51 protein-coding genes (1 of these 51 running past the window's edge) are annotated in these 57,671 nt (G+C 71.1%); 32 read left to right on the top strand and 19 right to left on the bottom strand.

Annotation, left to right across the window (positions count from 1 at the left end):
• The 5 genes from LV75_RS23945 to LV75_RS23925 form a co-directional block, all read left to right on the top strand.
• Nucleotides 1–287, top strand: partial view of a hypothetical protein gene (locus LV75_RS23945; protein WP_253889238.1) — the 3' end only. The gene continues 523 nt to the left of window position 1, outside the view; 287 of the gene's 810 nt are visible here — the last part of the coding sequence; the start codon falls outside the window, past its left edge; the stop codon is at nucleotides 285–287.
• Nucleotides 288–294: 7 nt separating this feature from the next.
• Nucleotides 295–1,101, top strand: a complete 807-nt coding sequence (locus tag LV75_RS23940) for a hypothetical protein (protein ID WP_253889237.1) — start codon at nucleotides 295–297, stop codon at nucleotides 1,099–1,101.
• 79 nt (nucleotides 1,102–1,180) lie between these two features.
• Nucleotides 1,181–2,341 carry an acyl-CoA dehydrogenase family protein gene (locus tag LV75_RS23935; protein ID WP_253889236.1) on the top strand — a complete coding sequence of 387 codons (1,161 nt, stop codon included), beginning with the start codon at nucleotides 1,181–1,183 and terminating at the stop codon, nucleotides 2,339–2,341.
• Nucleotides 2,342–2,431: 90 nt separating this feature from the next.
• Nucleotides 2,432–3,205, top strand: coding sequence for a toll/interleukin-1 receptor domain-containing protein (locus tag LV75_RS23930; RefSeq protein ID WP_253889235.1), 774 nt, complete (start codon nucleotides 2,432–2,434; stop codon nucleotides 3,203–3,205).
• 97 nt (nucleotides 3,206–3,302) lie between these two features.
• Nucleotides 3,303–3,833, top strand: a complete 531-nt coding sequence (locus LV75_RS23925) for a DinB family protein (protein ID WP_253889234.1) — start codon at nucleotides 3,303–3,305, stop codon at nucleotides 3,831–3,833.
• On the opposite strand, the gene LV75_RS23920 is transcribed toward LV75_RS23925, so the two are convergent.
• From LV75_RS23920 to LV75_RS23905, 4 genes are read right to left on the bottom strand one after another with little or no spacing between them, the layout of a single operon-like run.
• The gene (locus tag LV75_RS23920; RefSeq protein WP_253889233.1) at nucleotides 3,793–4,590 is read right to left on the bottom strand and encodes an SDR family NAD(P)-dependent oxidoreductase; all 798 of its coding nucleotides are present in this window, start codon (nucleotides 4,588–4,590) and stop codon (nucleotides 3,793–3,795) included. The genes LV75_RS23925 and LV75_RS23920 overlap by 41 nt on opposite strands.
• Nucleotides 4,590–5,255, bottom strand: coding sequence for a TIGR03089 family protein (locus LV75_RS23915; RefSeq protein ID WP_253889232.1), 666 nt, complete (start codon nucleotides 5,253–5,255; stop codon nucleotides 4,590–4,592). Before LV75_RS23915 ends, LV75_RS23920 begins: the two co-directional genes overlap by 1 nt.
• A gap of 24 nt (nucleotides 5,256–5,279) precedes the next feature.
• Nucleotides 5,280–5,753 (bottom strand): hypothetical protein, encoded by a 474-nt coding sequence (locus LV75_RS23910; protein ID WP_253889231.1) that lies wholly within the window; start codon nucleotides 5,751–5,753, stop codon nucleotides 5,280–5,282.
• Nucleotides 5,754–5,757: 4 nt separating this feature from the next.
• Nucleotides 5,758–7,332, bottom strand: coding sequence for an LCP family protein (locus LV75_RS23905; protein WP_253889230.1), 1,575 nt, complete (start codon nucleotides 7,330–7,332; stop codon nucleotides 5,758–5,760).
• A gap of 257 nt (nucleotides 7,333–7,589) precedes the next feature.
• On the opposite strand from LV75_RS23905, the gene rfbB reads away from it, so the two are divergent.
• Both rfbB and rfbD read left to right on the top strand, forming a co-directional pair.
• Nucleotides 7,590–8,582 carry a dTDP-glucose 4,6-dehydratase gene (rfbB, locus tag LV75_RS23900; RefSeq protein WP_253889229.1) on the top strand — a complete coding sequence of 331 codons (993 nt, stop codon included), beginning with the start codon at nucleotides 7,590–7,592 and terminating at the stop codon, nucleotides 8,580–8,582.
• A gap of 6 nt (nucleotides 8,583–8,588) precedes the next feature.
• Complete coding sequence (gene rfbD / locus LV75_RS23895) at nucleotides 8,589–9,482, top strand: dTDP-4-dehydrorhamnose reductase (protein WP_253889228.1); 894 nt, start codon at nucleotides 8,589–8,591, stop codon at nucleotides 9,480–9,482.
• 40 nt (nucleotides 9,483–9,522) lie between these two features.
• On the opposite strand, the gene LV75_RS23890 is transcribed toward rfbD, so the two are convergent.
• A complete protein-coding gene (locus LV75_RS23890) occupies nucleotides 9,523–10,605 on the bottom strand; it encodes a glycosyltransferase family 4 protein (RefSeq protein WP_253889227.1) in 1,083 nt (360 codons plus the stop codon).
• A gap of 539 nt (nucleotides 10,606–11,144) precedes the next feature.
• On the opposite strand from LV75_RS23890, the gene LV75_RS23885 reads away from it, so the two are divergent.
• Entirely contained in the window at nucleotides 11,145–12,008 is an 864-nt protein-coding gene (locus LV75_RS23885; protein ID WP_253889226.1) for a glycosyltransferase family 2 protein, read from the top strand.
• Between the two features lie 60 nt (nucleotides 12,009–12,068).
• Here the strand turns inward: LV75_RS23885 and LV75_RS23880 are convergent, their stop codons facing one another.
• Both LV75_RS23880 and LV75_RS23875 read right to left on the bottom strand, forming a co-directional pair.
• Nucleotides 12,069–12,476: a hypothetical protein gene (locus tag LV75_RS23880; protein WP_253889225.1), complete on the bottom strand. Its 408-nt coding sequence runs from the start codon at nucleotides 12,474–12,476 to the stop codon at nucleotides 12,069–12,071.
• 142 nt (nucleotides 12,477–12,618) lie between these two features.
• Complete coding sequence (locus LV75_RS23875) at nucleotides 12,619–13,728, bottom strand: mannose-1-phosphate guanylyltransferase (protein ID WP_253889224.1); 1,110 nt, start codon at nucleotides 13,726–13,728, stop codon at nucleotides 12,619–12,621.
• A 76-nt stretch (nucleotides 13,729–13,804) separates the two neighbouring features.
• Between LV75_RS23875 and LV75_RS23870 the strand changes: the two genes are divergently transcribed.
• Nucleotides 13,805–14,707 (top strand): DNA-3-methyladenine glycosylase family protein, encoded by a 903-nt coding sequence (locus LV75_RS23870; RefSeq protein WP_253889223.1) that lies wholly within the window; start codon nucleotides 13,805–13,807, stop codon nucleotides 14,705–14,707.
• On the opposite strand, the gene LV75_RS23865 is transcribed toward LV75_RS23870, so the two are convergent.
• The 5 genes from LV75_RS23865 to LV75_RS23845 form a co-directional block, all read right to left on the bottom strand.
• Entirely contained in the window at nucleotides 14,692–15,204 is a 513-nt protein-coding gene (locus LV75_RS23865; RefSeq protein WP_253889222.1) for a tetratricopeptide repeat protein, read from the bottom strand. The two genes, LV75_RS23870 and LV75_RS23865, sit on opposite strands and share 16 nt — an antisense overlap.
• A gap of 127 nt (nucleotides 15,205–15,331) precedes the next feature.
• A complete protein-coding gene (locus LV75_RS23860; protein WP_253889221.1) occupies nucleotides 15,332–15,859 on the bottom strand; it encodes an NUDIX hydrolase in 528 nt (175 codons plus the stop codon).
• Complete coding sequence (locus LV75_RS23855) at nucleotides 15,856–17,187, bottom strand: coenzyme F420-0:L-glutamate ligase (protein WP_253889220.1); 1,332 nt, start codon at nucleotides 17,185–17,187, stop codon at nucleotides 15,856–15,858. Before LV75_RS23855 ends, LV75_RS23860 begins: the two co-directional genes overlap by 4 nt.
• Nucleotides 17,180–18,193 (bottom strand): 2-phospho-L-lactate transferase, encoded by a 1,014-nt coding sequence (gene cofD / locus LV75_RS23850; RefSeq protein WP_253889219.1) that lies wholly within the window; start codon nucleotides 18,191–18,193, stop codon nucleotides 17,180–17,182. The genes LV75_RS23855 and cofD overlap by 8 nt, the downstream gene beginning before the upstream one ends.
• Before the next feature lie 98 nt (nucleotides 18,194–18,291).
• Entirely contained in the window at nucleotides 18,292–19,041 is a 750-nt protein-coding gene (locus tag LV75_RS23845; RefSeq protein WP_253889218.1) for a site-2 protease family protein, read from the bottom strand.
• Nucleotides 19,042–19,271: 230 nt separating this feature from the next.
• Here LV75_RS23845 and LV75_RS23840 point away from each other — a divergent pair, with 230 nt between their 5' ends.
• Both LV75_RS23840 and LV75_RS23835 read left to right on the top strand, forming a co-directional pair.
• A complete protein-coding gene (locus LV75_RS23840; protein WP_239573246.1) occupies nucleotides 19,272–19,586 on the top strand; it encodes a WhiB family transcriptional regulator in 315 nt (104 codons plus the stop codon).
• Between the two features lie 244 nt (nucleotides 19,587–19,830).
• Nucleotides 19,831–23,241, top strand: a complete 3,411-nt coding sequence (locus LV75_RS23835; protein ID WP_308211031.1) for a glycosyltransferase — start codon at nucleotides 19,831–19,833, stop codon at nucleotides 23,239–23,241.
• Here LV75_RS23835 and LV75_RS23830 read toward each other — a convergent pair.
• Nucleotides 23,199–23,657, bottom strand: a complete 459-nt coding sequence (locus tag LV75_RS23830; protein WP_204448825.1) for a metallopeptidase family protein — start codon at nucleotides 23,655–23,657, stop codon at nucleotides 23,199–23,201. The two genes, LV75_RS23835 and LV75_RS23830, sit on opposite strands and share 43 nt — an antisense overlap.
• Before the next feature lie 107 nt (nucleotides 23,658–23,764).
• Between LV75_RS23830 and LV75_RS23825 the strand changes: the two genes are divergently transcribed.
• From LV75_RS23825 to LV75_RS23800, 6 genes are all read left to right on the top strand, one after another.
• Entirely contained in the window at nucleotides 23,765–24,127 is a 363-nt protein-coding gene (locus LV75_RS23825; protein ID WP_253889217.1) for a DUF3499 domain-containing protein, read from the top strand.
• A gap of 227 nt (nucleotides 24,128–24,354) precedes the next feature.
• Nucleotides 24,355–25,707, top strand: coding sequence for a phosphomannomutase/phosphoglucomutase (locus LV75_RS23820; RefSeq protein ID WP_253889429.1), 1,353 nt, complete (start codon nucleotides 24,355–24,357; stop codon nucleotides 25,705–25,707).
• Between the two features lie 50 nt (nucleotides 25,708–25,757).
• Complete coding sequence (locus LV75_RS23815; protein ID WP_253889216.1) at nucleotides 25,758–25,976, top strand: Trm112 family protein; 219 nt, start codon at nucleotides 25,758–25,760, stop codon at nucleotides 25,974–25,976.
• Entirely contained in the window at nucleotides 25,973–27,067 is a 1,095-nt protein-coding gene (locus LV75_RS23810) for an SIS domain-containing protein (RefSeq protein WP_253889215.1), read from the top strand. The genes LV75_RS23815 and LV75_RS23810 overlap by 4 nt, the downstream gene beginning before the upstream one ends.
• Before the next feature lie 86 nt (nucleotides 27,068–27,153).
• Nucleotides 27,154–28,383, top strand: a complete 1,230-nt coding sequence (gene manA / locus LV75_RS23805; protein WP_253889427.1) for a mannose-6-phosphate isomerase, class I — start codon at nucleotides 27,154–27,156, stop codon at nucleotides 28,381–28,383.
• 49 nt (nucleotides 28,384–28,432) lie between these two features.
• Nucleotides 28,433–29,353: a cation diffusion facilitator family transporter gene (locus LV75_RS23800; RefSeq protein ID WP_253889214.1), complete on the top strand. Its 921-nt coding sequence runs from the start codon at nucleotides 28,433–28,435 to the stop codon at nucleotides 29,351–29,353.
• Between the two features lie 983 nt (nucleotides 29,354–30,336).
• On the opposite strand, the gene LV75_RS23795 is transcribed toward LV75_RS23800, so the two are convergent.
• Both LV75_RS23795 and LV75_RS23790 read right to left on the bottom strand, forming a co-directional pair.
• The gene (locus tag LV75_RS23795) at nucleotides 30,337–31,665 is read right to left on the bottom strand and encodes a glutamate mutase L (RefSeq protein WP_253889213.1); all 1,329 of its coding nucleotides are present in this window, start codon (nucleotides 31,663–31,665) and stop codon (nucleotides 30,337–30,339) included.
• An 11-nt stretch (nucleotides 31,666–31,676) separates the two neighbouring features.
• Complete coding sequence (locus LV75_RS23790; protein ID WP_253889212.1) at nucleotides 31,677–33,215, bottom strand: APC family permease; 1,539 nt, start codon at nucleotides 33,213–33,215, stop codon at nucleotides 31,677–31,679.
• A 234-nt stretch (nucleotides 33,216–33,449) separates the two neighbouring features.
• On the opposite strand from LV75_RS23790, the gene LV75_RS23785 reads away from it, so the two are divergent.
• Both LV75_RS23785 and LV75_RS23780 read left to right on the top strand, forming a co-directional pair.
• Complete coding sequence (locus LV75_RS23785) at nucleotides 33,450–33,707, top strand: hypothetical protein (protein ID WP_253889211.1); 258 nt, start codon at nucleotides 33,450–33,452, stop codon at nucleotides 33,705–33,707.
• The gene (locus tag LV75_RS23780) at nucleotides 33,704–33,967 is read left to right on the top strand and encodes a hypothetical protein (RefSeq protein ID WP_253889210.1); all 264 of its coding nucleotides are present in this window, start codon (nucleotides 33,704–33,706) and stop codon (nucleotides 33,965–33,967) included. Before LV75_RS23785 ends, LV75_RS23780 begins: the two co-directional genes overlap by 4 nt.
• Before the next feature lie 9 nt (nucleotides 33,968–33,976).
• On the opposite strand, the gene LV75_RS23775 is transcribed toward LV75_RS23780, so the two are convergent.
• Complete coding sequence (locus LV75_RS23775; RefSeq protein ID WP_253889209.1) at nucleotides 33,977–36,316, bottom strand: hypothetical protein; 2,340 nt, start codon at nucleotides 36,314–36,316, stop codon at nucleotides 33,977–33,979.
• A gap of 108 nt (nucleotides 36,317–36,424) precedes the next feature.
• Between LV75_RS23775 and ahcY the strand changes: the two genes are divergently transcribed.
• The 3 genes from ahcY to LV75_RS23760 all read left to right on the top strand — a co-directional run bounded on the left by ahcY (nucleotide 36,425) and on the right by LV75_RS23760 (nucleotide 41,631).
• Nucleotides 36,425–37,915, top strand: a complete 1,491-nt coding sequence (ahcY, locus tag LV75_RS23770) for an adenosylhomocysteinase (RefSeq protein WP_253889208.1) — start codon at nucleotides 36,425–36,427, stop codon at nucleotides 37,913–37,915.
• Between the two features lie 255 nt (nucleotides 37,916–38,170).
• Complete coding sequence (locus LV75_RS23765; RefSeq protein WP_253889207.1) at nucleotides 38,171–38,809, top strand: dTMP kinase; 639 nt, start codon at nucleotides 38,171–38,173, stop codon at nucleotides 38,807–38,809.
• Nucleotides 38,810–38,829: 20 nt separating this feature from the next.
• Nucleotides 38,830–41,631 carry an NACHT domain-containing protein gene (locus tag LV75_RS23760; protein WP_253889206.1) on the top strand — a complete coding sequence of 934 codons (2,802 nt, stop codon included), beginning with the start codon at nucleotides 38,830–38,832 and terminating at the stop codon, nucleotides 41,629–41,631.
• Here the strand turns inward: LV75_RS23760 and LV75_RS23755 are convergent.
• Nucleotides 41,614–42,096 carry a VOC family protein gene (locus tag LV75_RS23755; protein WP_253889205.1) on the bottom strand — a complete coding sequence of 161 codons (483 nt, stop codon included), beginning with the start codon at nucleotides 42,094–42,096 and terminating at the stop codon, nucleotides 41,614–41,616. The two genes, LV75_RS23760 and LV75_RS23755, sit on opposite strands and share 18 nt — an antisense overlap.
• 95 nt (nucleotides 42,097–42,191) lie before the next feature.
• Here LV75_RS23755 and mtrA point away from each other — a divergent pair, with 95 nt between their 5' ends.
• The 6 genes from mtrA to secA all read left to right on the top strand — a co-directional run bounded on the left by mtrA (nucleotide 42,192) and on the right by secA (nucleotide 51,650).
• Entirely contained in the window at nucleotides 42,192–42,869 is a 678-nt protein-coding gene (gene mtrA / locus LV75_RS23750) for an MtrAB system response regulator MtrA (protein WP_204448811.1), read from the top strand.
• Between the two features lie 13 nt (nucleotides 42,870–42,882).
• Entirely contained in the window at nucleotides 42,883–44,550 is a 1,668-nt protein-coding gene (gene mtrB, locus LV75_RS23745) for an MtrAB system histidine kinase MtrB (RefSeq protein ID WP_253889204.1), read from the top strand.
• A complete protein-coding gene (locus LV75_RS23740; protein ID WP_253889203.1) occupies nucleotides 44,547–46,262 on the top strand; it encodes an LpqB family beta-propeller domain-containing protein in 1,716 nt (571 codons plus the stop codon). The genes mtrB and LV75_RS23740 overlap by 4 nt, the downstream gene beginning before the upstream one ends.
• A gap of 143 nt (nucleotides 46,263–46,405) precedes the next feature.
• Entirely contained in the window at nucleotides 46,406–47,203 is a 798-nt protein-coding gene (locus LV75_RS23735) for a ComF family protein (RefSeq protein ID WP_253889202.1), read from the top strand.
• A gap of 535 nt (nucleotides 47,204–47,738) precedes the next feature.
• Complete coding sequence (gene hpf, locus LV75_RS23730; protein WP_253889201.1) at nucleotides 47,739–48,455, top strand: ribosome hibernation-promoting factor, HPF/YfiA family; 717 nt, start codon at nucleotides 47,739–47,741, stop codon at nucleotides 48,453–48,455.
• Between the two features lie 321 nt (nucleotides 48,456–48,776).
• The gene (gene secA, locus LV75_RS23725; protein WP_253889200.1) at nucleotides 48,777–51,650 is read left to right on the top strand and encodes a preprotein translocase subunit SecA; all 2,874 of its coding nucleotides are present in this window, start codon (nucleotides 48,777–48,779) and stop codon (nucleotides 51,648–51,650) included.
• Nucleotides 51,651–51,707: 57 nt separating this feature from the next.
• Here the strand turns inward: secA and LV75_RS23720 are convergent, their stop codons facing one another.
• Nucleotides 51,708–52,214: an Rv3235 family protein gene (locus LV75_RS23720; RefSeq protein WP_253889199.1), complete on the bottom strand. Its 507-nt coding sequence runs from the start codon at nucleotides 52,212–52,214 to the stop codon at nucleotides 51,708–51,710.
• A gap of 22 nt (nucleotides 52,215–52,236) precedes the next feature.
• Here LV75_RS23720 and LV75_RS23715 point away from each other — a divergent pair, with 22 nt between their 5' ends.
• On the top strand, nucleotides 52,237–52,614 hold the full coding sequence (locus LV75_RS23715; protein ID WP_253889198.1) for an HAD-IA family hydrolase: 378 nt from the start codon (nucleotides 52,237–52,239) through the stop codon (nucleotides 52,612–52,614).
• Here LV75_RS23715 and LV75_RS23710 read toward each other — a convergent pair.
• Complete coding sequence (locus LV75_RS23710; RefSeq protein ID WP_253889197.1) at nucleotides 52,594–53,355, bottom strand: TrmH family RNA methyltransferase; 762 nt, start codon at nucleotides 53,353–53,355, stop codon at nucleotides 52,594–52,596. The genes LV75_RS23715 and LV75_RS23710 overlap by 21 nt on opposite strands.
• A gap of 66 nt (nucleotides 53,356–53,421) precedes the next feature.
• Here LV75_RS23710 and LV75_RS23705 point away from each other — a divergent pair, with 66 nt between their 5' ends.
• From LV75_RS23705 to pruA, 3 genes are all read left to right on the top strand, one after another.
• Nucleotides 53,422–54,825, top strand: coding sequence for a WS/DGAT/MGAT family O-acyltransferase (locus tag LV75_RS23705; protein ID WP_253889196.1), 1,404 nt, complete (start codon nucleotides 53,422–53,424; stop codon nucleotides 54,823–54,825).
• Nucleotides 54,826–54,830: 5 nt separating this feature from the next.
• Nucleotides 54,831–55,334, top strand: a complete 504-nt coding sequence (locus tag LV75_RS23700) for a DUF6912 family protein (protein WP_253889426.1) — start codon at nucleotides 54,831–54,833, stop codon at nucleotides 55,332–55,334.
• Nucleotides 55,335–55,434: 100 nt separating this feature from the next.
• Nucleotides 55,435–57,063 (top strand): L-glutamate gamma-semialdehyde dehydrogenase, encoded by a 1,629-nt coding sequence (pruA, locus tag LV75_RS23695; protein WP_253889195.1) that lies wholly within the window; start codon nucleotides 55,435–55,437, stop codon nucleotides 57,061–57,063.
• Nucleotides 57,064–57,671: the final 608 nt, after the last annotated feature.

Here is a 57,671-nt window from a genome sequence, read left to right as displayed (position 1 = left end):
GCGGCAGGCGGCCGGTCAACAACGCCACCCCGCTGCTCTGGGCGACCGGGGTCGGCTGGGCGCTGCTGGTGGTGGCGTCGCTGGTCCTGTTGGGCGGCAGCGTGTTCTTCGTGATCCACCCGCTGGTGATCGTCGCGGGCGGTGTGCTCGTGCTCTGGCAGTGGACGCTGGCCAGACCGGGGCGCGCGCAGGGGATCTGGCGCGCGCTCGGCGCCTTCGCCTCGACCGCGTTCGCCTCGTCGGTCGCGCTGCTGCTGTTCATGCTCGCAGGCGCTTTCATCGACTAGGACCCAGATGCCCGTCACCACATCCCGGTTCACCGCCCGGTCGGCCCTGCCGGGCGCCCTGCTCCTCGCGCTGTTCGGGATCTGCCTCGCGCTCGTGGTCACCTCACCGACCCGCGAGTACGAGCAGATCCACGACATCGCCGTGCACAACGGCCAGGACGCCTGGCTGTCGTTGCCGCGCGCGGCGATGTCCTGCGTGCAGGTCGGCCTCGTCGAGACCTGCGTGGTGGACGTCGTGGGCAGGCCGCTGGAGGTCGCGATGACCCAACCCGCGTCGGAGACCGGGCCGATCTCGTGCACCGCCCGCTACGACGGCAAGCCGCGGATGTGCGAAGCGACCTTCGCGTACGGGCCCAGCGGCGACGGGGCGGCCGCCCGGTTGCCCGCCGGGATCGGCTTGAGCACCGCGGAGGTCGACCGCCTCGCCACCGAGACGCCTCGGTTGTCGCTGCCCGCGGGCCCACGGCGGTTCCTCGTGGTCGCCACCGGCTCGCTCGCCGTCATCGCCGCACTGGTCGCCGGGTACGGCGGCAGGCGGCCGACCGAGGAACCGCGCACCCTGGTGTGGACCACCGGGCTCGGCTGGCTCGTGCTGCTGGTGTTCGCGACCGCGCTGCTCGGCGGCAGCCTGAACGCGGTGGTGCTCTTCGCGGCCTCCTTCGCGGGCGTGCTGCTGGTGTTCTGGCAGTGGACGCTGACCAGACCGGGCCTGCGGCACGGCCTCGGTAGGGCCGCCGGGGCGTTCGCGGTCACCGCCGTGACCAGTTCGGTCGCCCTCTACGCGTTCCTGCTCGCCGGGGCATTCATCGTTTAGCGGCGCAGCACACAAGGACACCGAAGTGAACGGGCGCTAACATCGGGTCGGGACGCTGCCGTACCGGGAGGTAACTGACGTGGACGCGGGCTACGGGCTCTACCAGCTCGGCGACGAGCACAACGCGCTGCGCGAGGCCGTGCGCGACCTCGCCGAGAAGGAGATCGCGCCGCACGCGGTCGAGGTGGACGAGCAGGAGCGGTTCCCGGTCGAGGCGTTGACCGCGCTGAACAAGGCCGGGTTCGCCGCGCCGCACATCCCGGAGGCCTACGACGGGCAGGGCGCCGACTCGGTGGCGACCAACATCGTGATCGAGGAGGTCGCCCGGGTCTGCGGGTCGTCCTCGCTGATCCCGGCGGTCAACAAGCTGGGCACGATGAACCTGATCCTCGGCGGGTCCGAGGCGCTTAAGCAGAAGGTGCTCTCCGAGATCGCCGCCGGTGAGATGGCCTCTTACGCGCTGTCGGAGCGAGAGGCCGGGTCGGACACCGCGTCGATGCGCACCAAGGCCCGCTCGGAGGGGTCGACCTGGGTGCTCAACGGCACCAAGTGCTGGATCACCAACGCGGGCGAGTCCAGCTGGTACACGGTGATGGCGGTGTCCAACCCGGACGCGGCCAAGCCCGCCGACGGCATCTCGGCGTTCATGGTGCACAAGGACGACCCCGGGTTCGTGGTCGGGCCGAAGGAGCGCAAGCTCGGCATCAAGGGCTCACCGACCCGCGAGATCTACTTCGAGAACTGCGAGATCCCGGCCGACCGGATCATCGGCGAACCCGGCCAGGGCCTGCGGCTCGCGTTGCGCACGCTCGACCACACGCGGCACTCGATCGGCGCGCAGGCGTTGGGCATCGCGCAGGGTGCGCTGGACGCGGCGGTCGCTTACGTCAAGGACCGCAAGCAGTTCGGCAAGGCGATCGCGGAGTTCCAGGGCGTGCAGTTCATGCTCGCGGACATGGCGATGAAGATCGAAGCCGCCCGCCACCTGGTGTACGCGGCCGCGGCCAAGGTCGAGCGCGGCGAGCCGGGCGGGTCCTTCGCCTCCAGCGCCGCGAAGACCTTCGCCTCGGACACGGCGATGGAGGTCACGACCGACGCGGTCCAGCTGTTCGGCGGCGCGGGCTACACCCGCGACTTCCCGGTCGAGCGGATGATGCGCGACGCCAAGATCACCCAGATCTACGAGGGCACCAACCAGATCCAGCGCATGGTGATGGCGCGGTCCCTGCTCAAGGGCTAATCAGGATCTTCGCTCGAGGGCGGCTCGGTCGTGGACCGGGCCGCCCTTCGCTGTGTAACGGTGGGTGCTCGGGCCCCGACGGAGCGGGGTGTGAAGGTCTTCATCAGCTGGTCGGGCGAGATCAGCCGGAACGTGGCCGAGGTACTGCGCGAGTGGATCCCGTCGGTGATCCAGGCCGTGGAGCCGTACCTGTCGTCGGAGGACATCGACAAGGGGGCGCGGTGGAGTTCGGACATCTCGGCGGAGTTGGCGGACTGCAACTTCGGGATCGTCTGCGTGACGAAGGACAACTTGGCGGCGCCGTGGTTGAACTTCGAGGCGGGGGCGTTGTCGAAGTTCGTGGAGACCAGTCGGGTGTCTCCATTTTTGTTCGGGGTTGAGCGCAAAGAGGTCACCGGGCCGCTGCTGCAATTCCAGTCCACGGTCTACGAGCGCGACGACGTCCGGAAGCTGATCAACTCGATCAACGCCGCGTGCCCGCTGCCGGTGAAGAAGCTGGACACCGCGTTCGACGTGTGGTGGCCGGAGTTGGACGGCAAGCTCCGGGAGGTGAGTGCCACCCCCAGTGCGAATACCGTGGAGAAGCGCTCCGCCGAGGATCTCTTGGGTGAAGTGCTGGACCTCGTTCGGGCGCAGCACAGAATGATGATTGCGGACAGCGATCAATCCTACAACGGGCGTCTGCGGACGCTTCGTCACCATTTGGCCGACATGCGGGATTTGGCTGACAGCGGGCAGGATTTGCGAGCTCATATCGAGTTTGCGATCTACAACGTGAACAAGATGTTGCACCCGGAATTGGAGGGCGCCCCGCTCGAGGGGGACCGGGGCACGGTTGCTGTGCGTAGGCGGAAGACTCCATGAAGTGAATCTGGAAAGAGTTGCGCTTGCGGACTGAACCTGTCCGCAAGCGGTCCTAGAGTTGTCCTCAAGGAAGTCGCGAAGACACAAAGGACGCATCATGAGCAGCCCGCTTGACCTCTCCAGCACCCCGACCGCCACCGACCTCGACGCCGAGCGGGCGGACCTGCTGCAGACCCTCGCCGTGCACCGCGGCTTCCTGCGCCACACCGCCCAGGGCCTCACCGACGAGCAGGCGGCGCAGCGCAGCACCGTCAGCGCGCTCACCATCGGCGGGCTCATCAAGCACGTCGCCTCGACCGAGGCGGCTTGGTACCGGTTCATGGTCGGCGGCGCGGCCGAGATGGAGAGCGTCGCGCTGGACTGGGAGGACGAGCACCGGATGAACCCGGGCGAGTCGCTCGAGACCCACCTCGCCAACTACGCCGAGGTCGCCGCCAAGACCGATGAGCTGGTCAAGACCGCCGACCTCAACAAGGCTTTCCCGTTGCCGGTGGCGCCCTGGTTCGAGGCGGGCGCGGTCCGCTCCGTGCGCCGGGTCCTGCTGCACATCATCGCCGAGACCGCGCAGCACGCAGGCCACGCGGACATCATCCGCGAGAGCCTCGACGGCCAGAAGACGATGGGCTGAAGGCCCGCCGGACCAGCGGCTGGTACCAGGAGCCGAGCAGGCGCGCCAGCAGGTCGATGACGTAGGCGTCCGGGCCGACCAAGACGCGCGCGCGGTCGCGGCGGACACCGTCGAGGATGAGCCGGGCCGCGCGCTCCGGGGAGGTCATCGCCACCCGGTCGAGGGAGCGTCCGAAGGACTCCCGCTCGGCCGGGTCGGAGGTCCGCGCCGAGCGGGCGATGGCGGTCCGGACGCCGCCGGGGTGCACGCAGGTGACGCCCACGACGCCCGCCACCTCTTGGCGCAGCGACTCGGTGAAGCCGCGGACGGCGAACTTGGCGGCGTTGTAGGCGCTCTGCGTCGGCACCCCGATCAGCCCGAACACGCTGGACACGTTCACCAGGTGCCCGCGGGTGGCGACCAGGTGCGGCAGGAACGCCCGCGTCCCGTGCACCACGCCCCAGAAGTCGATGTCCATGACCCAGCGCAGGTCCTCGTCGCTCATCTGGGCGACGGTGCCCTTCAGCGCCACCCCGGCGTTGTTGACCACCAGGTCGACCCGGCCGAGGTCGGCGACGACCTGGTCGGCGTGCGCGTACACCGCGTCCCGGTCGGCCACGTCCAGCCGGTACGGCCGCACCCCGGGCCCCTCGGCGACCTCGGCGATGTCCGAGGCGGCCACCTGGGCCCCGGCCGCGACCAGCGCCGACACCAGGGCCTGACCGATGCCCGACGCGGCGCCGGTGACGACGGCGACCTTCCCGCTGAACGAGCGCATCAGGTCAGGTCCAGGGTCGTCCGCTCGGCCGTGCGGTGCGCGTCCACCCGGGCCGGGTTGCTGACCTGCACCACCGACCCACCTGCCACCAGCGGCGCGACCAGAGCGCTGAGCACCCCGTCGGGCACCGTCCACTCCCGGGTGGACAGCACCCGCACCCCCGGTTCCAGCCCTGCGGCCCGCGCCAGCACCTCGTCCACCGTCAGCCCGGCCAGCGCGGGCGTCGACCCGGGCACCGGCGCGCCGAAGTAGTCGTCGCCGAACAACCGGGCCTCGCCGATGAAGTCGATCACGCCGTCCCGCGAGCCACCCAGGTAGCGGCCCATCGGGTCCAGCGACACCGTCGCCGCCACCCCGTCCGCGCTGACCCCGGGTGCGACGAAGGTCACCGCGGCAGGCCCCTCGGCGACCACGTGCGCGCCCGCCCACCACGCGCCCAGCAGCACCCCGGCGGTCTGCCAGTGCGCTGGCAACCGCACGGCCACCGGCGTCCCGGCCTCGACGTCGTACTCCTCGACGAGCCAGTTCGCGGTCTTCGCCGCCCAGTTCGCCATGGTCGCGACCGACAGCTCAACCCGGCTGCCGGTGGCGTCGTCGTAGTGGGTGACCAGAGGCTTGGCTGAGGACGCGCGAAGGGGCCGCAAGATGGCTTCGGTAAGGCTCACTGGACCAAACTAGCGGCGGCCGTACTACGGCGTGTGCAGGCGCCTCAAGGTGAACAGGTTGTCGGCAGGGTCAACGGTCGCGTATAGCAACGCACCGATGCGGAACTCGGGGTCTGCGTCGCCGCGGTAGGTCGTCTCGAAGGGCGGCACGTCGGCGCCGCTGATGCGCAGGCGCAGCACCGCCACGTCCGGGCTGCCGTCACCGGGGTCGACCAGTTCCACCTCGACGACCTCCGCTGTGGCGGGCTTGCCGTCGCGCAGCAACCGCTCGGTGTCCGACTTGTGCTCGCCCGCGTCGGACCACAGCACGAAGCCGAGCGGTAAGAGGAACACCACCACCGCCGCTTCGATGAGCGCACCGGTCCACCAGGCCATCCCGGTGGTGAACACCGCGACGGTGGTGACCGCCACGCCCAGCCAGCACGCCACAGCGCACCACCGAAGCAGCACCCGCGCCCACACGCCGCCGTACGAAGCCTGCCTGCCAGCCGCGGTCATTCGGCTAGTTGATGCACTTGAGGCTGCCTGCCTCGACGTTCGGTGGAGCCACGGTGACCGGCGGGCTCGCCTTGGTCGAGGTAGGACGGACCGTGCTGGTTGGGGAGAGGTTGAGGAAAGGATCGCTGGTGAGCTGCTGGTCGCCGGACGGGTAAGAGGTGCCCAGCACGACCCGCACGTGACCGGAGATAAGAGTGCGGTCTTCGGTCAGGGTCAGCGCCTTGGTGGTCAGCGTGGTGGCGACCGCGTTGGCCTTGGCGAGCTCGCCGGGCGCGTAGCGGACCACCGTGCCGTTCTGCACCGCCGCGTCCCCCACCTCACCCCGGGTGAAGCCGTGCGCGATCAGGCGGTCGAGGACGGTGGAGGCCAGGCCCTTGGTGTTGGAACCGTTGCGCACGTCCACGGTGATGCCGGTGCTGGGCTTGCCGGTGGTCGTCGGCGCCAGCGGGATCGCGTTGGTCTCCACCGGGCTGCCCGACGACGGGGCGGGCGGGCCGCTCGGTCGCTGGGTGACCCCATCCGCCTGGTCGATGACCTGCTTGATCGTCGCCGCCACGTGCTCCGGGTTCACCTTGATCACGTCGGCCCCGCCGATCTTGGCGTCGCCCTCGTTCGGGATGGTCCGGAACTCGATGTTCCCGCTGCTCAGGCCCTGCATCTGGGCGGCGAAGCGGGACAGGTTCCAGTTCGAGGACAGCACGACCGACTTCTGCACCGCGGTGATCAGGTCCCGGGCCCGGCCCGGGTTGGCCAGCAGCTCCGCGGAGAGGACCTTGTTCGCCAGCGCGCCGAGGAAGGTCTGCTGCCGCACGATCCGGTCCAGGTCGCCGTTGGGCAGCCCGTAGCGCTGCCGCACGAACGACAGCGCCGCCGCGCCGGAGATCGTCTGCCGACCCGCCGGGAAGCGGGCGCCGGACTTGGCCTCGTCGACCGCGTTGTTCAGGCACACCTCGACGCCGCCGACGGCCTTGGTGACCTCGTAGAAGCTGGCCAGGTTGACCTCGGCGTAGCGGTCGATGGTGACCGCCTTGCCGATCAGCCGCTCGATCGCGGCGATGAGGTTCTTGCGGCCCGCGACCACCGCCTTCGCCTCGATCTCCTTCGGGTCGTCGACGCCCTGCTCGACGAGGGTCCGGCGGGTGTCGTTGTAGGCGTACACGAACGCCGAGTTGAGCTTGTGCTTGCCGAACCCGCCGCCGATGTCGACCCACGAGTCGCGCGGGAAGGAGAACGCCACGGCCTTGCGCCCACCCGCGGGGATGTGCACCAGGATCATCGTGTCGGTGTTGCGCTCGCCGTCGGCCTTGCCGCCGTTGAGCATCGCGAGGACCTCTTTGGGCAGCGGGTTGCCGAACGCGTCGGTGCGGCTGTCGATGCCCACCAGCAGGATGTCGACCGCGCTGTCGAGCCGCTCGGCGGTGGAACCACCGGTCGCCGGGTCGTCCGCCTGCACGTCGATGACGTCGGTGGTGGCCACGTTGTCGTCGAGGCCGCGGATCAGCGACCACCCCCACGCGGTGGCCGCGACAACGGCCACCGAGAGCACGGTGACCAGGGTGCGCACCAGCACGGTGCTCACCCGCAAGAACATCGACGGCCGACGCGGCACGGGTAACGCACCCCCCGATTCGCCGGTCACCGCACGCGCACGCTCGCCCACGCACGCTCCTCCCCGGTCTGACCTGACATGACCAGGTTACCCACGTCCGTGTGGTCCGGCTGTCAGCGTCGTCACCGGTAACACGGATCGGCGAGCGTCGACGTTTACTCCGACAGGGGACAGACGTGGAAGACTCCTCGCGGGGAAACCTGCGAGCGTGAGGACGGTGGGACCACATGCGGGTGCTGGTGACAGGCGGGGCCGGGTTCATCGGGTCGCACTACGTGCGGCGAGCGCTGGCCGGGGCGTACCCGTCGCTGGCCGACGCCGAGGTCGTGGTGCTCGACAAGCTGACCTACGCCGGGAACCGGGCCAACCTCGACCCGGTCGCCGACAGCGAGCGGCTGCGCTTCGTCGAGGGCGACATCTGCGACGCCGAGCTGGTCCGGGCGAGCATGGCCGGGGTCGACCTGGTGGTGCACTTCGCCGCCGAGTCCCACGTGGACCGCTCGATCCTCGGCGCGGCCGACTTCGTGCTGACCAACGTGCTCGGCACCCAGACGCTGCTGCAGGCGGCCGTGGAGGCGGGCGTCGGCCGGTTCGTGCACGTCTCGACCGACGAGGTGTACGGCTCGATCGACGAGGGCTCCTGGCCCGAGACCCACCCGCTGGAGCCCAATTCGCCGTATGCGGCGTCCAAGGCGTCCTCGGACCTGATGGCGCGGTCGTTCTTCCGCACGCACGGGCTGCCGGTGAACATCACCCGGTGCTCGAACAACTACGGGCCGTACCAGTTCCCGGAGAAGGTCATCCCGCTGTTCACCACGAACCTGATGGACGGCAAGAAGATCCCGCTCTACGGCGACGGCCTCAACGTGCGCGACTGGCTGCACGTCGACGACCACTGCCACGGCATCCAGCTCGTCGTCGACGGCGGCCGCGCTGGCGAGGTCTACAACATCGGCGGCGGCACCGAGCTGACCAACCGGGAGCTGACCAGCCTGCTGCTGGCCGCGACCGGCACCGACGAGTCGTTCGTGCAGCCGGTCATCGACCGCAAGGCGCACGACCGGCGCTACTCGGTCGACATCACCAAGATCGCCACCGAGCTGGGCTACGCGCCCCGGGTGTCCTTCCAGGACGGTCTCGCCGAGACCGTCTCGTGGTACCGGGACAACAGAGCGTGGTGGGAACCGCTGAAGAACCGCGCCGCGCTACCCGGGAGCTGACCGACCGTGTCCCTCGTCCTACTCGTCCCCGGCGGCAGCGGGCAGCTCGGCCGGGAACTGGCCGCGCTCGACGGCGTCGACGTCGTGGCCCCCGGCTCGGCCGAGCTCGACATCACCAGCGCGGGCTCGGTCATCGAGGCGGTCGCGGGCACCGTCGAGCACGCCGCGGGCCGCCGCGTCGTCGTGGTCAACGCCGCGGCGCACACCGCGGTGGACAAGGCCGAGACCGAGCAGGCGCGCGCGTTCGCGATCAACGCCGACGGCCCCCGGGTGCTCGCCGCGGTGTGCTCCTCGCGCGGCGTGCCGCTGGTGCACATCTCCACCGACTACGTCTTCCCCGGCGACGCCACCGCGCCGTACGAGGTGGACGCCGCGCCGGGGCCCAGGTCGATCTACGGGTTGACCAAGCTGGCCGGTGAGGACGCCGTGCTCGGCTCCGGCGCGGACGCGTGGGTCGTGCGCACGTCGTGGGTCTACGGGGCCTGGGGCAAGAACTTCGTGAAGACCATGGCGCGGCTGGAGGGTTCGCGCGACACCCTGTCCGTTGTGGACGACCAGCTCGGCAGTCCCACGTGGACGTTCGACCTGGCCGCCGGTCTGGTCGAACTGGCCACCCGGATCGCGCAGGGCCAAGGACCCGCGGCCCGGGTGCTGCACGCCACCGGCGCGGGCGAGGTCACCTGGGCCGGGTTCGCCCGGGCTGTCTTCGAGGAGTTGGGCGCCGACCCGGACCGGGTGAAGTCCTGCGGCACCGAGGACTACCCCACCCCGGCGCGGCGCCCCGCGTACTCCGTGCTGTCGAACCGGACCTGGGCCGACGCGGGCCTGACCCCGTTGCGCCCTTGGCGGGAAGCCCTGGCCGACGCCTTCTCCCGGCACGCCGCCGAGTTCCGCGGCTAACAGCCACTGCGCCGCTGCGCGGGCAGGCGTCCGCCGACGCTCAGCGGTCCGCCGCGGCGCGGTAGGCGGCGACGGTCAGTTCCGCGCAGCGGCGCCAGGTGTACCCGGCGGCGTGCGCTCGGCGCTCGCTGATCTTGCCCGGCGTCAGGCGGTTCTCCAGCGCCTCCGTCAGCGCTGTCGCCATGGCGTCGATCTCACCGAAGGGCACCAGGTGCGCGTGGTCGCCGGAGATCTCGCGCAGGGCGGGCACGTCCGTGCACACCACCGGCACGTCGCACGCCATCGCCTCGATCACCGGCAGGCCGAAGCCCTCGTCGCGCGAGGGCAGGGTCAACGCCGACGCGCCCGCCATGACGCTGCGCAAGTCCGCTTCGGACAGATAACCGGTGGTGCGCACCCGACCACCCGACGCGCTGTGGCCCGGTCCGACCAGGACCAGCGGCGGCAGCGCCGGGGTGTTCGCGTGGGCCTTGATGAGCCAGTCGAGCGCCTTGCGCGGGCCCGGTGAGCCCACGTACAGCAGGTATTCCCGGGGCAGGTTCAACCGCTTGGCCAGGTCCGGGTTCGGCGGGCGGGCGGTGAACCACGCCGGGTCCACCCCCAGCGGCGTCACCCGCACCTTCTCCTCCGCCACCCCCAGCCGCGACACCACCAGGTCGGCCACGGCCTTGCTCGGTGCGCACACGACGCCCGCGCGGTGCGCCGAGACCCGCACCAGTTCGGGCAGCTGGGTGTCGAAACGCGAGAGTTCCTCGGGGTAGTCCAAGAAGCTGAGGTTGTGGACGGTCAGCACGCCGCCCGCGCGGAACGCGGCGGGCAGGACGAAGTTGGTCCCGTGCACGACATCGGTGAGACCGGCGAACAGCTCCACCGGGGGGAAGTTCCCCCGCAGCCACGCCGCGCGCAACAAGCCCGCCGGTGAGGGGATGCCGCGGGCCCGGACCCCGTGCGGCAGCACCCGGCGCAGCCCGCGCCAGCCGCGCAGCGTGAACGCGACCGCCCGCATGTCCACATGGGACGACGAGGCGAGTTCCTCGGCCAGCGCGGCGGTGTAGCGGCCGATGCCGGTGCGGTTGCCCAGCAGCGGGGTCCCGTCGATCAGTACCCGAATCGGCCTAGGCATGCGGGCGTCCCCCTGACTGCCGTGCGGTCGCGGCGCCGGGTCCGCGCGCGAGGGGCGCCCGCGCGCACAAGGGGCACTGGACCGGTCGGGTGCCCTGAGCCAATCCTGCCTCCTCGCGTGCGCGGTGCCGCCAGCCATAGCGTGCCTCATCGCAGCGCGTGATGGGTGCTCAACGGCAGGAAACGGGGCAACGCGCCCGCCGCATCCGCACGGGCGCGGCTGCCGCCTCACCCGATCGCCCCAACCGGCGGCGTCCGGTTGGCGCACAACGGAGGTCGCGAGGTCCAGAGTGGAGCGTGTGCCGGTCGGAAGTTCACCTGTTCGTGGGTGACCTGGTCGGCCGCGGCGAGCGCGCTGGGTAGTGGGTGCGCGGGGTCGGGCCCGGTGGGTCGAGCACGGCGGGGGTCGGGCACGGCTGGGTCGGGCGCAGTCGGGCACAGTCGGGTCGGGCGCGGCTGGGTCGGGCGCGGTGGGATCGGGCGCGGCTGGACCGGGCACAGTGGGATCGAGCACAGCGGGGTCGGGCACAATGTCGGGTCGTGACCGCTGAACCCACCGCCTACGGTGACCGGATCGCCGTGGTGACCGTGACCTACTCGCCCGGGGACACCCTGGAGCGGTTCATCCAGACCCTGGCCGCGGCCACCACCCGGCAGGTCCGGGTCGTGCTGGCCGACAACGGCTCGGTCGACGGCGCCCCCGAGGCCGCCTCGGCCGCCCACGAGCACGTCGACCTGGTCCGCACCGGGGGCAACCTGGGCTACGGCGGCGGCGCGAACCGCGGCGTCGCGGCCCTGGGCCCCGAGTACGGCTGGGTCGTGGTGGCCAACCCCGACCTGGAGTGGGCCCCCGGCTCGCTCGACGACCTGCTCGCCGCCGCCGAGCGCTGGCCGCGCGGCGGCGCGTTCGGCCCGCTGATCACCGAGCGCGACGGCGCGGTCTACCCGTCCGCGCGCGAGGTCCCCTCGCTGGGCAAGGGCATCGGGCACGGCCTGCTCGGCAAGGTGTGGCCCGCCAACCCGTGGACCCGCGCCTACAAGCAGTCCGGTACCGACGTGCGCGAACGCGTCGCGGGCTGGCTCTCGGGCTCCTGCCTGCTGCTGCGCCGCACGGCGTTCGACTCCGTCGACGGGTTCGACACCCGCTACTTCATGTACTTCGAGGACGTCGACCTGGGTGAGCGCCTCGGCGAGGCGGGCTGGCAGAACGTCTACGTCCCCTCGGCGAGCGTCATGCACATCCAGGGCGTGTCCACGGCGAAGGTGTCGGACAAGATGCTCGCCGCCCACCACGACAGCGCCTACCGCTACATCGCCGACCGCCACCGCGGGCCCGCCTGGGCGCCGGTGCGCGTCGCGATCAAGGCCGGTCTGGCGTTGCGCCTACGGTTGGCGACCCGCTAGCGGGCCCTGGACCGTCCATTCAGGACTGTGGACCCGCGGTCAATGGTCCACTGAGGACAGTCAGTGGTCGCCGTCGAGGCGCTGGGACAGGGAAGGGCGGTGCGGGTGCGGGTGCGGCCGCACCGTCGGCACCATGCCCTCGGCTTGGCGGGGGTGGGGCTGCCGCGGGTACGGGCGTGGCGGCGCGGCCACGGACTGGGTGGCCGCCTCCTGCGCTATCGCGGGCAGTTCCTCGGTCGGTCGGAACGCGTCCGAGTCCGCTGGGAACGCCTCCGCCGGGAACGCCTCCGCTGGGAACACCATCGTGACGTCCGGGTCGGCGGCATCGATCGCGGCGACGACCGCGCGGGGGATCTGCAGCGTCGCCGAGGCGTCCATCGGGGAGATGGCGCTGTCCGGGGTGACGACGTAGGCGCCGCGAGCGCGGGCTCGCGCCAAGATGGCATCGGCCCGGTCACGGGGGTCCATGTGGCGGCCTCTCCTGCGTCGCTGCCAGTGGTGTTCAGGACTGCTTGTCATACGGCGAAGCACGACCTTGCCCCGTCAGAGTATCCCGCTCGGCACGCCGCGTCATCGGGCCAGGCCGATCACCGTGGAATCCGAGCCGGATTCACAGGTAGTCGGCGCCGCCGCGCTCGCGCAGGATCTCGGTCAGCCGCTTGATGTCCTGCGCCCGGTCCCGGTCGCAGACCAGCACCGCGTCCTCGGTGTCGACCACGATCAGGTCCCGCACGCCCAGCGTCGCCACCAGCCGCCCGCCGTTGGGCACCACGATCACGTCCGACCCGTCGACCACCACGGCCCTGCTGTGCCCGGTGCCCGAGGAGAACGACCGGCCGCCCTCGCCGACGTCGGTGCCGAGCAGCCGGACCACGGTCTCGAAGTCGCCGATGTCGCTCCAGCCGAAGTCGCCCGGCACGGTCGCGACCTTGCCCTCCTCGGCGGCGGGCTCCATCACCGCGTACTCCACGGCCACCTTCGGCACCGTCGGCCACAGGTCGGCGAGCACGTCCTCCTGCTCGTCGGTGTCCCACGCCGCCGCGATCGAGGCGATCGGGCCAGCCACGTCCGGCCTGCGCGCGGCCAGCTCGGCCAGGAACAGGTCCGTCCGCCAGACGAACATGCTGGCGTTCCACAGGTACGCGCCCGACTCCACGTACCGCGACGCCACCTCCAGCGACGGCTTCTCCTTGAACTCCAGCACCGGCTGGATCACCCCGCGCTCGGCGGGGGCGCTCAGCTGCAGGTAGCCGTAGCCGGTCTCCGGACGGGTCGGCGTGATGCCGATCGTCATCAGGTAGCCCTCGCGCGCACCGGCCACCGCGCGGTCGACCGTCCGCGCGAACTCGTCGGTGTCGGTGATCAGGTGGTCCGCGGCGAACGAGGCCATCACCGCGCCCGGGCTGCGCCGCTCGATCACCGCGGCGGCCAGCGCGATCGCCGCGCACGAGTCCCTGGCGAACGGCTCGACCAGGATGTTGCGGTCGGGCAGGTCCGGCAGCTGCCTGGCCACCCCGGCCGCGTGCGCGGTCCCGGTGACCACCAGCAGCCGCTCCGGCGGGGCGAGCGGGGTCAGCCGGTCGAAGGTCGCCTGCAGCAGCGAGCGGTCCGTGCCGGTGAGCGCGTGCAGGAACTTGGGGTTGCCCGCGCGCGACAGCGGCCACAGGCGGGTCCCGCTGCCGCCCGCGGGAACGACTACGAAGAGTTCTGACAGCGTCACTGGCGCGAGTCCTCGGTGCTGGGGGGCTGGAGCACGTGGCGTCAACTGTAACCAACCGGCCGGTACGGTCGCCGTGATGACGTCCACCCGCGCTTGGTGCCCCGACTACCCGCTCGACCTCGCCCAGGTCCTGCGGCCGTTGCGGCGCGGCTCCGACGACCCGGTGTTCCGCCAGGACGCCGCCGGGGTGTGGCTGGCCGCGAACACCGCCGCGGGCCCCGGCACGCTGCAGCTCACCGGGCGGACCGGCGAGGTCCGCGCCAGCGCCTGGGGGCCCGGCGCCGACGCGCTGCTCGACGGGGTGCCCGCGTTGCTGGGCGCAGAAGACGACGACACCGGGTTCGAGCCGCTGCACCCGCTGGTCGCCCAGGCCAGGCGCGGCCTCCCCGGGATCCGGCTGGGCGCGACCGGTCGGGTGTGGGACGTGCTGCTGGCCGCGGTGCTGGAGCAGAAGGTGACCGGCCGGGAGGCCAGGCAGTCCTGGCGCGAGTTGGCCAGGCGCTTCGGCGAACCCGCGCCGGGGCCGGTGCCCGCCGGGATGTTCGTCCCGCCGACCCCGACCGCCGTCCTCGGGATCCCGGACTGGGAGTGGCACCGGGCTGGTGTCGACTCGGCGCGGCGGCGGGCGATCATCGCCGCGGCCCAGGTGGCCGGGCGGTTGGAGAACGCGGCGGTGCTGCGCGGGGTGGCGGGCCGGTTGCTGCTGCGCAAGGTGCCGGGGATCGGCGTGTGGACCGCCGCCGAGGTCGCCCAGCGGGCCTGGGGCGACCCGGACGCGGTGAGCGTCGGCGACTTCCACATCCCGGCGATCGTCGGGTACGCGCTCACCGGCCGCAAGACCGACGACCGGGGGATGCTCGAACTGCTCGCGCCCTACGCGCCGCACCGGCAGCGGGTGGTGCGCTACATCGAGGCGAGCGGGTTCGCCAAACCCCGCTTCGGCCCGCGGCTTTCGGCGAAGGACTACCGCCGGATGTGACCGGGGATCGCGATCTCCACCGGGATCACGCAGTTGTCCCAGTCGTCGTGCGCGAAACCGAGCGCGCGGCGGACGCGCCTGCGGGCGGTCAGCAGGCTGTTGGCGTAACAGGACGGCCCGGTGGACTGGTCCAATTCCGCGATCTCGTGCGGCGGCAGGTTCGCGATGGCCAGCGAATACCAGTGCAGCGCCTCCTGCTTGTCCCCGCGCGTGGTGTGCAGTTCGGCGGCGAGTTCGCACGGCGCCGGGAAAACCGGCAGTTCGGTGCGCAGCGTCTCCAGCTGGGTGACCGCGTCGTCGTAGCGGCCCAGCTCGAACAGCAGGTCCGCCAGGGCGACCCTGGCGAAACCGCGGTCCTCCCCGCCGAGCGCGATGGCCTCGTCCAGGTAACCGATCGCCGCGTTCGGCTCGCCAGCCCCGCGCTTGGCGTGCGCCGCCTCCAGCAGGACGTCGCCGCGGTCGTCGTAGCGCAGCAGCCAGGCGAATTCATCGGTCATGGGGTAAAAGCTAGCAACCGGGAAAAGCCCGCGACAGTTCGGACACGCAATTCCGTCGGCAAAATAAAAACAATTCTTCACCCGGTCCGGGGAAGGCCCCACCGCATTGTCACCTCATAAGGTGAACTCAACGCAGAACGGCGAGGATCGGGTCGATTTCCCGGCCGCCATCGGGTAATGCGTCCACCGGCCACCAGCGCAGGTCGAGCGACTCGGCGCTGCGCACCGGGATCGCCCCGGCTGGCGCCCGCACCGCGAACCGCACGTCGAAGTGCCGGGTCGGCACCCCCAGCGAGCAGGTGATCGGGTGCACGTCCACGTGCAGCGGCACCGGATCGATGCGCAGCCCGGCGATCCCGGACTCCTCCGTCGCCTCCCGCAGCGCCGCCCCGGCCAGCGTCCGGTCCGACGGCTCGCAGTGCCCGCCCAGCTGCAGCCACCGGCCCACCCTCGGGTGCAGCGTCAGCAGCACCTGCTCACCCCGGGCGTCGAACACCAGGGCCGACGCGGTGATGTGCCCCGGCTCGCACGAGCGCAGGCACGCGTCCGGCCGGGCGAGCAGGAACCCCAGGTACGCCTGCCGCAGCGACTCCTGGGCGGGGTCACCTGGGCGCCAAGCGGACATCGTCGCGACCGCGTCGGGGTGCGGGCTCACAGTTCCAGCAACTCCTCGTCCCGCGGCTCGCGCGGGGTCAGCTCCTGCGGGGGCCGCCCGACCGCGACCGCGCCGAGGGGTTCCCAGGTCGCGGGCAGCCCCAGCACCGAGCGCACCACGTCCGGGCAGAAGATCGTCGAGGATACCCAGCACGACCCCAGGCCCTCCGCGGCGAGGGCGACCAGCAGCCCCTGCACCGCGGCGCCACCGGCGACGGTGAACATGGTCCGCTCGGCGTCCGCGCGCCCGGCGTCGGCGTACTCGTGCGCGCCGTCGCGGACCAGGAACGGCAGCACGATCTCCGGCGCGCGCACCAGCAGGTCCCCGCGCGCGACCCGGCGGGCGATCGCGGCGTCGGCCAGGCCGTCACCGCGCAGGTCCGACTCCCACGCCGCCCGCATCGCGGCGAGCAGGTCCGCCCGCCGCTCGGTCAGCCGCACGAACCGCACCGGGCGGGTGTGGTGCGGGGCGGGCGCGGTCAGCGCCGCGGCCACCGCGCGCCGGATACCGCCGACGTCGACCGGCTCGTCGGCGAACGAGCGCAGCGACCGCCGCAGCAGCACCGCCTCCCGCCGCCCCCGGGTGATCGCCTCGGCCGTGCCCAGCCGGAACAGGTCCTCCTCGACCGGGCGGACCAGGTCGCGCGCGCTGGACCCGTCGTCGCCGATCTCCAGGCCGCGCACGACCGCGACCGGCACCCCGCCGAGCTTGCCCTTCACCAGGTCCGCCGCCGAGGCCACCTCGTCGGCGACCGCGACCAGGGTCACCGCCAGCTCGTTGCCCTGCGAGTCGACCGCGCCCGCGTACGAGTGCAGCGCGCGCAGCCCGGACACCCCGATCGCCGCGTCGGTCTGCCCGACCCGCCACGCCCGGCCCATGGTGTCGGTCACCACGACCGCCACCTCCACGCCGAGCCGCTCGCGCAGCCCGTTGCGCAGGGCCAGCGCCGAGGCGTCCGGGTCGGCGGGCAGCAGCGCGATCTCGTCGCGGGCGACGTTGGACGCGTCCACCCCGGAGGCCGCCTGCACAACGCCGATCCGCTTGTTCACCGTGATCAGCGTCTGGCCCCTGGCCGCGATGACCCGCTCGGCCTCCTCCAGCACCGCCCGCCGCCGCGCAGCGTCGCGCTCGAGCGGGTCGCTGGGCACCCGGTACAGCCGCCCCTCCACTTTGGACACGACCTTGCTGGTGACCACCACGACGTCGCCGGAGCGCAGCCAGGGCGCCGCGGCGACCAGTGCCCCGGTGAGGTCGTCGCCGGGGCGGAACTCGGGCAGCCCGCGCACCGGCAGGACCTCGACCGACCCCCTGGCGCCGTGCTCAGCCAACCCCGACCCCGTTCAGCTCGACCCCGCCCAGCTCCACCGCGGCCCGCACCATCGCCGCCGTGGCGTCCACATCGGACATCAGCAGCGGAACCGCCCGCACGGCGACCCCGGGGACGTCGGCCTTGTCACCCGCGGCGACCAGCCAGCCGTCGAGCACGCCGTTCTCCGAGCACGCCCGCGACCCGTAGTGCCGACCGACGGCCTCCGCCGAGCTCTCCAGCCCGATCGCCTCCAGGCAGGCGTCCGCCATGCCGCGCACCGGCTTGCCGCCGATGATCGGCGACACCCCCACCACCGGCGCCTCGGTCTTGCGCAGCGCCGTGCGCACGCCGGGCACGGCGAGCACCGTGCCGACGCTCACCACCGGGTTCGACGGCGCCAGCAGCACGACGTCGGCCGCGGAGATCGCCTCGACCACACCGGGCCCCGGCGTCGACTCGTCCGCGCCGACCGGCACGATCGAGCGCGCCCTCGGCTCCGCGCGGTAGCGGACCCACCACTCCTGGAAGTGCACCGCCTTGCGCTCGCCGGTGCCCGGTTCGTCGATGACCACGTGTGTTTCGACACGGTCGTCGGTCATCGGGAGTAACCGGACCCCGGGCTTCCACCGGTCGCACAGCGCCGCGGTGACGTCCGAGAGCTCGTAGCCCGCGCGCATCATCCTGGTGCGCACGAGGTGGGTGGCGATGTCCTTGTCGCCGAGGCCGAACCACTCCGGCTCGGCGCCGTAGGCGGCCAGTTCCGCCTTCACCGCCCAGCTCTCCCCGGTGCGACCCCAACCGCGCTCGGTGTCGCTACCCCCACCGAGGGTGTACATGCACGAGTCGAGGTCCGGGCAGATCCGCAGACCGTGCAGCCAGATGTCGTCCGCGGTGTTCACGATCGCGGTGATCTCGTGCTCACTGGGCGAGTCGGGCTCGCCGACCGGCGGCAACCCCAAGAGCTTCTTGACGCCGAGCAGGAACCGGGCTCCCCCGACCCCGCCGACGACTACCACTACCTTCACGGTCGGCGATCCTCGCAAGTCTGGTCGGCGGCAGGTCTACCCCACCGCCGAGAGATGGTTTTCACGTTTAGTCTGCCCGCGCGGGCTTTAGCGTTCGTTTAGCGCCAGAAGAAGAACGCGTACTCGCCGTACATCGCGTAGAGCTCGTTCCCGCCGATCGCGCCGTAGAACGCCTGCACCACGTCCCAGAACACCGTGCTCGCCCCCGGCACGCCGATCAGCACGGCGAACAGGATCAACGGCGCCCACTGCCTGGCCTTGGCGCCGAACCGGCGCGCCTCGTAGGACAGGTACGGCTCGATCGCGCCCCACCCGTCCAGGCCGGGCACCGGCAGGATGTTGAGCACGAACGCGGCCAGCTGCAGCAGCGCCAGGAACGACAGGCCCCAGGCGATCCCGGGGGCTGGCTCGAACACGTTCACCGAGATCGCCAGCAGGATCGCGATCACCACGTTGGCGAACGGTCCGGCCAGGGACACGGCTGAGTCCACCGCTCGGGACCGCAGCGCGTTGTGGTTGATCCACACCGCCCCGCCGGGCAGCGGGATGCCGCCGATCGCCAGGAACAGCAGCGGCAGCAGCAGGCTCAGCACCGGGTCGGTGTAGCGGCGCGGGTCGAGTGTGAGGTAGCCCTTGAAGTAGACCTCGCGGTCGCCGCCGCGGAAGGCGACGATCGCGTGGCCGAACTCGTGCAGGCACAGTGACACCGCCCACCCGCCGAGCACGAGCACGAACACCCCAGCTCGCAGCGCTGTCTCGCCCTCGAGGAGGGTCAGCAGCGCGCCCCCCGCGGTGAGCACGAGGAGCGCGAGGAAGACCGGTGACGGGCGGACCGCTGATCGCTGCACCACCCCAGTGTGGCAATGTCGGTCGGTTGGCGGGCGACCGGACCGCCGATCGCCGCGGTTTCGGCAGGTACACGATCGGGTACGGGGAGCGCATATCCCATCACCCGCTCGGGGGCCGCGCTTGACCCGCCGCGGAGACACGGGTGTAATCACATCGATGTCATTCGCCACGGGGACGGCCTATGGCATCCGCCAGCCGGGGAGTGCGGAAGGCGAGGAGGCGGGCGATCATGCAGGGATTGGGTGACGGGGGCCGCGTCGTGGAGTGGGGCGAGCGGTCGACAGAGGACCTCGGGGTGTTCTCCGGGTTCTTCGACGAGACCGAGGAGCAGGAGTGGCAGGAGCGCGCCCTGTGCGCGCAGACCGACCCCGAGGCGTTCTTCCCGGAGAAGGGCGGCTCGACCAGGGAGGCCAAGCGGATCTGCCTCGGTTGCGAGGTCCGCTCGGAGTGCTTGGAGTACGCCTTGGCGCACGACGAGCGGTTCGGCATCTGGGGCGGTCTGTCCGAACGGGAGCGGCGGAAGTTGAAGAAGCGCGCGGTCTAGCCGCGGCCCGGGTCGACCTGCGTCGGCCCGGTCGTGCTGGTGGTGCGCTCGAACCGAGGGCCTGACTGGGGAGTCCGGGCTCAAGGTGATCGCGGGAATCGTCGATAACGCGGGCTGAACCGCCCGCGCTTCACACGGTCCAGCGCGTCTCGTCGTACGGTGGGCGGCCAATGGCCCGCGAACGAGGGAGGTGTGCCGGTCCGTGCCCCCCCGGTCCCGGTCGGCACTGGCGCGCGGTGGTCCCGTGCTGCGCACGGCGCCGGTGCTCGCTGTCCTGGTCTGCCACGACGGTGCCGAGTGGCTGCGGCCCGCGCTGTCGGCGCTGCGCCACTCCAGCCCCCGGCCGCGGCACGTGATCGCCGTGGACACCGGGTCAACCGACGGCACCGCCGCGCTGCTCGAGGCCGCGCTGAGCGGACCGGACCAGGTCGTCGACGGTGTGCTCGCGCTGGACCGCGCCACCGGGTTCGCCGACGCGGTGCACGCCGCCGTGGCGCACGCCGTCGAGCGCTGGGGCGACCCGGGCGGCTGGATCTGGTTGCTGCACGACGATTGCGCGCCCGACCCGGACTGCCTGGCCACGCTGCTGCTCGCCGCCGAGGTCTCGCCGTCGGCCGGGGTGCTCGGGCCGCTGGTCGTGGACTGGCAGGACCCCCGGCTGGTGGTCGAGGCCGGACTGTCCACCGACGCGTCCGGGCACCGGCAGACCGGGGTCGGTCCGTCCGAACTGGACTGGCTGCGGCTGGGGCGCGGCACCGACCGCTCGGTCGAGCGGGCCACTTCCGAGCAGACCGGCTTCGAGCAGACCAGCTTTGAGCAGACGGCGTTTGAGCAGAGGGCGTTCGAGCAGACGACAGAGGTGCTGGCGGTGTCCTCGGCGGGCATGCTGGTGCGCCGCTCGGTGTGGGACGCGCTGGGCGGGTTCGACCGGGCGCTGGGGCTCTACGGCGAGGACGTCGACCTGGGCTGGCGGGCGAACCAGGCCGGTCACGTGGTCCTGTGTGTCCCCCCGGCGCGGATCCGGCACGCCCGTGCGGCGTCCACCCGCCGCCGACGGGTCGACACCGGGTCCGCCCGGCTCGGGTCCACACCGCGGGCGCTGGCGCGGGGGCACGGTCTGCGGACGTTCCTGGTGAACTGCTCCACGGCGTCGTTCCTGGTGGGGGTGCCCCGGCTCGGCGCGCTGTGTCTGGTGCGGGCCTTGGGTTTCGCAATGCAACGCAGGGTGGCCGAGTCGCGCGCGGAGCTGCGGGCGGTGGCGTACCTGCTCGGCGGCGGCGCCGGTTTGCGCGCCGCGCGGGCGGAGCGGGCCGCGCGGGGCCAGCGGTCCGGCAGCGTGCGGGGCTTGTTCACCAGCCGTTCCACCAGGCTGCGCAACGCCGTGCGCGGCGCGGTGTCGACCATGGTCCGCAGGCGGGTCGCGGCTGACGCGGCGTTGGGGCGGCTGCCGAGCGACTACGACCCGGCGGCGGTGTGGCTGCCGCCCGCAGCGGTGCCCCGGCCGCCGGTGAGCCCGGACGTCCTGCCCGCGGGTGTGGGCGGTCGCCCGCGGCGGGCCGGGCTGCGCCGACCGGAGAAGGCGATCGCGGTGCCGCTGGTGCTCGAGGGCGGCGAGCGGCCGACCGGGCTGCGGCCCAGCCCGGGGCCGCGACCGTCGCCGGTTCGCCGGGACGGGACGACGCCGGTGCCCGCGCCGGAGACGGTGTTGGTGCGCGTCGACCGCGGCCGGGTGTTGCGGCAGATCGCGTTGGCGCCGCCGCTGCTGCTGCTCCTCGGACTGGTCGCTCTCGCGTTCGCGGTGAACGCGGGCAGGCTTGGCGTGGACCTGGCGGGTGGGCGGTTATCGCCGGTCGGGTCGCTCGACCAGGTGTGGTCTGAGTACCTGGCGACATGGCACGGGGTCGCGGGCGGGACTGCTGCTCCCGCGCCGACGGCGTTGGCCGTGCTCGGCGCGCTTGGAGCGGTCTTCGCACCCGTAGGCGGTCCGCAGGTCGTCGTCGCGCTGCTGTTCCTCGCTGATTTGCCGCTGGCAGGCCTAAGTGCGTATATGGCGACCAGGCGGGCGCCGGTGCGTAGGTGGGTGCGGGCACTGCTCGCGCTCGGGTACGCCCTACTGCCGCCCGCGACCGCTGCTGTGGCGCAAGGCAGGCTCGACGCGGTCGTGGTGCACATCTTGCTGCCGTTGGTGGCCTCCGGGGTCGCCGCGCTGATCGGGCGCAACCGGGTCGGTGAGGGTTCCTGGCTGTCGACGGCAGCGGGAACGGCACTCGGGTTGGCGGCCATCGGTGCCTTCTCTCCCTTGACCCACCTGACGCTGGTCGCCATGGCCCTCGGCGGGTTCGTCCTCGTCCCCGGTGGCGGTACCCGGCGTGGGGCGGCTCTCTTCTTGCTGGTGCTCATGCCGTTGGCGTTGCTGCTGCCGTGGCCTGCTGTGGTTATCCAGCACCCCGGGGTCGTCTTGCACGGCTTGGGTTCACTGGTCGATACGCCTACCGCCTCGCTGATAGACCTAGCGAGCCTCAACGCGGGTGGGCCGGGGGCATGGTCGTTCGTCGGGTTCGCGGTTCTTGCGGCTGTCATCGTCGGTATCGCTGTCGGCGCTAGGCGGGCCGTCTTGCCGGGGTTGGCGTTCGCGTTGCTTGGCGCGGCGACCGTCGTGTTGGTGCGGTTGGTGCCTGCGACACCGTTGGGCGGTGGTCCAGCCGTGCCGGGGTGGACCGGTGTCCCACTGCTGATCGTCGGCTGGGGTTTCGTTTGGGCGCTCTTAGGGGCGCTACGGACCAGCCGGGCACCAGTGCGGTGGCCCGCGGTGTTCGCGGGAGCGGCCGCCCTCGGTGTGCTGGCCATTGGTGTGATCATCCCCGGGCGGCAGGGTCCGCTCGACGACACCGGTGGCGAGCGGCTGGCGACCACGCTGACCGCCGAACTCGCCAACACCAACCGGTCCGTGCTCGTCCTGTCCGACCGCGCACCCCGCCAGACCACGGGCCGCTCGCCCCTGTTCGGCGACGACGACCTCGCGCCGACCCCGTCCGCCGGACCACGACTCGCGGGACTCGACCGGGAACTGCGCTCCGGCGACGCCGACCGGGTCCGAACCGCGGTCCTGCGAGCGGCGGCCTCGGGAGTCCTGTTCGTCGTGATCCCCAGGGCCGAGGCCGACGCTTTCCGCGACCGCGCGGGAACCCTGATCGCCGATGCCCCACCGACTTCGACCGGTTCCGCCGTGTTCCGGTTGCTACCGCGCTCCGGTTCGGCCTACCTGCTCTCACCCGATGAGGCACATCTCGCGCTGACAGGCGGGACACCGACCAGCGATGGCGCGGTGCCTGTTGCCGCTGCCCCGCCTCAGGTAGCGGTAAGGGTCTCTGATGGGGCTGAGGGTCGATTGCTGGTCATCACCGCGGAGGAGGAACCCGGGTGGCAGGCCACTGTCGACGGTAGGCCTGTCGCGGTCGTGCGGGCATGGGGGAGCTCGGTCGCGGTGACCGTGCCGACGCGGGCGGCCGAAGTACGCATAGAGCAGCCCACAACGCTGCGCGGGCTGCTGCTGCTCATCCAAGCCGCCGTCGTGCTGTTCGCCCTGCTGACGGCGATCCCGTCCCGGAAGGGTCAGGACTCGCCGTCGATCACCCCCGGGTCCAGGCCGAGGTAGGCGGCGACCTGCTCCACCAGCACGTCGTGCACCAGGTCGGCGAGGTCCGCGCTGTCCTTGGCGCGCGCCTCCAGCGGCCGCCGGTACAGCACGATCCGCGCCCTGGTCGGCTGGCCGCGCCGGTCGACCCCGGCCCGCACCAGCCGGGCCAGCGGGACCCCGCTGTCGGCGAGCACCCCGTCCGGGGTGTCCGGGGTGACCTCGGGCACATCGTCGACCGCCACGTCGAGCTTGGTCAGCTCGGTGCGCCAGCGCGCCTCGATGGGCTCGAGCGCGTCGAGCACCAATGCGTCGAACTTCTCCGCGCGGGTACTCGCCGCGGGTAGCGTCGAGGGGTACAGCGGCCCGCGCAACCCGCGGCCGTGCCTATCGCGATTGCGTCGTCCGCGCCGCCGGGAACTGCGAGCCGTCACCACCCTGAGCAGGGTACGCGGGTCCCGTGCTGGGCCGGTTGGGCGTGTCGGGGGCGTGTCGTGCGGCACTTGGAGCCCGCGGGCCCGCAAAGGCGCTATGGTCACCGATCGTGCGGAGCGTGCGGCGGTGTTCGCGGACCGGGTGTCTCGACCCGGCCGTAGCCACGCTGACCTACGCCTACGCCGAGTCCACGGCCGTCGTCGGGCCGCTGGCGACCTACTCCGAACCGCACAGCTACGACCTGTGCGAGGAGCACGCGCTGCGCCTCACCGTCCCGCGCGGCTGGGAGGTCGTCCGCCACGACGGCGCGTTCGCCCTCCCGGAACCCTCGGTCGACGACCTCACCGCGCTGGCCGAGGCCGTGCGCGAGGCGGGTCGGGTGGACCGCCCGGTGGAGCAGGTCGACCCGGGCGCCGGTGCCGCGGGCAGGCGGGGTCACCTCCGGGTACTCCCAGACCCCATCAACGACTGAGACACTCCCTCCCACCACCCACCGACATTCCCTCCCGCCACCCGCCCCCTCTTCCCCACCCGGCATCGTTCCCGGCTTGGCGGTTCGGCCCCGGTGTCGTGCACAACCCGGTGAAGATCCCCGTCCCGGAGACGCTGACCGTCGCCCTTCCGCCGCCGCCGGTAGGCTCCTGGCCAGTAGTAGCGGGCGGCTGCCGAGGTCTCCTGCGCGACCCCTGGGAGTACCCCGTGCGCGACCTGTCCGGTGTCTTCAAGGCGTACGACATCCGCGGCGTGGTGGGCGAGCAGATCGACACCGACCTGGTGCGCGCCATCGGCGCCGCGTTCGCCCGGCTGGTCGGCGGACCCGCCGTGGTGATCGGGTACGACATGCGCGACTCCTCGCCCGGCCTGGCCGAGGCGTTCGGCGACGGGGTCGCCTCGACCGGGGTCGACGTGGTCAACATCGGCCTGGCCAGCACCGACATGCTCTACTTCGCCTCCGGCAGCCTGCAGCTGCCCGGTGCGATGTTCACCGCCAGCCACAACCCGGCCAAGTACAACGGCATCAAGCTCTGCCGCGCCGGTGCCGCCCCCGTCGGCCAGGACTCCGGGCTCACCGAGATCCAGGCCGATGTCGAGGCGGGCGCCCAGCACCCGGTCGCCGAGACCAAGGGCTCGGTCGAGCACAAGGACCTGCTGGCCGAGTACGCCGCCTACCTGCGCAAGCTGGTCGACCTCACCGACATCCGGCCGCTCAAGGTCGTCGTGGACGCGGGCAACGGCATGGGCGGGCACACCGTCCCGAGCGTGTTCGCCGACCTGCCCATCGACGTCGTGCCGATGTACTTCGAGCTCGACGGCAGCTTCCCCAACCACGAGGCCAACCCGCTGGACCCGAAGAACATCGTGGACCTGCAGGCGAAGGTGCGCGAGGTCGGCGCGGACGCGGGCCTGGCCTTCGACGGCGACGCCGACCGCTGCTTCGTGGTGGACGAGAACGGCGACCCGGTCTCGCCCAGCGCCATCACCGCCCTGGTCGCGGTGCGCGAGCTGGCCAAGGACCCGGGCGGCACGGTGATCCACAACCTGATCACCTCCGACGCGGTGCCCGAGATCGTCGCCGAGCACGGCGGCAAGCCGGTGCGCACCAGGGTCGGGCACTCGTTCATCAAGCAGGAGATGGCCCGCACCGGCGCGATCTTCGGCGGCGAGCACTCCGCGCACTACTACTTCCGCGACTTCTGGAAGGCCGACACCGGCATGCTCGCCGCGCTGCACGTGCTCGCGGCGCTGGGCGAGCAGCCGGGCACGCTGTCCGCGCTGACCAGGGAGTTCAACCGCTACGCGGCCTCCGGCGAGATCAACTCCACGGTGACCGACCAGGCCGGTCGGCTGGCGGCGATCCGCGCCGAGTTCGGCGGGCGCACCGGGGTGGAGCTCGACGAGCTCGACGGGCTGACCGTGCGGCTGCCCGGCGGCGGCTGGTTCAACCTGCGCGCCTCCAACACCGAGCCGCTGCTGCGGCTCAACGTGGAGGCGGCCGACGACACCGCCGTCGCCGCGATCCGCGACGAGGTGCTGGCGATCGTGCGCGCTTGAGCTGCGGGAACCGGCACCGGACTGGGACACTGGCAACGAGGAGGACCACCATGGCAGTCACACTGGACCAGCAGCTGTTGGACATCCTCGCCTGCCCGTCCGACGACCACGCCCCGCTGCGGGTCGGCACCCCGGATGATCCCGGGGCCGACGTGCTGACCTGCACCGAGTGCGGCAGGCGCTACCCGGTCACCGACGGGATCCCGGTGCTGCTGCTGGACGAGGCGGAGGACCCCTCCGCCGACCGCCCGACCGCGGCGGCCCAGTGACCGCCGTCCCCGACGACAGCCTCCTCGACGACCTCCCCCGGCTGGGTGAGGCCGACCCGGAGGGCTTGCTGCGCGCCGGGGCCATGGCCGGTGCCCAGGTGCGGGCCACCGCCGAGGCCTCGCTCGAGGCGGGCATCGACCGGCTCGGCGGCCTGCGCCCGCGCGCGGTCGTGCTGATGACCCGCCCCGGCCTGGGGCCCGCGGTGTCGCGGCTGCTGGCCGAGCTGCTGCTGCCCGCGTGCCCGGTGCCGCTGGTGATCACCGACGTCGTCCCGCCGTGGGTCGGCGCGCTCGACGTGGTCATCGCGCACACCGACGACCCGGGCGACGTGCAGCTCGCCGAGGACGTCGACCGCGCGGGCCGCCGCGGCGCCGGTGTCGTGCTCACCGGCCCGGCGGAGGGCCCGGTCGCCGCCGCGGCGGCGGGCAACGGGGTGCTGATCACGCCGCGGCTGCCCATCCGACCCGGGTTCGGCTTCCCGACCGCGTTCACCTCCGGCCTGCTCGCCCTCAAGACCCTCGACCTGCTGCGCTTCGACGCCAATGCGCTCGCCGACGAGCTGGACCGCGAGGCCGAGCGCGACCACCCGCAGCACGAGTCGTTCGTGAACCCGGCCAAGACCCTGGCCCTGCGCCTGGCCGAGCACGCCCCGCTGCTGTGGGGCCTGGACCACGTGGCGACCGCGGTCGGCCGCCACGCCGTGCAGGTGCTCGGCACGCACACCGACCTGGTCTGCGACGTGGTCGGTTTCCCGCAGGCCAACAGCCGCAGCGCGCTGTTCCGCTCGGCCGTGCGCGCCACCTCCGAGCGCGACATCTTCGCCGACCCGGACAACTTCGACGGTCCGGCCGCGCTGCCGCCGCGCGTCGTGCTGCTCGCCGTGCGCGCGCGGCCGGGCGACCCGGTGCGCAGGCAGGCGCACGAGACCCTGCCCGCCGCCGACGTCATCGACCCGGCCGAGGAGATCTCCGCCGACGAGCCGACCCGCGCCGCCGTGCTGGCGCTGCGGTTCGAGCTCGCCGCGCTCTACCTGGGCCTCGCCGCGGGTACCACCGGTGGTTCCGGTAGGTACGCTCCCGCGACCGCGTGAGCCACGGAACGCGGTCATGGCGGGTTCGGGGCCCCGGCTGCCGCGGGTAGCGGCGTCCCGGGTGGCATGAAGGAGTGAGTAATCAGGTGGAGCTGCTGCGCAATGCGGTGCGCCCGTATGCGTGGGGTTCGCGCACGACCATCGCCGAGATGCTCGGCAACCCGGTCCCCGCGCCGCACCCCGAGGCAGAGCTATGGATGGGTGCCCACCCGGGTGACCCGTCCCGGTTCATCGACGACGACGGTGCCGTGCGGTCCCTGCTAGAGAGGATCGACGCCGATCCGCTCGGGCAGCTCGGTGACGCTACCGCGTCGCGGTGGGGCAACCGGCTGCCGTTCCTGCTCAAGATCCTCGCTGTCGAGGAGCCGCTGAGCATGCAAGCGCACCCGTCGGCAGCGCAAGCGGCCGAGGGTTACGCCGCCGAGGAGAAGGCGGGCATAGCGCGGGACGCGGCGAACCGGAACTACCCGGATCCGACCGCCAAACCGGAACTGCTGTGCGCGCTCACCGAGTTCCACGCGCTCGCCGGGTTCCGCGACCCGGTCCGCACGATCGCGCTGCTGGAGCAGCTGCGCACGCCCGGCCTGTCCGCGCACATTGACCTGCTGGTCGGCCAGCCCAACTCCGACGGGCTGCGCGCGCTGTTCACCACCTGGATCACGCTGCCGCAGCCCGCGCTCGAGCGGCTGATGCCGGACCTGATCGACGCCTGCGTCGCGCACATCAAGGCGCACGGCGAGTTCTCCCTGGAGTGCCGCACCGTGCTGGAGCTGGGGGAGAGCTACCCCGGTGACGCGGGCGTGCTGGCCGCGCTGCTGCTCAACCGGTTGGTGCTGAGCCCGGGTGAGGCGATCTACCTGCCCGCCGGGAACCTGCACGCCTACCTGCACGGCACCGGCGTGGAGATCCTGGCCAACTCCGACAACATCCTGCGCGGCGGGCTGACCCCCAAGCACGTCGACGTGCCGGAGCTGCTGAGGGTGCTCGACTTCGGCTGCGGTGACATGCCGGTGTCCACCGGCGAGCGGGTCGGGCGGCTGCTGACCTACCGCACCGACGCCCCCGAGTTCGAGCTGTCCAGGGTGGAGTGGGCCGAGGGCGAGCGCGACCGGGTGCCGGTGCGCGCCGCGCGGCCGCGGATCATGGTCTGCACCGACGGCGCGGTCGAGGTCGGCGGCCGTCGGCTGGGCCGCGGCGAGTCCGCGTGGGTCCCGGCGTCGGACCCGGACCTGGCGCTGACCCCGGTCGGCACGGGCCACACCCGGGTCTTCCTGGCAACCGTGGGCGCCGAGGCGGCGGAGCACGACACGCTCTAGGCTGCCACCCGATCGACCCGACATAACGGACTAGCACCAGGGAGCGACTGTGTCCGCAGGAGGCAGCACCAAGGCCATCCTCGCCGCGTTGGGCGCGAACGCGGGGATCGCCGTGGCCAAGTTCGTCGGCTTCCTGGTCACCGGGTCGTCCTCGATGCTGGCCGAGTCGGTGCACTCGGTCGCCGACACCTCCAACCAGGGCCTGCTGCTGCTCGGGCAGAAGACCTCGCAGCGGCGGGCCACCAAGGAGCACCCGTTCGGCTTCGGCCGCGACCGGTACTTCTACTCGTTCATCGTCGCGCTGATGCTGTTCTCCCTCGGCTCGGTCTTCGCGCTCTACGAGGGCATCCACAAGATCAGCCACCCCGAGGCGCTGACCTCGCCGTGGGTGGCGGTGATCATCCTGGTGCTGGCCATCGGCCTGGAGTCCTACTCGTTCTACACCGCCATCGTCGAGTCCAAGAAGATCAAGGGCGACGCGACCTGGTGGGGCTTCATCCGCCAGTCGCGCACCCCGGAACTGCCGGTCGTGCTGCTGGAGGACGCGGGCGCCCTGCTCGGCCTGGTGCTGGCCCTGCTCGGCGTCGGGATGACCCTGGTGACCGGCGAGCCGGTATGGGACGGCATCGGCACCCTGTGCATCGGCGTGCTGCTCGGCATCATCGCGATCATCCTGATCGTGGAGATGAAGTCGCTGCTGATCGGCGAGGGCGCCACGGCGGCGGAGCTGGCCCGCATCGAGGACGAGCTGGCCACCGGCAAGGTCGAGCGGATCATCCACCTGCGCACCCAGTACCTGGGCCCGGACGAACTCCTCGTCGCCGCCAAGATCGCCCTGCGCCCCGGCCTCCTGATGGAAGACGTCGCCCAGGCGATCGACGACGCGGAAGCCCGAATCCGCGCAGCAGTGCCCGCGGCCCGATTGATCTACCTGGAGCCCGACCTCTACCGCACCTCAGTCAAAGCCTGACCCGATCTGCTGCCTCGGTGACGGCCTGACCCCGCCCTACCCGGGCGCCCGTTCTGCTCCGGTGTCGGGTGGCCTTTCTCGAGTTGTCCACAACCCTTTGACTTGTCCACGGGTTTTTGTGGCCCCTTCTTTCGGGGGCCAGAGCCGGTAGAATGGCATCGGGGCCGCCCCCCGGGACAGGGTGGGGGCTGCGCCCCCGACGTGCGCGCGTGCGAAGCGGGCGATGCGCGGTGCGGTGCTCGGTTGGCTCGGTTGGTCTACCTGGAGCCTGATCCCTACCGCATCTCAGCCCGGGCCTGACCCGATCTGCTCTGCTCGGGCGTCGTGTGGCCGCTCTCCGTGGTCCATAGCCCTTACCCCTTGGCCTGTGCGCGGGCTTTCGCGACCCGGAGGTCGATCCGGCCGAATCGGGGTCGCGCCCGGGGACAGGGTGGGCCAGCGTCCTCGACGTGCGCGGGATGCGCGGGGTGCGGTGCAGGTGGTGGGTGTTCGGCTGGCCTAGCCCGGGAGCTGGATCTCCATCGCACCTCGGTCAATGCCTGACCCGGTTCGTTCTGCTCGGGCGTCAGGTGTCCATTCGCGAGTTGTCCGCTCCCCTTTCGTCTGCGGGGCTAGACCCGACTGAGTGGCATCGGGTCGCGCCCGAGACAAAGCGGGCTGGGCATGCGAAGTGGGCGGTGGGTGTTCGGCTGGCCCGGCTGGCGTACCTGGAGCCCGATCTCTACCGCGCCTCGGTCAAAGCCCGACCCGGTCTGCCCTGGCGCCGGGTGGTCGTTCGCTAGTTGTCCAACCCCTTTGCCCGTCCACAACTCCTTCGGAGTTATCCACAACCCCTTGACCTATCCACGGGTTTTCGCGACCCCTTCCTCCAGGGGCCAGAACCGATAGAATGGCATCGGGGCCGCCCCCCGGGACAGGGTGGGGGCTGCGCCCCCGACGTGCGTGCGTGTGAAGAGGGGCGTGGGGCGGGTGGGGCGGAATACCTATCGCGACGTGGTCCAAGCCTGACTCAGCCCGCCGAGTAGTCGGTTGGCCGCCTCGGGGTGTCCGGCTTCGGTGAGTAGGCCTGCCGGTGCGAGGACGTAGTCGCGGTCGACGGTGATTCGTGCGGTGCGCAGGATTGGGCGTAGTACCGGATCGGCGCGTAGAGACTCTTCGACCTGGGCTAGTGATGCCGGGGTCGCGTGGCGGAAGACGCCGCCGGATAGGACTAGGAGGCCTGCGCCGCGTGGGCCGAGGCGGTTGTCTACCAGGCGCAGGTGTCGCCGGACGGCGATGGTGGCGGCGAGCGCGGCCAGTTGTGTGTCCACTTCAGACTCGTCCGGGGTGGACGGGATGAAGTCGACGTCGGTGGCGCGGCGTTTGGCGGCGGGCAGCAGCGCGTCGTCGGGGAGCAGGTGCTCGGCGCGCGACTCGGTGACGATCCCGGGGGCCGACCAGCGCATGCCGATGTCGCCCTCGACGGTCCTGCGGTCGGCGGGCAGCGCGACGGTGGCGCCCGTCTCCTCCACTGTGGACACCGCGGAGTAGACGTCGGTCGTCGCGCCGCCGACGTCGACGACCAGGACCGCGCCCGGGTCGTCGTCGGTGGCCAGCAGGTGCGCCAGCCGGGAGACGCCGACCAGCACGGCGTCGGGGGTGACGGTGCGGACCAGGGAGCGGAAGCGCTTGCCGCGGGAGAGGCCCTTGCCGCCGATCACGTGCTGGAGGAAGGCCGCGCGGATGGCCTGCCTGGCCGGGCCGGGGTTCAGCTCGCCGACGTCGGGCAGGACGTTGTCGGTGGCGACCACGGTGCGGTCGCTGAGCAGTCCCAGCGCCTTGGCGCGGGCGTGGGCGTTGCCCGCGAGGACGATCGGGACGCTGATGCGGTTCTCCGCCAGCCTGCGCGCGTTGTGCAGCAGCACGCTCTCGTCGCCGCCGTCCGTGCCGCCGACCAGCAGCACCACGTCGGGGCGGTCCGCGCGCAGGGGCCGCAGGCTCTCGACCGCGCCCGCGCTGACGTGCACGACCTTTGCGCCCGCGGAGAGCGCGACCCGGTAGCCCGCCTCGGCGCTGACCAGCCGTTCTTGGCCGACGACCGCGAGCCGCAGGCCACCGCCCGCGGAGGAGCACGCGAGGACCTCGGCGCCGGGCGGTGCACCCAGCGCCGAGGTCACGGCCGCGATCCCGGTGAGGACCTCAGGTGGCGTCGTCGCGTGCTGGGCGGTGCCCAGCAGTTCGCCGTCGGGGGCGATCAAGGCGCCCTTGGTCCAGGTCGATCCGACGTCGAGGCACAGCACTCCGGCGGCGGGCGGTGGCGGCGAAGCGGGCACGAGGGGGCATCCTACGGTTCGTCGGCCGCCCGCCGCTCGTCTGCCAGCCTGCGCCCGACCAGCGACTTGCGGCGGCTGTAGGCGAAGTAGACGACCACGCCGAGCACCATCCAGGCGAGGAACCGCAGCCAGGTCAGCACGGTCAGGTTCAGCATCAGCCACACGCAGGCGATGATCGCCAGGATCGGCACGAGCGGCACCCACGGCACCCGGAACGACCGCTTGAGGTCCGGCCGGGTCTTGCGCAGCACGATCACCCCGGCGGAGACCAGGATGAACGCGAACAGGGTGCCGACGTTGACCATTTCCTCGAGTTTGTCCGCCTCGAAGAAGGTCGCCGCGATCGCGACCAGCACGGCCACCGCGACGGTGGCGCGGACCGGGGTCTGCTTGCCGCCGGTGTGCGCGAGTTGGCGCGGCAGCAGGTGGTCGCGCGACATCGCGAAGATGATCCGGATCTGGCCGAGCATGAGCACCATGACCACGGTGGTCAGGCCCGCCAGGGCGCCGATGGAGATGAGCTGGGCGGCCCAGTCGACGCCGTTGATGGAGAACGCGGTGGCGAGGGTCTTCTTGTCCGCGCTGCCATCGGGCTTGGTCGTCGTCGCCAACTGCTGGTACGACACCATGCCGACCAGTACGAGCGAGACGGCCACATAAAGCAGGGTCACGATCGACAGCGACCCGAAGATGCCGCGCGGCACGGACCGCTGCGGGTTCTTGGTCTCCTCTGCGGTCGTGGCGACGATGTCGAAGCCGATGAACGCGAAGAACACCAGTGAGGCGCCTGCCAGGAGACCAAACGCGCCGAACGAGCTGCCTTCGCCGCCCGCGATGACCGAGAACAGCGACTGCTCGATGCCGCTCTTACCGCTAGGCGGCGGCTGCGATTCCGGGATGAACGGCGTGTAGTTGGCGGCCTTCACATAGAAGAGGCCGAACACGATGACGAACAGCACGATCGCCACCTTGATCCCGGTGATGACAGCGCTAACTCGTGACGACAGCTTGGTCCCGATCGCGAGCAGCAGAGCCAGGAAGACCACCAGGACCAATGCGCCCCAGTCCATGGTGAGCCCGCCGAGCTTCACTAGCGTCGCCGTGCTCTGGGACGGGTCGAAGCCGAATACGTAGCCCAGAACCGTGTTGAGGTAGACCGACCACCCCTTGGCAACCGCGGCAGCACCAACGGCCAACTCCAGGATCAGGTCCCACCCGATGATCCAAGCAACGAACTCGCCGAAGGTGGCGTAAGAGAAGGTGTACGCACTACCCGCGACCGGCACGGTCGAGGCGAACTCGGCGTAGCACAAGGCGGCCAGCGCACACGCCACCGCCGCGATCACGAAGGCGATCGACACCGAGGGCCCGGCCAGGTCACCGGCGGTCCGCGCGGTCAGGGTGAAGATCCCGGCCCCGATGACCACGGCGACCCCGAAGACGATCAGGTCCCAGGTCGACAGGTTCCGGCGCAGCTTGGTGTCCGGCTCATCGGTATCGGCGATCGACTGCTCGACGGATTTTGTCCGCCACAGCCCGTTACCAGGCACCGCGGCCCCCTCTCCTTGCGAGTGAATCGGTCACGAAAGGGTAATCCTGACGGTGCATTTCCGCCGGACGATGGCAGTTGGTCGCCGGGTCCGGGCCGGTGTCCCGCCCGGGCAACCGTTCTCGTTCGGGGCGCAGGACAACCGCCCCGGTTCTGCCCGCCCGGCCCCTGCGCCCGGCTGCCCGCGCCAGGACCCTCGGCGGTGCGCACCCACGCTGAACAGGAGGAACCACCCGTGCCACGCCACGCGACCGAGGACGTCACCGGCCCGGACACCGCCGCGGCCAAAGCGCGCCCAGCCGCTAAGCCGACCGAGCGCCCGGACGTGACCGCGCTCGACATCGCCACCCTGCAGCGCAGGATCGGCAACGCCGCGGTCGCCGAACTCTTCGCCGCCGACCGCGTACCCCTGCAGCGCTCCACCGTCCCCGCCGCAAGTCCGCCCGGCCCCGCAACCACAATGCGAACCCGCAGCCGGGAGAGGCGTTTGTGATCATCACCGAGGACCAAGGAGACCGGGTGATGTCCCCGTACCACGCGGCGGCGGTGGTGGCGCGCGATGGCCAGGACTGCATCACTCTCGAGGTCTTCGCAACGGAGGCTGACGAGCCCGTGAAGGGATCGCCCGCGGCCAAGGGGTACACCGTGGGCGACGCTGCACTGTCCTTCCACGGCCACTGGCAGACCGCCTACTTCGGGGGTACCGGGCCGATCACCGTGGTCATCCAGCCACACCCCAACCTCTCGGGCTGACTGGGCGGGTCAAAGGGAGCGGGAGGGCCAGCGGAGGGCCGACTGGGGTTCTTCCGGGTCCAACCCGGCCGCCAAGGCGATGGCGCGGTCCCACTCCGGGTCGGCTGTGTAGTTACCGTGGCCGAGGGTGCCCGCGACCCAGCGCCTGCCCTGGAAGGGGCCGCGCATCGGGTCTGGGAGCCAATGGTCGCCCCCGAGGACTAGGGCGCCGGTAGGGGAAACTGTGGCTGCTGGCAAGGGACCCACGGTTCCGTCGGGACGGAAGCCGGTGCCTAGTAACTGGTTGTCGCACACCTGACGGTTCCACGTGGTGACTGCGCCGCCGAGAGGATCGGTGCCTCGGCATAGAGAGCGCCAACGGGTGCCCAAGCGTTGGGCTAGCTCGCCTAGGGATGCGTGCGGTACGGCGGCGGGGAAAGCACGCGGGTAGGCCCACTGCAGTTGCGATCCCACTGTCACTACGCCGAGGCGCTGACGTTCGGGTTCGTTCAGGACCTCCATAAGCCGGGCCGCCGTGACTGCGACGATCAGGCTGCCCTGACTGTGACCAGTTAGCACTACCCGGGTCGACGGGTCCTTCAGGTGTTCCATCACCCTTGCCGCCAACTCCGGCGCGACCTTGAGCGCGTAACAAGGCGGCACCGTCGGATGTGCCTCACGCGGCCAGAACGAAGCCAGGTCCGCGATCACGCCCAACCGGCGTCCGGCTTCAGGCTCTTGCACTGCCGTGTAGATGGCGCGCATCAGGCCGACCACCAAGGCACCCAGTGTCAGGATCCCGAGAGCGGGGAACGGGTCCATCCACAGTGGCGGGTGCAAGTCGGCGATCCTCATCGTCACCGAGATCCCCGTGCCCGCGGCAAGAACGCCCGCCAACGCCAGGATCATCCGGTGGGCGTTTCGCCGCTGCCACCCCGCGAGCCGCCAAGCACGGGTCGCAGCAGTGGCGTCCGCTGGGCGTCCTTCGTGCAAGAGGCCGATTTCGGCGTACCTCGCGGGGGTCAGCAGCATCCGCACCGCGGCGACCGCGCTGATCGGGATGGCCACCGCGAGCCCGATCGCCGCCGCCGCGCCCCACAGCAGGGTCACCTGCTCGTAGCCGCGCGGTAGGTCGATCCACTCCGAGCCGACCAGTTTGCGCAGTGAGATCGCCAGGCCCGCGCCGAACCCGCCGCCGAGGAGGGCGCTGATCGCCAGGACCGGCGCGGCCATCCAGCCACCCGCCCACGGCCGCAGTTCCCGCGCCTGGTGCGCCCAGCCCCGCCGGGCGATCAGGGCCGCGGGTACCAGGAACAGCCCCAGCAACACGATCACCGCGATCAGGCCCGCCGCGGTCGCCTCCACCGTCGGCCCGGTCCCGACCATGCGCGCAGGCAGCGGGTCGGTGATCACCCCGGCCGCCACCGCCAGCGCGGCGCCCACCAGCAGCAGCACCGCGCGCGGGAGCCGGCCGAGGGCGGTCCGCAGGTGCCGCCCGGCCCGCGACGGCTCGGCGCCGCGCGGGTCGTCCAGGGCCAGCACGCACACGACGCAGATGCCGACGACCACGAGCGCGGCCGCCCACACGCCGAAGGCCAGGCCCGGCGGGGGCGGCGAGAACGGGCCACCCACCGGGAGCAGCGCGACCAGCGCCAGCGCCGCGGTCAGGTGCAGGGCGCGCAGCGCGGGGGTGTCCGGGTCGGAGACCAGGTTGCGGCCGGGCAGTTCGACCCGCAGGTTCGGTTGGGCGTCCGGCGGGTTCGGCGCGGCCGGGGTCTCCCAGGCCACCGTCGACACCCGGTGCAGCACCAGGATGCCCAGCAGCACCGGGGCCAGGCCGACCAGCTGGCGCAGCGAGGTCGTCGACCGCAGCCAATCCGGCACCCAGTCCAGGCAGCCGGTGCCGGGCGCCAGGCACTGCGCGGCGACCAGGTCGAGGCTCACCACCGCGGCCTGCGACACCAACAGCGCGGTCAGCAGCAGTGCGGCCAGCCGGAGCAGCGACCGGTTCAGCGCGCCCAGCAGCCGGGCGGTGCGGTGCCCGCTCGGGATCGGCGGCAGCATCCAATGCGCCATGTTCGCCAGCGAGAACGGGAACAGCAGCGCCCAGGTCGCCTTGGCCATGCCGCCCGAGGTCATCGCGCCCCAGACGTAGCCCTCGACCACCCTGGGCACCGAGCGGCCCTCGGCGCGCAGCACCGGGCCGGGCGCCGGGCGCAGCAGCCGGTCGGCCGGGCGCACGATGCGGCCGACCCCGTCGCCCGCCACGTCGACCGCGGCCACCGAGGTGACCAGGTTCTCCGCGGACGTGCCCATGATGCCGTGCACCCGCAACTCGACCACGCGGGTCTCCGAGCCGGTTAGCAGCACGTCCCTCCCCGGTCACTCTCCGGCACGGATCACTCCTTTTGGTCGCCCCGTGCCCCCTGCTCCAACGGTAGTGTTCGACAGGAACCAGAAGTCTGGAGGATGTTCTCGATGACCGCAGAAGACACGCGGAGCGCGACCGGGGCGAGCTACGCGCAGACCCGAGGTGGCATCGATTTCGCCGTTGCGGACCTGTCGCTTGCCGAGTTCGGGCGCAAGGAGATCCGTCTCGCCGAGCACGAGATGCCCGGCCTGATGGCGCTGCGCCGCGAATACGCCGAGGTTTACCCGCTCAAGGGAGCCAGGATCTCCGGTTCTCTGCACATGACCGTGCAGACCGCCGTGCTGATCGAGACACTCGTCGCGCTCGGCGCCGAGGTCCGCTGGTGCTCCTGCAACATCTTCTCCACCCAGGACCACGCGGCCGCGGCCGTCGTCGTCGGACCGCACGGCACGCCGGAGGAGCCCAAGGGCGTCCCGGTGTACGCGTGGAAGGGGGAGACCCTGCCGGAGTACTGGTGGGCGACCGAGAAGATGTTGGACTGGCCGGACGGCCAGGGCCCGAACATGATCCTCGACGACGGCGGCGACGCCACGTTGCTGGTGCACAAGGGGGTTCAGTACGAGAAGGCGGGCGTCGTGCCCGCCACCGAGGACGACGACCCGGAGGAGTGGGGGCTCATCCTGGAGACCCTGCGCAACTCGCTGGCCGCCGACTCGGGCAAGTGGACCCGGGTCGCCTCCGGCATCCGCGGCGTCACCGAGGAGACCACCACCGGCGTGCTGCGGCTCTACCAGCTGGCCGCCGCCGGTGACCTGCTGTTCCCCGCGATCAACGTCAACGACTCGGTCACCAAGAGCAAGTTCGACAACCGCTACGGCATCCGGCACTCGCTGGTCGACGGCATCAACCGCGGCACCGACGTGCTGATCGCGGGCAAGGTCGCGGTCATCTGCGGGTACGGCGACGTCGGCAAGGGCTCGGCGGAGAGCCTGCGCGGGCAGGGCGCCCGGGTGGTCGTCACCGAGATCGACCCGATCTGCGCGCTGCAGGCGGCCATGGACGGCTACGAGGTCCGCACGCTGGACCAGGCCGTCGGCGAGGCCGACATCATCATCACCACGACCGGCAACAAGGACGTGGTGACCGTCGAGCACATGGCCAAGATGAAGCACCAGACCATCCTGGGCAACGTCGGCCACTTCGACAACGAGCTCGACATCGCGGGCCTGACCCGCTACCCCGGCATCCGGCGGATCAACATCAAGCCGCAGGTCGACGAGTGGGTGTTCCCGGACGGGCACTCGATCATCGTGCTGTCCGAGGGCCGCCTGCTCAACCTGGGCAACGCCACCGGCCACCCGAGCTTCGTGATGTCGAACAGCTTCTCCAACCAGGTCATCGCCCAGGTGGAGCTGTTCACCAAGCACGAGGAGTACGACCGCGAGGTCTACCGGCTGGCCAAGAAGCTGGACGAGAAGGTCGCCCGCATCCACCTGGAGGCGCTCGGCGGCACGCTCACCAAGCTCACCAAGGAGCAGGCGGAGTACATCGACGTCGACGTCGAGGGGCCGTTCAAGTCCGAGCACTACCGGTACTGAGGTCTCCACCAGGCGGTAACTGGTTCTTCCTGGCCCCGGCACGCAACCTGCGTGCCGGGGCCGCGTCTTTTCTCACCGAAAGGTGTAACAAGCCGACCCGGTCGAGCGATCTTGTGTAGTTCTGGCCTGCGCAGGGGGCATGCCAGAACCCAAGGAGCCGCCCCGGGGGGTGGATGGCACCGTGGACGGCGCCGACCCGGAGGGGAGCCGGGAGGCGCCGTCCACGGCTGTCGATTCCCGCGCTAGGTTCCTCGCGTGGGACGCCTGATCGTCATCGAGGGCCTGGACGGCGCCGGCAAGCGCACGTTGGCCGACAAGCTCACCGCCGCTCTAGCCGAGCACGGCGCCTCGGTGGGGACCCGCGCGTTCCCCCGGTATGGGGTGTCCGTGACGGCGGACTTGGTGCAAGAGGGCCTGCACGGTCGCCTCGGCGGGCTCGGTGAGTCTGTCTACGGCATGGCTGTGTTGTACGCACTGGACCGCCAGGGAGCCCTAGAGGACCTCTCGTCCGACCTGGCTTCCTTCGACATCTTGCTGCTAGACCGCTATGTCGCGTCCAACGCTGCTTACGGTGCCGCCCGCCTACATGAGCCAGCCACCGGCGACTTCGTCTCTTGGGTCAAGACCCTCGAGATCGACCGCTTCGGCCTCCCAGTACCCCACGCCCAACTCCTGCTACGCGTTTCGGCAGAACTAGCGGCCTCCCGAGCCACCCACCGCGAAACCGTCGACGCCCGCGCCCGGGACACCTGGGAATCCGACACCCCCCTCCAAACCCGCGTCGGCGAGGTCTACGACCAACTGGCCGCATCCAGCTGGCTCTCCCCCTGGCACACCGTCGACGGCAGCACCCCCCTGGACGTTTTCTCGCTAGCCGGATCCCTCCTGACCTGATCCTCGCTACCGTCAGTCACGTGCGTCGAGACCCACCCATCACGCTGCGGGGCGCTCTCAAGATCCTCGGTTACCACGACCGGCCCTGGTTGGACCGGCTGAACGCCCTGCTCGGCGGGGTCGTCCTCGGGTCGGGCCCGATGGGCCTGGTCGGTGGGGCGTTCGCCGCGATCTGGGGGATGGTCGACCAGAAGACCGAGGCCATGACCATGGTGCGGGGCGCGCTCAACGCCGTCAGCGACCGCTTGACCGGGGCGAACGGCCTCTACCGGCAAGACCTCGTGGTCGCCGCGCACTCCATGATCGCCCTGGCCGCCTACTTCGACGGCGTGCCCGAGTTGGCGCTCTCCGACGCGGACAAGGCCAGGATCGCCGAGCTCGACGTCGCCGAGGGCGAGTCGCTGGTGCAGGCCCTGTACCTCGGCGAGATCCCCACCCCGTCGGCCTCGGTGTCGTTCGAGGCGAACGTGCAGGACCTGGTGGCCTGGGCCGGGCACCTGGAGCTGGAACTCGGCGCGCTGTTCGCCGTCAGCACCGACCGCGACGAGTTCGTCCGCCGGTACCGGTCGCACTTCCTGCAGGTCGCGGCCAAGGTCCCGGAGTTCCGGATCTGGGCGGACATGGCCGCTCACGCGGGGGTGCACCGCGGGCTCGCCGACCTGACCCGGTTGCTCGCCAACGGCCCCCGGTGGCACCTGCGCGACCACCGCGCCCTGCTCGACCAGGCCAACCAGGACGAGCTGAGCAGGCCGATCGTCGACCGGCGCTCGTCGGTGCCGATCTTCCCCGCGGTCGAGGAGATCTTCCAGACGCCCCGGTACCGGTTCGCCACCCACGACCGGTACAGCAGCATCGGTGACGAGAACTGGTGGCGGTCGCAGTACGTGTACGAGGACCTCGCGACCAAGCTCGCTAAGCACTTCAGCACCCCGCAGGCGCTGACCGGCCCGCTCCTGCTGCTCGGCCACCCCGGCGCTGGCAAGTCGTTGCTGATGACCGCCCTCGCGGCCCGGCTGCCCGCCACCGAGTTCACCGTGGTCCGGGTGCGGTTGCGCCACGTCGACGCGGGCAGCACGGTGTTGAGCCAGGTCTCGCAGGCCCTCGACCAGGCGACCAACAACCGGGTCGGCTGGGCCGACCTCGACGACGGCGCCACGACCATCCGGGTCGTCCTGCTCGACGGCCTCGACGAGCTGCTGCAGGCCACCAACGCCGACCGCACCGGCTACCTGCGCGACGTGGAGCAGTTCCAGCGCACGGAAGCCAACATGGGGCACCCGGTCGCGGTCGTGGTGACGTCGCGGACCCTGGTCGCCGATCGGGTGGTGGTGCTGCCGGGCACGCCGGTCGTGAAGATCGAGGAGTTCGACAACCGGCAGATCGTCGCCTGGTTGTCGGTCTGGAACAACATCAACACCGCCGCGGGCGTGCGGCCGCTACCGGTCACGACCGCGTTGGACCTGGCCGAACTCGCGGGTCAGCCGCTGCTGTTGATGATGCTCGCGGTCTACTGCGCCACCCCCAACGTCCCGCTGCCGGACGCCAAGATGTCGCTGGCCGACCTCTACGGCAGGTTGATGACCAGCTTCGCCCGCCGTGAGGTCGAGGAGAAGGGCCCCGAGAACACCTACCCGGAGACCGCCATCGACACGCTGCTGTGGCGGCTGTCGGTGGCCGCGATCGGGATGCTCAACCGGGGCAAGCAGTTCATCTCGGAGTCCGCGCTCACCGCGGACCTGGCCGCCCTGGGTGACCGCGTCCCGTCCGGCGGGCGGTTGCTGAGCAAGTTCTTCTTCATCCACGCGCCGGAAGCCAAGACCGGGGCCGGTTTCGTGCGCGGCTACGAGTTCCTGCACGCCACGTTCGGCGAGTACCTGGTCGCCCACAGGGTGGTCGAGATTCTGCGCGATGTCGCCGACAGTTCCGATGGCAGGCGCGCGATCCACGAACCCGACGACGAGTTGCTGTTCGCGCTCCTATCGCACCAGCCGCTCGCCATACAGCGCCCGGCCATCGACTTCATCGCCGAACTGCTGGGCAGGGTGGAGCAGGCCGAGCGCGAGCGGGTGGTGCGCGTTGTCGACCACCTGCTGCGGGACTACCGGCATCGCAGGCAGCCGAGCAGGTTCCTCACCTACTTACCGGAGGCCACCGACCAGGTGCGCAAGCTCGCCGCCTACTCGGCCAACCTGGTGCTGATCCGCGCGTACATGACCACCGGGTTCACCACCGCCGAGTTGGCTGTGGACGGCGGCTGGAGCAACACCGTTCGGCTGTGGGAGGCCGGGTTCGACGGCCAGGGGATCTCGGCGATGGTGCACAGCGTGCAGTACCGGGACGGCCGGGTCTTGCCCGAGCCGCGGAGCGTGGACAACGACGACGTGGCGATCGCCCGACTGCGTGGCGTCGCGTCCGTCGAGCGGCTGATGCGGTTCGGGTTCGCAGTGTCGCCCGGGAACCCTCCCGTGGAGGAACCGGAGACCTACACCGGCCTGTACTGCACGTTGGCAGGGGCTGCTGTCGGCAAACGCGTGGAAGGCGCCTCCCTGCCCCCGGGACCTCTGCCGTTCCACGTCGCCCTGCTCGCCGAGTGGGTACTCCTCACCCGTTCCCCGTTCTGGGACAGGGAGTCCGCCAAGCACTTCGCGAGCTGGCTGACCTCGGTGTACCCGCAGGTCAGGCCAGAAGTGCTCATGGTGGTCGATCGGGCGCGCCCGGAGGTGCTCGGCCAAACCCCCGCGCGGACCAGTGAGTGGCATGACCCAGCCGACCTGGTCAGGTTCATCAGTTGGGCGATAGCTCCCTTAAAGCGCGCCGACTAGCTCTGTGCCCCAGACGGCGATTTCCGCCTCTATGTCGAGCGGCCGGGGCGGGCCCGACTGCTCCATCTCCTCTGTCACCCGGTCTCGCGGCACGAACCACGACACCTCGAACTCAACGCCGTCTGGGTCCTTTGCGTAGAGGGACTTCGAGACGCCGTGGTCGGAGGCGCCTACTAGGGAGCCGACTTCGGTTAGTAGTCGTTTGAACTCGGCTAGTTCGGCGAGGGTGTGGACGGACCAGGCCAGGTGGTAGAGGCCTACGCCGCCCGGCTGCTGGCCTGGGGCGTCCAGGCCGACCTGGAAGAGGCCTAGGTCGTGGTCGTTGTCGGAGTCCGGGGCGCGCAGGAAGGCGGCGCCGGGGAATTGGGTCACCGGGCGGAAGCCGAGGACCTCGCCGTAGAACGCCACGCTGCGGTCGACGTCGCGGACGTAGAGGACGGCGTGGTTGAGCCTTCTGATGCCCAAGGGGGTCCTCCTGATCGGCGGTCCAGTTCAAGTTTCAACGATACTCGACGGCGGGTGCTGCGCGAACGCGCGCGCGGCAGTGCGACGATGTGCGCATGAAGGCACGAGTGCTGGTGGTTGACGACGACCCGGCCCTCGCCGAGATGCTCACTATCGTGCTGCGCGGCGAGGGATTCGACACGGCCGTGGTGGCTGACGGCTCTCGGGCGCTGCCCGCGCTGCGCGAGCTGAAACCCGATCTCGTGCTGCTCGACCTCATGCTCCCCGGCATGAACGGCATCGACGTGGCCAAGGCGATCCGGGCCGAGTCCGGCGTGCCGATCGTGATGCTGACGGCCAAGAGCGACACCGTCGACATCGTGCTCGGCCTGGAGTCCGGCGCCGACGACTACGTGGTGAAGCCGTTCAAGCCCAAGGAGCTGGTCGCCAGGGTGCGGGCCCGGCTGCGGCGCACCGAGTCCGAGCCAGCCGAGACCCTCGGCATCGGCGACCTGACCATCGACGTGCCGGGGCACGAGGTGACCAGGGACGGCAAGGCCATCCAGCTGACCCCGCTGGAGTTCGACCTGCTGGTGGCGCTGGCCCGCAAGCCGCGCCAGGTGTTCACCCGCGAGGTCCTGCTCGAGCAGGTCTGGGGCTACCGGCACGCCGCGGACACCCGGTTGGTGAACGTGCACGTCCAGCGGCTGCGGTCCAAGGTGGAGCGCGACCCCGAGCACCCCGAGGTCGTGCTGACCGTGCGCGGGGTGGGGTACAAGGCGGGCCCTCCGTGACCGAGCCCGTCCGGTGACCAGCCTGTGGCGCTGGCTCCTCGGCGCCGCCCGTGGTGTGCTCGCCGCGGGCAGGCGCCGCTCCGGCGCGTACAGCGACCTGTGGCGGCGCTCGCTGCAGCTGCGCGTGGTCGTGAGCACGCTGGCGCTGGGCTCCGCGGTGATCTTCGTGCTCGGCATGGTGCTGCAGAACCAGATCACCGAGCGGCTGCTGGGCACCAAGGAAGAGGCGGCGATCGCCCAGACCAGGAACGCGGTCCAGATCGCCGAGCGGGAACTGGCCGGTACCCGTGACTCCGACCCCATCCGCGACAGGCTCAACAGCGCCGTCAACAAGCTGACCAGCTCTTCGCCTGACCAGTCGGCGGCAGGCCCGGCAGGCGCGTTCGAACCGGTGCTGGTCAACGACGCGCCGTACATCTCGCCTAGTGACGTCAAGTTCGCGGGCCCGTACGAGAACGTCCCGCAGTCCTTGCGCGACTTCGTGCTGAGCAGCCCGAACCGCACGGTTTCGCAGATCTACACCGTTGAGCGCAACGGCGAGCGGACGACCTACCTGATCGTCGGCGTTCCGGTGGCCACCACTAGTGCCGCATTACGCCTCTACATGCTGTACCCGCTCGCTGCTGAGCAGCGAACCATCGGCGTTGTGCAGAGCACTCTCGTCGTTGGTGGCTTGGTTCTCTTGCTTCTCCTGGCTGGCATCACCAACCTCGTCACGCGCCAGGTAGTGCTACCTGTGCGGCGCGCGGCTAGAGCCGCTGAGCGGTTCGCCGACGGTGAGTTGGGCGAGCGGATGGTCGTCGCCGGCGAGGACGACGTGGCGCGGTTGGCCGAGTCGTACAACGAGATGGCCGCCAGCATCGAACGCCAGATCCGCCAGCTCGAGGACTTCGGCCAGCTCCAGCGCCGGTTCACCTCGGACGTCTCGCACGAGCTGCGCACCCCGCTGACCACGGTCCGGATGGCCGCCGACGTGCTGCACGCCTCGCGCGCGCAGTTCCCCGCGGGCCTGGCCCGCTCCACCGAGCTGCTGGTCGACGAGCTCGACCGGTTCGAGTCGCTGCTAGGTGACCTGCTGGAGATCTCCCGCCTCGACGCGGGCGTGGAGGAGCTGGTCGCCGAGTACACCGACCTGCGCGCGGTCGCCAGGCGCGCGGTGGAGTCGGTGCGGGTGATCGCGCGCAACGCTGGCTCGGAGATCGTGCTCGACCTGCCCGAGGAGGACGCGACCGCGGAGGTCGAGTCCCGCCGGGTGGAGCGGATCCTGCGCAACCTGCTGGCCAACGCGATCGACCACGGCGAGGGCAAGCCGGTGGAGCTGACGATGGTGTTCGAGGGGAACGCGGTCGCGGTGACCGTGCGCGACCACGGCGTTGGTCTGCGCACCGGCGAGGCCGACTTGGTGTTCAACCGGTTCTGGCGCGCCGACCCCTCCCGCAACCGGCACACCGGCGGCACGGGCCTCGGGCTCGCGATCAGCCTCGAAGACGCCCGCCTGCACGGCGGCGGCCTAGACGCGTGGGGCGAGCCCGGCGAGGGCGCCTGCTTCCGGTTGACGCTGCCGGTCGAGCAAGGGGTGGAGTACGAGGACAGCCCGTTGCCGCTGCCGCCCGCCGACGCGCGCCCGATGACCCAACCCGCCCCACTGCCGTTGTCGGTGCCGGAGGAGGCCTACCCGTGATCCGGTTCGTCCTCGCCGTGTTGTGCGCGCTCTTGCTCACCAGTTGCGCCAACATCCCCGACCGGACGCTGCCCAAGGTCGTCGTCGAGGCCACTGAGGAACAACCGCGCCAGATCGGCAAGCCCGCCCCAGGTCTCGACCCGTTCAACCTGGTGCAGGAGTTCGTCAAGAACGCCGGTACCCCGGACGCCGCGCGCACCTACCTCACCGAAGACGCCAAGCCCGGTTGGAAGGGCACTGGTGTCCCGACGATCATCCAGGACGAGTTCAAAACCGTCCCGCAGGCAGTGCAAGAGGGCCGCGACCCGAACAACGAGCAGGTCGTCATCCTCACCGCGACCTCTATAGGCAGCCTCTTCGGCGACTGGTCGTTCGTGCCGCAGGTCCAATCCCTGGAATACCGGGTGATCATCCAGCGGCAGGACGGGCAGTGGCGCATCGCCGAGCCGCCGAACGCGGTGCTCATCCGCGAGGCGGACTTCGCGAAGAGCTATCGGCGGGTCAATCTGGAGTTCTTCGACCGTGAGCAGCGGGTCATGGTGCCGGACCCGCGCTACATCCAGATCGAGCCGCGGCAGAGCCTCTATGGCCGAGTCGTGGACCTGTTGCTGGGTGGGCCGTCGGAGTCGCTCAAGGGCGCGGTGCGCAACGAGCTGGAAGGGCTGGCGCTCGACACGAACGTCCTCCAGGAAGCCGACGGCGGCGTGCTCATCAACTTCAGCAAGCTGGACAAACCTCTAGAGGACAGACAGCGAATAGCGGCCCAACTGGTCCGCTCCCTCCGCGAAGTCACTACGAGCCCGTTGCGGATCCGCACTCAAGGGCTGCCGTTGGTTCCTGGTCACGAGGATTGGACTACCAACGAGCCGGGGACTTACGACGCGCTGTCGGCGTTAAAGGCAGACCTGCTCGGTTTGGCTGTCGTCAACGGTCGCCTCGTGTCATTGCGCGACGGCAAGCCGTTGGAGGGGCCGACAGGGAATGGCGCCTACGACGTCGTTAGCGCTGCGCAGTCCCTGGACGGCAACCTGCTCGCGGTCGTGCAGCGCGTCGCTGGCGGGATGAAGCTGCGCGTAGGTAAGGCGGACGGTGAACTCCCCGAGGTAAGCCTGCCTGCCGCAGCCACCCTCACCAGGCCCACCTGGTTGTTCGCGGGCTCTACGGAGGCCACGCCCAACGAGGTGTGGACGGTGCAAGACGGGACCTTGGTGGTCCGGGTCGAGCGCACCGCCGAGGGCAAGTGGGAAGACTTCCCCGTCGACGCCTCTGAGTTCACCCGCAACGGCGGCACCATCACCCAACTCCGGCTGTCCCGCGACGGCGCCAGGGTCGCCGCGGTGGTCAACGGCGAGATCCGCGTGGCCTCGGTCGTGCGCAACAACGACGCGGTGATGATCCGCTCCGGCCGCACCCTGCAGTCCGGCATCGTCAAGGACGTCGTCGGCCTCGACTGGCTCGACCGGCTCACGGTGATCGCCGCGACCGACCTCGCCATCCGGCCGGTGGTCAGCATGTCGGTCGACGGCTACTCGTACACGACCTACAACAAGACCAACTTGACCCTGCCGGTCACCGCGGTCACCGCCGCGCCGGGCCGGGCCACGATCGTCACCGACGGCTCCGGCATGTGGACCACGGGCGAGGCGGGCAAGGTCTGGCAGTACCACCAGTACAACCTCGGACCGGGATCGCTGCCGTTCTTCCCGGGCTGACCAGGGGTTCTCGGCGGCCTGTGGACAACTTCGCGCACGGCCGCCGGGAACCGGTCACCCTGGCGGCATGCGATTTCCCCTGCTCGCCATGACCCTGTGGACAACTTCGCGCACGCCGCTCGCGGTCCGGTCACCCTTGGCGCGTGCGAAAGCTCCTCGACCTCCTGATCCCCGATCCCTGCGCCGGGTGCGGCGCGCCCGGCTCGCCTTGGTGTCCCACCTGCGCGGCAACACTGCGCGGTCTCCGGACCGTCGAGCGCACGGCCACCCGCGGGCTCCCGGTCTTCGCCCTCACGGCCTACGGCGGCCCCGTGCGCCGAGCGGTCATCGCCTACAAGGAGCGCAACCGGCGGCCGTTGGCGCTGCCGCTCGGGCGCGCGTTGGCCGCTGCTCTCCCCGCCCTGGCTGAGCGCGTGCCCGCGGTGGCCGCCGTGTGCCCCGGGCCGGTCACCCACGGGTACCCCGGCCACCCCACGCCAGGGGACGCCCAGCCGGGCGGTCCGCTGTGGCTCGTCCCGGCGCCCTCGCGGCGGCGGGCGGTGCGGCGCCGGGGTGGGCACCACATGGAGCGGGTCGCCCAGGTCATGGCCGCAACGCTCGCCACGGCCGGAACGACCACCGAGGCCGGGGCACCCGCGGCGGCTGGGGTGCCCCCTGGGACTGGGCCGCTCACCGGGGTGGGCGTGGTGGCCCAGGTGGCGCCGGTGCTGCGGCTGGCCGGGGCCGCGCGGGACTCGGTCGGGCTGGACGCCGCCGCGCGGGCGGCCAACCTGGCGCGGCACCTGTCGGTCGAGCCCTCAGGAGTACCCCCGGCGGGTGCACCCGTTCTGGTGCTCGACGACGTGGTCACCACCGGTTCGACCGCCGCGGCGTGCGCGCGGGCGCTGCGCGGCGCGGGCCTGCCGGTACTCGCCGTGCTCGCCCTCGCCGAGACCGTGTGACGGGAGCCCGGTCCCACACTCTGGTACCCCCGATCGAGTGATGGGCGGTCGGGAACCGTAGGCCGTTCGGGGTCGTTGGCCGGGTATGACAGCGAGCAGGCGAGTGGTCTTGGGCCCGGTGGCCCAATCCACGAGCCCGGTCGCCGGAACACGTTTCGCCGCTGCTCGGTCCTCGGCTGTGCGCCGCTCGGGGGAACCCCTTCCCCGGCGCGGGCGCGGCGGGCACCCCGCTCGGCCGCACGGGTCCGCACGGCCGTCGCTGGACGTCACGCTCGGTCGCGAACGGATGTCGCCCGCCTCGGGGGCTGTTGCTCAACCGAAACCCGGGCTAACGTGCTGCGCTATCACCGTTCCCGGTTGGCAGGGAGGAGGCGAGGAGCCCATGACCCTGGTGCCGGTGGAGCGCTGACCACGCGGGGCGCAGCTTCGACAACGCCCCAGGTCACATCCCGTCCTGGACTTGGAATCCAGATCACCCCGGCGCCAAGCACCGAATCACCGCAACCAGCACTCGCAGCAGCGAGGGAGGTCGTGTATGGACATCGTGGTTAAGGGCCGTAACGTCGAGGTTCCGGAGCACTACCGGACACACGTCGAGGAAAAGCTGAGCAGGCTCGAACGCTACGACCGCAAGGTCATCCGCTTCGACGTCGAGCTGTTCCACGAGCCCAACCGCAGGCAGTCCAAGAACTGCCAGCGGGTCGAGATCACCGGGAAGGGCAAGGGTCCCGCCGTGCGGGCGGAGGCCTGCGCAGGCGACTTCTACGCCGCGCTCGACCTGGCCGTCAGCAAGCTGGAGAACCGCCTCCGCCGCCAGCACGACCGCAGGCGCGTGCACCACGGGCGACGCACGCCCACCTCGGTCGGCCAAGCGATCTCGGCCGCGATGCCGATCGCGACCAACGGCTCGGCCCACCCCGCGGGCGGCACGACCGTCCTGCAGGCCCCCGAGCACGAGGCCCCCGAGTACAGCGGCGCCACCAACGGCAGTCACGTAGACGCCGACCTCGCCGCCGAGTACGGCGGCGTCCCCCTGCCCCGCGGGCGCTGGGACGACGACGAGGACGCCCTCCCCGGCCGCGTGGTGCGCGAGAAGGAGCACCCGGCCAAGCCCATGACCGTCGACCAGGCCCTCTACGAGATGGAACTGGTCGGACACGACTTCTACCTGTTCGCCGACGCCGACACCGGGACCCCCAGCGTCGTCTACCGGCGCCACGCCTTCGACTACGGCGTGATCAAGCTCGTCTGACCCCGCTCCCACGCACCGCGTGCCCCGGGGGACCAGTTCCCCCGGGGCACCACCATGCCCGCGGCACGCCCGTGCGCGGCCGCCGGTCCCGTTGAAGATCGCCTGGTCATCGCGACCGTGGTCCGTTCCCACCGCAACACCGGCGCCGGGTGCGGAACCTCCGGCGCCGGTGGGCCGTTGGAGCTGTGGCGGGCCTCACCCGGGTAGCCTGCGCCGCACCTGCGTGCGGTGTCGGTGCACGCCGCGGAGCGGGTTGCCTACGATGACGAACAGGAGCGTCCGTAGCGGGCGCACGACTATCAGCTAGCGAGGTCGACTCGGATGGTGCTGTCCCGGATCCTGCGCGCGGGCGAGGGCAAGACGCTCAAGCGGCTGCGCAACATCGCAGCGCACATCAACTCGCTGGAGGACGATGTCGTCGCGCTCTCCGACGACGAGCTGCGCGGCAAGACAGCGGAGTTCCAAGAGCGCTACCAGAACGGCGAGTCGCTCGACGAGCTGCTGCCGGAGGCGTTCGCGGTGGCCAGGGAGGGCGCCAAGCGGGTGCTCGGCCAGCGGCACTTCGACGTGCAGCTCATGGGCGGTGCCGCGCTGCACCTGGGCCAGGTCGCCGAGATGCGCACCGGTGAGGGCAAGACGCTCACCGGCGTGCTGGCCGCCTACCTCAACGCCCTCGCGGGCGACGGCGTGCACGTCATCACCACCAACGACTACCTGGCCAAGCGCGACGCGGACTGGATGGGGCGCATCCACCGCTTCCTCGGCCTGACCGTCGGGGTGATCCTGTCCGACATGACCCCGGCCGAGCGCCGCGAGGCCTACAACTGCGACATCACCCACGGCACGAACAACGAGTTCGGGTTCGACTACCTGCGCGACAACATGGCCTGGTCGCTCGACGACATGGTCCAGCGCGGGCACCACTTCGCCATCGTCGACGAGGTCGACTCCATCCTGATCGACGAGGCGCGGACCCCGCTGATCATCTCCGGTCCGGCCGACCAGTCCTCGCGCTGGTACCAGGAGTTCGCCCGGCTCTCGCCGATGCTGCGCCGCGACACCCACTACGAGGTCGACGAGCGCAAGCGGACCGTCGGCGTCACCGAGAAGGGCGTCGCGCTCGTCGAGGACCAGCTCGGCATCGAGAACCTCTACGAGGCCGCGAACACCCCGCTGGTCGGTTACCTCAACAACGCGCTCAAGGCCAAGGAGCTCTACAAGCGCGACAAGGACTACATCGTCCGCGACGGCGAGGTCCTCATCGTCGACGAGTTCACCGGCCGCGTGCTGTCGGGCAGGCGCTACAACGAGGGCATGCACCAGGCCATCGAGGCCAAGGAGGGCGTGGAGATCAAGGCCGAGAACCAGACCTTGGCCACGGTCACCCTGCAGAACTACTTCCGGCTCTACAGCAAGCTCTCCGGCATGACCGGTACCGCCGAGACCGAGGCGGCCGAGTTCCACACCACCTACAAGCTCGGCGTGGTGCCGATCCCGACCAACCGGGACATGGTCCGCAAGGACCAGGCCGACCTGATCTACAAGACCGAGGAGGCGAAGTTCCTCGCCGTCGCCGAGGACATCGCCGAGCGGCACGAGAAGGGCCAGCCGGTCCTGGTCGGCACCACCAGCGTCGAGCGCTCCGAGTACCTGTCGAAGCTGCTGGTCAAGGCCGGTGTGCCGCACAGCGTGCTCAACGCCAAGCACCACGAGAAGGAAGCCGCGATCATCGCGGGCGCGGGCCACAAGGGCGCGGTCACCGTCGCGACCAACATGGCCGGTCGCGGTACCGACATCGTGCTCGGCGGCAACCCGGAGCACATCGCCGAGGAGTCGCTGCGCGCGCGCGGCCTCGACCCGATCGAGACCCCCGAGGAGTGGCGCGCCGCGCTGCCCGCCGCGCTGGAGAAGGCGGAGCAGGAGGTCAAGGCCGAGAAGATCGAGGTCCAGAAGGCTGGCGGCCTCTACGTGCTCGGCACCGAGCGGCACGAGTCGCGGCGCATCGACAACCAGCTGCGCGGCCGCTCCGGTCGACAGGGCGACCCCGGCGAGTCCCGGTTCTACCTGTCGCTGGGCGACGAGCTCATGCGCCGGTTCAACGCGGGCATGGTCGAGCGCGTGATGACCGCGATGAACGTGCCCGAGGACCAGCCGATCGAGGCCAAGATCGTCACCCGGGCGATCCGCAGCGCGCAGACCCAGGTCGAGCAGCAGAACTTCGAGATCCGCAAGAACGTCCTCAAGTACGACGAGGTGATGAACAAGCAGCGCAAGGTGATCTACGCCGAGCGGCTGCGGGTGCTGCAGGGCGAGGACCTGCGCGAGCAGATCGGCCGGATGCTCAGCGACGTCATCGACGCCTACGTGACCGGGGCGACCTCCGACGGCTACTCCGAGGACTGGGACCACGCCAAACTGTGGACCGCGCTCAAGCAGCTGTACCCGATCGGTGTCGAGTGGGAGGCCTTGATCGACCAGGCCGAGGCCGACGGCAAGGACATGGACCACGAGTTCCTGCTGAACGCGATCACCGAGGACGCCCTGCGCGCCTACGCCGCGCGCGAGGCCGAGATCGACGGCAAGGTCGGCGAGGGCGCCATGCGCGAGGTCGAGCGCCGGGTCATGCTCTCGGTCCTGGACCGCAAGTGGCGCGAGCACCTCTACGAGATGGACTACCTCAAGGAGGGCATCGGCCTGCGCGCGATGGCCCAGCGCGACCCGCTGATCGAGTACCAGAAGGAAGGCTTCGAGATGTTCAGCGCGATGCTCGACGCGCTGAAGGAGGAGTCGGTCGGGTTCATCTTCAACGTCCCGGTCGAGCCCGCCGAGCCGGAGATCCAGTTGGCGCCGCAGCCGACCGCGCTGCCCAGCGTCAGCAACGACCCCGAGGCGCAGGCGCGCCAGGCCGAGCTGCAGGCCCGCCAGGCCAGGGCGCAGGCGGTGCAGGACCGGGTCCGGGCCGAGCAGGCGGCGGCCGCCGCGGCGGGCGACAAGCTCCCGCCCGCCTTGCGCGGCAAGGGTTTCGAGGGCCCCGCCCCGCAGCGGCTCAACTACACCGGTCCCGCTGAGGGCGGTGGCGTCGAGTCGCACTCCGACGGCGCGAACGGTGACAACGGCGGGAGCGGCACCCGCCGCGAGCGCAGGCAGGCCGCGCGCGACTCGGCCAAGAAGGGCCGCAAGGGCCCGCGTCGCTGACGTTAGCTCTCCAGCCGGGTGGTGGACGGGATGCCTCGTCCGCCACCCGGTTTGTCGTTAGAACCCCATGAACCGCAGGGTCGTGCAGCGCCACTGCCCCGCCTCTTGTTCCCATCGACCCACACACGCCTTCACGTGCCAGGCTTCCGGTTGTCCCATCGGCACGATCCGCACTGTTGACGCCACCTCCATTACCCCGGCTGCTGTCGCCGCTGTGTGCAGCCGCAGCAGCCGGTAGTGGGTCTTACCGCCGTCGCGCGCTCGCGTCAGGATTCCCTCATAGGCGTCGCCGGGCAGCATCCCGTGCAGTTGCCATGCCTGCCTCTTACCTTCGAGCGTCTCCAACACCAGGGTCAGCAATCGCCAAGAGGCCTCACGTGGCGCGCCGCGAATGGTGCGCGTGCGAGCGGTGGCCGCGGGCGGGGTGGACCACCGATCCTCAAAGGCCTCGATCAGCGGCGGTTCGAAATCCTGCAAGATGTCTACCTGCACCGGTTGGCTCCCTCGATCCGGGGTTTCGCCGGGACAGAGCCGTTCTGGGCGGTTCTCGCGCACGGTGATCACCGGAAACGGTGATAATCGGGGGATGGAAGCGCTGCTGGTGGATTACGCGGGTGTGTTCACCGACGAGGGCATGCCCGAAGTCGTCGCTCGGATGCGCGCGCTTGGGCTTAAGACGGCGTTGCTGTCCAATGCGGATTCCGTCCCGGCAGCGCTACCGGACGTGTTCGACGCGGTAGTCGTATCAGGTGCTGTTGGCGTCGCCAAGCCAGAACCGGGGATCTACCACGACACGGCGTCGCGGTTGCAGGTGGCGCCGCAGCAGTGCGTGTTCGTCGACGACGTGGCCGACTACGTGCGCGGGGCCGTGCGGGTCGGCATGGTCGGCGTGCACCACCGCGACCTCCAGTCCACAGTGGAAGAACTGGTGATCCTCTTCGACCTAGCGGGATCGGCGGACTAGCTCGAAGCACAGCACGGCGGCGGCGGTCGCCACGTTCAGTGACTCCACCCCGCCCGCCATCGGGATCGACAGCCAGCGGTTGACCCGGGGCCGCACCGCGTCGGTCACCCCGGAGGTCTCGCTACCCAGCACGAACGCCGCCTGGGCGGGCAGCTCCGCGTCGAACACCGTGCGCTTGGCACCCGCGTCCAGCCCGTAGAGGGGGTAGCCCGCGGCCCGCAGCTCGGCGGCGGCCTCACCGGCGGTCGCGCAGCGCAGGACCGGGGCGGTGAACGCCACCCCGGCCGAGGCCTTCACCACCAGCGGGTCCAGCCCGGCGACCCCGCGCCGGGGCACCACGATCCCGCCGATCCCCGCCGCGGTGGCGGTCCGCAGGATCATGCCCACGTTCGCGGGCGTGGTGATCCCGTCCAGCAGCAGCACCGACGCCGGGCGCTTCCTGGCCGCGAGCGCGTCGGTCAACGTGCGCATCCGGGGCGCTACCACGTCGGCCAGCACGCCCTGGTCCTGCTTCCCGTTGCCCGCCAACACCTTCACCCGCTGCGCGGAGGCCCGGTGCACCGGCACGCCCCGGTCGCGGGCGGCGTCGACGATCTCGCGCGCCGCGATGCCGTGCGCGTTGTCGGCGAGCACCACCTTGTCGACGGTCAGCCGGGTGTCGGCCAGCGCCTCCAACACCGGTTTGCGGCCGTAGACGGTCACGAACCGGTCCTTCGGGGACGCGGCGGGCTCTCGGGACATGGCGAGCAGCATCGCACGCGCCGCGCTCGGCCCTCCGCACCGCCCGGGTTGTGCCAGTATCGGGCCATGCCCGACCGCTTGTCCGCCCTCGACGCGTCGTTCCTCTATCTAGAGGACGCGGCGACGCCGATGCACGTCGGTGGGGTCGCCGTCTTCCGCAAGCCGCGTGCCGGGTTCGACCACGCGCGGCTGGTGAAGCTCATCGAGCAGCGCCTACCGCTGGTACCCCGGTACCGCCAACGCGTGGCCGAGGTACCAGGGCACCTCGCCCGCCCGGTCTGGGTCGACGACCCGTCCTTCGACGTCAACTACCACGTCCGACGGTCAGCCCTACCGCGTCCAGGTAGCGATGAGCAGCTGCACGACCTCGTCGCCCGTCTTATGGCGCGCCCGCTCGACCACACCAGGCCTCTATGGGAGGCATACCTGGTCGAAGGTCTTGCCGAAGGTCACGCTGCCCTGATCACTAAGACCCACCTGGCGCTCGTTGACGGTATCCGCACGATCGACTTCGGCCAGGTCATCCTCGAACCCGAGCCTCTTACCGACGATCAGCCCGATGACGAGCCGTGGGAGCCGCGCAGGCTGCCCGGCCCGACCCGGCTGATCCTCGACGCGGTCTCCGAGACCGTCCAGCGCCCCCGCGAGCTGGTCGAGAACGTGCGCTCCGCCGTCGGCGACGCGCTGGCCACCACGCAGAAGGTCGCGGGGGTGCTGGGCACCGTCGTCTCCGCCATCGGCATCGCGGCCCGACCGGCCCAGGCCAGCCCGCTCAACGCCCCGGTCGGCCGGGCCCGCCGCTACGCCGTGGCGCACGCCAGGCTCGACGACCTGCGCGACGTGCGCGCCCGCCACGGCGGCACCGTCAACGACGTGGTGCTCACCGCGGTCGCCGGGGCGCTGCGCTCCTGGCTGCTCTCCCGCGGGCTGCAGCTCACCGCGTCCAGCACCGTGCGGGCCATGGTCCCGCTCGCCGTGCGCGACTCCGACGGCACCGTGCCCGGCATGCTCGGCAACCAGGTCACCGCGCAGCTGGTCGACCTGCCCGTCGGCGAGCCGAGCCCGTTCGTCCGGTTGCACCACATCAGCCACGCGCTGCGCCCGCACAACGACTCGGGCCGCTCGGTCGCTGCGTCGGCGCTGCTGCGAGTCGGCGGGTTCGCGCCGCCGACGCTGCACTCGCTGGGCGCGCGGGCGGCCGCCTCGTTCTCGCAGCGGATCTTCAACGTGGTGGTGACCAACGTGCCCGGCCCGCAGGCGCCGCTCTACCTGGGCACCGCCCGGATGACCAGGATGGTCCCGGCGATGCCGCTCACCCGCAACCAGGCCCTGGCGATCGGGGTCACCTCGTACGACGGCGGGGTGTACTTCGGCCTGACCGGCGACCGCAAGGCCATGTCCGACGTGGACGCGCTGGCGCGGATGCTGGAAGAGTCCGTGGAAGAACTGTTGACGACCGTGAGAGCGTGAATGAGTTGAGGGTCTACATACCGGCGACGGTGGCGATGCTGCGGGAGTTGAACGCGGACGGGGAACTGGCCGCGATCACCGGGACCGCGTTCGCGCTCACCCCCGCCCTGCGCGAGTCCTACGCGACCGGCGGCGACGAGGAGTTGGAGTACGTCGCCATGCTCGACGCGGCCAAGGCCTCGCTGCGGCTGATCGGCGCCGAGCTGACCACCGATCCGGACGTCCCGATGCGCCGCGCGGTCATCGCCGCCGACGTGGACGGCGCGCAGCTGCGCCCGGACCTGGACCACTCGGTGGTCAAGCTGGCCGGGCCGGTGCCGCTGAAGGTCATCGCCTCGGTCCACCTGGACACCGAGGAGGCGGCCGTCGCCGTGCGCGCCGCCGTGGCGGCCGTGGACGCCGCCGACATGGGCGACCCGGACGCGGAGTTCGTGCTCGGGGACGCCGAGGACCACGAGCTGGCCTGGTACGCCCCGCAGGAGTTGCCCTTCCTGCTGGAGTTGCTGTAACCGGGAGGTCATCCCATGACAGGATGTACGCGAGTGTGCGGGCCACGAGCGTGCCCACCCGCCGCGACCGAGCAGACACCATAGGGAGGCGAGCCACACGATGGACGCCGTTTCGTCCGTTCCCGACCCGTTGAACGAGCCGGTCGGCTCGTACGCGCCCGGCACCCCCCAGCGCGCGTCGCTGGCGGCCCGGATCGCGGAACTGGAGGCCGAGCAGGCCGAACTGACCATGACCATCGGCGGCAAGCAGCGGATGGCCGGTGGCGACCGCATCGACGTCGTCCAGCCGCACGACCACCAGCACGTGCTGGGGGTCACCGCGCAGGCCACCACCGCCGACGTCGCCGACGCGGTCGCCGCGGCCAAGGCCGCCGCCCCCGCGTGGCGCGAGCTGCCCTTCGACGAGCGCGCCGCGGTCCTGCTGCGCGCCGCCGACCTGCTCGCCGGGCCGTGGCGCGACACCATCAACGCCGCCACCGTGCTCGGCCAGTCCAAGTCGGCCCAGCAGGCGGAGATCGACAGCGCCTGCGAGCTGATCGACTTCTGGCGGTTCAACGTCGCCTTCGGCAGGCGCCTGCTGACCGAGCAGCCGGAGTCCTCGCCCGGGGTGTGGAACCGGTTCGACCACCGGCCGCTGGACGGGTTCGTCACCGCGATCACCCCGTTCAACTTCACCGCCATCGCGGGCAACCTGCCCACCGCGCCCGCCCTGATGGGCAACACGGTCGTCTGGAAGCCCTCGCCCACCCAGCAGCTCGCCGCGCACCACACGCTGCGCCTGCTGGAGGCCGCGGGCCTGCCGCCGGGCGTGATCAACCTGGTCACCGGCGACGGCCAGGCGCTCTCCGAGGTCGCGCTGACCGACCCGGACTTCGCGGGCCTGCACTTCACCGGCTCGACGCGCACCTTCAAGCACCTGTGGCGCCTAATCGGCGACAACCTCGACACCTACCGCTCGTACCCGCGCATCGTCGGCGAGACCGGCGGCAAGGACTTCGTCGTCGCCCACCCCTCGGCCGACATCGCGTCCGTCGTCATCGGCCTGGTCCGCGGCGCGTTCGAGTACCAGGGCCAGAAGTGCTCGGCGGCCTCGCGCGCCTACATCGCCCGCTCGCTCTGGGAGGGCGGCCTGCGCGACCAGCTCGCCGACCTCACCAAGTCCCTGTCCTACGGCGACGTCACCGACTTCAGCCACTTCGGCGGCGCCGTCATCGACGCCCGCGCGTTCGCCAAGCACAAGGACGCCCTGTCCGCGGCCGCCGCGAACTCCTCGATCGAGGTCCTGGCAGGCGGCACCGCCGACGACACCGTCGGCTACTTCGTCCAGCCCACCGTCCTCGTCGGCAGCGACCCCCTGCAGGACGTGTTCACCACCGAGTACTTCGGCCCCATCCTCGCCGTCCACGTCTACGAGGACGCCGAGTACGCGAAGGTCCTGGAACTGGTCGACACCTCGTCCCCGTATGCCCTGACCGGCGCCATCTTCGCCACCGACCGCACGGCCGTGGAACAGGCCCACAAGGCTCTCCGCTTCTCCGCGGGCAACTTCTACATCAACGACAAGCCCACCGGCGCAGTCGTGGGCCAGCAGCCCTTCGGCGGCTCCCGAGCCTCCGGCACCAATGACAAGGCCGGCAGCATCTACAACCTCCAGCGGTGGGTAAGCCCCCGCTCCATCAAGGAAACATTTGTCCCGCCAGTGGACCACCGTTATCCCCACATGGGCTGATCTGCACTTAAAGCGGGGCCAACGCATCCTTGCGTTGGCCCCGCTTTTCATTTTCGCAAGTCGAGGTGCCAGCTCAGCTTCCGTCAGGTTCGCCCCAACCCGCTTGCCCGGCCTCTGGGCTCGGAAGCAGCAATGCCATCTCGGCCTCCGTCAGGTCCGCCCCAGCCCGCAAACCCGACCCTTGGCTGGACACTCAGAGTCGGCGGTGCCAGCCTGCCCCCCGTCGGGTCCGCCCCAACCCACCTGCTCAGCCCTGGACACTCGGAACGGCCGGTGCCATCCCAGTCCGCTCTCGTCGGCCCTGCCAACCCAGCCCCTGGACGCTCGGACCCGCCGGTGCCAACTCGACTGCCGTCAGGTCCGCCCCAGCCCACCTGATCACCCCGCGCTCCTCGGAGTCGCTGGTGCCAACTGCTCGATGGGGCGGACTTGTTTTGCGTGGGGGGACAACACCCGTAGCGTTTCCGCGCGGCAGGGCCTGCTTTTGGGCCCCTGCTGTGCGGTTCTGCGTCGGGTGTTGTAGGGGCCCCGCGCAAAACAAGTTCGCCCCATCGAGCTCGTCGCATTGTCGCGTTTCCCGCCGATGTTGCCGCCAGGCGACGAGGCGT

This window comes from Actinokineospora diospyrosa, from assembly GCF_024171925.1.
Taxonomy (GTDB): domain Bacteria; phylum Actinomycetota; class Actinomycetes; order Mycobacteriales; family Pseudonocardiaceae; genus Actinokineospora; species Actinokineospora diospyrosa.
Note: the sequence above shows the minus strand (reverse complement) of the source record. Positions and strands in the feature narration are given on the sequence as shown.

What these genes read in the sequence shown, in the direction of transcription:
- LV75_RS23940 (WP_253889237.1), top strand. Translation starts at nt 295, where the DNA reads ATGCCCGTCACCACATCCCGGTTCACCGCCCGGTCGGCCCTGCCGGGC.
- LV75_RS23925 (WP_253889234.1), top strand. Translation starts at nt 3,303, where the DNA reads ATGAGCAGCCCGCTTGACCTCTCCAGCACCCCGACCGCCACCGACCTC.
- LV75_RS23920 (WP_253889233.1), bottom strand. Translation starts at nt 4,590, where the DNA reads ATGCGCTCGTTCAGCGGGAAGGTCGCCGTCGTCACCGGCGCCGCGTCG.
- LV75_RS23910 (WP_253889231.1), bottom strand. Translation starts at nt 5,753, where the DNA reads ATGACCGCGGCTGGCAGGCAGGCTTCGTACGGCGGCGTGTGGGCGCGG.
- rfbB (WP_253889229.1), top strand. Translation starts at nt 7,590, where the DNA reads ATGCGGGTGCTGGTGACAGGCGGGGCCGGGTTCATCGGGTCGCACTAC.
- LV75_RS23890 (WP_253889227.1), bottom strand. Translation starts at nt 10,605, where the DNA reads ATGCCTAGGCCGATTCGGGTACTGATCGACGGGACCCCGCTGCTGGGC.
- LV75_RS23880 (WP_253889225.1), bottom strand. Translation starts at nt 12,476, where the DNA reads ATGGACCCCCGTGACCGGGCCGATGCCATCTTGGCGCGAGCCCGCGCT.
- LV75_RS23870 (WP_253889223.1), top strand. Translation starts at nt 13,805, where the DNA reads ATGACGTCCACCCGCGCTTGGTGCCCCGACTACCCGCTCGACCTCGCC.
- LV75_RS23865 (WP_253889222.1), bottom strand. Translation starts at nt 15,204, where the DNA reads ATGACCGATGAATTCGCCTGGCTGCTGCGCTACGACGACCGCGGCGAC.
- LV75_RS23840 (WP_239573246.1), top strand. Translation starts at nt 19,272, where the DNA reads ATGCAGGGATTGGGTGACGGGGGCCGCGTCGTGGAGTGGGGCGAGCGG.
- LV75_RS23815 (WP_253889216.1), top strand. Translation starts at nt 25,758, where the DNA reads ATGGCAGTCACACTGGACCAGCAGCTGTTGGACATCCTCGCCTGCCCG.
- ahcY (WP_253889208.1), top strand. Translation starts at nt 36,425, where the DNA reads ATGACCGCAGAAGACACGCGGAGCGCGACCGGGGCGAGCTACGCGCAG.
- mtrA (WP_204448811.1), top strand. Translation starts at nt 42,192, where the DNA reads ATGAAGGCACGAGTGCTGGTGGTTGACGACGACCCGGCCCTCGCCGAG.
- hpf (WP_253889201.1), top strand. Translation starts at nt 47,739, where the DNA reads ATGGACATCGTGGTTAAGGGCCGTAACGTCGAGGTTCCGGAGCACTAC.
- secA (WP_253889200.1), top strand. Translation starts at nt 48,777, where the DNA reads ATGGTGCTGTCCCGGATCCTGCGCGCGGGCGAGGGCAAGACGCTCAAG.
- LV75_RS23715 (WP_253889198.1), top strand. Translation starts at nt 52,237, where the DNA reads ATGGAAGCGCTGCTGGTGGATTACGCGGGTGTGTTCACCGACGAGGGC.
- LV75_RS23710 (WP_253889197.1), bottom strand. Translation starts at nt 53,355, where the DNA reads ATGTCCCGAGAGCCCGCCGCGTCCCCGAAGGACCGGTTCGTGACCGTC.
- LV75_RS23705 (WP_253889196.1), top strand. Translation starts at nt 53,422, where the DNA reads ATGCCCGACCGCTTGTCCGCCCTCGACGCGTCGTTCCTCTATCTAGAG.
- pruA (WP_253889195.1), top strand. Translation starts at nt 55,435, where the DNA reads ATGGACGCCGTTTCGTCCGTTCCCGACCCGTTGAACGAGCCGGTCGGC.